Genomic DNA, 57,671 nt, shown 5'->3' with positions numbered 1-57,671 from the left:
CGGTGGCCTGGATGTCGAGGGCGGCTTTAGCATCAGGGGTGGTGGTGCCCACGCCCACCTGAGCCCGCGCTGCCACTGCCGAAATCAGCAGCAACAGGAGCAGGGTTTGGAAAAGTTGTTTCATAGCTAGAGTGAAAAGGCAGATGGCGTGGTATCAGCAAGACCTACGCCCGGTGCTCTTGTGGCAGGTTTCTGGCCGTGTTCAACAAGTCCCCATGCGCATGTCCTGCCACTAGGCAAAAGGCAGCAGGGTAGCGCCGGGCGAGACGGCAGGGGGGCGCGGACAGCTTTTGGGCCAGCAACCACTGCCAGAAGGTTGGGGCGGGGTACACCCGGGCGGCAATGAGGTGAGTGAAAAACGGTAGCCGCCTAGCGAGCCGCCTGGGCCATGGGCGCAGCCGGAGCCGGGCGCAGGGCTTGCTCCAGGGCAGCCAGGCGGGTTTCGGTGCCGGCTTGCTGACTTTGCACGGCTTGCAGCTGCCGGCGTAGCTGCTCGTTATCCTGGCGTAGCGCGTCGTTCTGCCGGGCCAGTTCCTGCACGCCCACCAGCGCCACCCCGGCCGGGTCAATGGAGCTGACACTGGTTTCGTTTACGCCCAGGTGGAAGAGGCGGTAGAAATCCTGAGCCATGGGGCCGATATGGGTTTCGCCCTCGGTGCGCTTGTACTGCCAACGCGTGATGGGCAGCTGCCGGATCAGACCCAGCAGCTGAGCCCCATCCACGGCCTGAATGTTCTCCTTCAGGTTTACGTCGGAGGCATTGGTCCAAGCGCCGCCGGTGCTGAGGTAGGCCCCATTGCCGGCCGTGGGCTGAGTACCACCGGTGCCCACCGTTAGTACCCCGGCGCCCGGCGTCTGACGACCAAAAATCCAGTATTTCACTTCATCATTACCAAACACCATAATGTTGTTGTAGGCCGATTGGGCCCCATAGCCCAGAAAGGTGCAGTTGGTAAGACCCGGCTGCCCGGCGGCCGTGCCGGCGCCGCTGCCAATGGCCGTAATGCGGCTGCCAGTAAAATTGCTGCCTCCTGAGGCGGCCCCCACAAAGGTGTTGTCGGTGCCGGTGGTAGTAGTACCTCCAGCATCGGCGCCCACGAACGTGTTGTTAACACCTCGGTTAATCTGACCGGCCTGATAGCCCAGAGCTGTGAGGCCGTTGGCGGTGTTACGCTGGCCGGCCTGGTACCCCATCAGCGTTACGTTGCTGGCGGCGGTGCTGCCGCTGCTGCCGTTGGAGTTGGAACCTGAACCGGCATCGAAGCCCACTATGGCGTTGTACTGACCGGTAGCGCCGCGGCCGGCCTGAGAACCCACGTACACGTTAGCCGTGCCGCTGGTGTTATCGAGGCCGGCGGTGCTTCCCAGAAAGGTGTTGTCGTCGGCCAGAGTGCTGTAGCCGGCGTTGTTGCCTACCATGGTATTGTCGCTGTTGGTTTGGGCGTTGCGGCCGGCGGTACTGCCTACCAGCACGTTGCGGGCCCCGGTGGTATTGTAGAGGCCGGCTCCACTGCCCAGAAAGGTATTGGCCCCACCGGTGGTGTTTTTCCAGCCGGCCTTGCTGCCCAAAAAAGCGTTGTAGCCGCCAGTAGTCGTTACGGGCCCGGCCTCGCTGCCCACAAAGGTGTTGCTGAAGGCAAAATCGAGGGCCCGGCCGGCGTGGTAGCCCAGAGCTGTATTGTCCTGGGAGTTGCCATTGGCCCCGCTGCCCAGGCCACTGCCGCTGCCCACAAAGGTGTTATGCACGCCCACTACCGTCTGCCGGCCGGCCTGATAGCCCACGTAGGTGTTGTCGGCAGCCGAGACGTTGGTCAGGCCGGCTTCGTAGCCCAAAAAAGTATTGTAGCTGCCGGTGGTGTTATCGTTGCCGCTGAAGTAGCCCATAAACACGTTACCCGCCCCGGTCGTATTATTTACACCGGCATTGGCCCCGATTATCGTCACGCCGGTCGCCGTGTTGTCGTTGCCGGCCTGGTAGCCTACCAGGGTATTGCCCGAGGCGGTAGTTACGGAGGCGCCGGCCTGCTGCCCAATCAGCACGTTTTCGTCGCCGGTGGTGAGGCTGCGGCCAGTGGCGCGGCCTACCCCTACATTGCCGCTGGCGGTGGTGGCATTCAGACCCGACTCGTAGCCAATGAGCACGTTGGAGTCGTCGGTGAGCTTGTTGCCGGCTGAGTCTCCTACTAGCACGTTGGCGTAGGCATCCACGCTGAACGACAGCGCCCCGTGCCCGATGGCCACGTTACCGTCGCCGTTCACGTTGCGGCGGCCGGCATTGGCCCCCAGGAAGATGTTGCCCCGACCGGTGGTGTTCACCATGCCGGCCCGGTAGCCCACAAACAGGTTGCGGTAGCCGGTGGTATTGGCCCGCCCCGCCCGGTAGCCGCTAAAGTGGTTTTCCTCGCCGGTGGTGTTGGCGTAGCCGGCCTGGTTTCCCTCAAAATGGTTAGCGTCGGCGGTGGTGTTGGCGTAACCGGCCAGATAGCCTGCAAAATGGTTGTTGCTGCCGGTGGTGTTGGCCTGCCCCGCGAATTTGCCTTCAAAAAAGTTTTGCTGACCGGTGGTGTTGGCAAAGCCGGCCCGCATTCCACTGATGTAGTTATTGCCGCCGGTGGTCGTATTGTACCCAGCCTGAAACCCCATAAACTGGTTGAAGTTACCCGTTGCCTTCAGACCGGCCTGGTAGCCTATCATCTGGTTGTTGAAGGCCCCGGCAGGCAGTACATTGCCCGCCTGGTAGCCCACCAGCAGGTTATTATCGGGGTAGGTTGGGTCGCCAACGGGGGCAGCTCCCAGCCACCACGCCCCATTCAGACCCAGCCGCGCCTTTTCGGTGCCCTCCGTGCGCAGCACCAGCGGCTGCCGGTCGGTGGTGCCCAGGTAATTGGTGGTGGGGTCGGTGGCGGCGTTGCCGGTGAGGCTCCAGCTCGCTCCAGTCGGGGCCGAGCCCGTATTAAGGCGCGTCCAAGTGGGCGCTGCCGCAGTGCCACTGTTATAATAAAAGCCCACCCCGCCACTGAGGCTGGCGTTGGTATTGTAAACCAGCAGGCTGGGGGCCGGGCTGGGAACCGCAACCGCATCGGAGAGGGAGGTCAGGCTTACCTGAGGAAATAACACCCCTTTGTTAGGAGAACTGATGTGCAGGGCCGCCGAGGCATCGGGCGAGGTAGTGCCCACTCCAACCTGGGCCTGGGCTGCCACACCAGCTAGTAGTAATACCAGCACCCAAACTATACGTAAGGATTGATTCATAGGTGAGGAAAGAAGAAAGGTGGATGAGGCATTTTTTAAGTCAAAAATTTTCCTGCAATAATTCAACTAATTTTCACACCGCACAATCACATAAGTATGCGAGGTGACGCAGGCTTGGGCACGGCTGCCACGTATGAGTTCAGGCGTATCTGCGGGAGCAGCCCACTTTTACCAAGGGTGCCGCCGGGCAGAGCTACCGGGGTGTACCACTCCTACCTGTACCTGGCTGACGAGTAAACTCAGGCGGCAGCGTAGTTCCGGTCGTGGCTTAGCCAGAGAAGCGCATCGGGTGCGGCATGGCGTCTGAGGGGCGGTAGTTGGCTGGCAATTGGTTCCATAGCCAAAACTGCTTACTTCGACCCAACCCTTCTTCCTATCCGGGGTGAACAACAAAAAAAATTGGTAAACGACAATTAAAGCCGTTTACCAATCGAATAGTCGGCAGCAAAAATCTTTTGCGTTGATGCTGGTGGTGCTTGCTCAAAGAGCTACCCTGTTTTATTTCTCGTAGTGTTTCGCAGAGGATTACACAGTGTTTCGTAGTGTTCTACAGACCTATTGCATACGTTCTGGCTGACATGATTACCTGGCTTCCCCCTCTCCTTTTTATTTCGCGCATCAAGCGGCGTAGGGGTCCCGTGAGGCGAACCCACCACAACGTCAGCACGCGAAATTCCTCGACTACGCCTCCGCACCCTGGCTTGATGCGCCACATGCTCGGAATGACGGTCAATCAGCCGAACCGCGCCTCACTAGGACATATTCCTCCTACACCACCACCGCAAACATGCTGCCTGCGCCGGGCACCGATTCGGCACGGAGCGTACCGCCCAGACGGCGCACGAACTCCTGGGTAAGACGCAGCCCCAGCCCGTGCGTGGTGCTGGCCGGGGTAGTTTCGGGGGCGTCGAGGAGCTGAGCAAGCTGGCTGGGGGCCAAGCCGGGGCCGGTGTCGCGGACGCGCAGGGTAACGGCCGCGCCGGGTCCGGCTTCGGCATCAAGGCGCACCTGGCCACCGGGCGGAGTGAACTTCACGGCGTTCTGGAGCAGGTTACGCAGAATCACGCGCAGGAAATTGGGGTCGGTGCGGCGGTGCAGGTCGGGCGGGCAGCTGATTTGCAGGTCGAGGCGCTTTTGCTGAGCCAGGGGCGCGTAAAGGGCGTGCAGCTCGGCCAGCAACGCGGGCAGGGCCACGTTTTCACCCACCAGGTCCAGGCGGTCGAGCTGGTTTTTCGACCACACCAGCAGCTCGTCCATAGTCGTCAGCAGGTCGCGGGAAGTTTGGCGCAGGTGCACGGCCTGGGCGTGGCGGGTTTGCTCGTCCAGCAGGTCGGGCGCGTCGAGCATGATTTCCAGCATCTGAAACAAGCTGCTCACCGGCGCCCGCAAATCGTGGCTGATGATGGAGAAGAGCTGGGCCTTGGTCTGGTTGGCGTCGGCCAGGCGGGCGTTTTGCTGGGCCAGCAGCGCGGCCGTGCGCTGCCGCTGCCGCAGCAGGTACCCAATCAGCGCCAGCAGCAGCAGTCCGCCCACGCCGGCCAGGGCCCAGTAGGTGGCCCGACGCTGGCGGGCGGCCTCGGCCGCCCGCGCCTGCGTTTCTAGTTGCAACTGCCGGATCTGGCGCTGCTTGTCCTGATTCTGGTAGCGGGCCTCCATAGCCGCCATGGCCCGCTGCCCTTCCCCAATGTGCGCCGAATCGAGCAAGGCGGCCGAGTAACTGCGCAGGCGGTAGGCCTCGGCGTAGTGGCCGGTGCCGGCTTCGGCCGCGGCCAGCAGCCGCGTAATAGCCTCGTACCGGTCTTTGTTCTGCACCTGCCGGGCCAGGTCGTACGACTGCCGCAGGTAGCGTCGGGCCAAGGCGTAGTTGCGGGCTTGCAGCTCCACGTCGCCGGCATAGAAATACACGGTAGCCCGCGTGTCGAGGTCCTCGGACCGGGCCACGGCGGCCAGCGCCTGTTGGCTGTGCTGCCGGGCCAGCGCCAGCTTGCGTTGCCGGGTCAGCACCCCGCTTAGCTCGGCGTGCACGTAGGCCGAAGCGGCGGGGTCGGCGGCCGGGCCCAGTCGGCGCAGTGCCGCCTCGTAGTGCAGCCGCGCCGAATCCAGCTGGCTGGCTTCCAGGTACGACTTACCCAGCATGGCATGCAGTTGGGGCAGGGTGGTGCGCATGGCCGGAGTTTGCTCGGCCATGCGCAGCCCTTCCAGCTTGTAGCGCACCGCCTCCCGGCTCTGGCCTTGCAGGTAAAACAGCTCCCCAATGTTGGTTAGCGCCACGCTAATGCCCACTGTGTCGTGGGTCTGGCGCTCATAGGCCAGCTGAGCGAGGCGGTAGTCGAAGGCGCGGGCGTAGTCCCCGTTATCCTGGTAATGACCGGCCAGCACGTTGTCGAGGCGGGCGCGGGCCTCGGTGCGGGGCTGGGTGCGCGGGTAGAGGGCCCGCAGCCGCTCCAGCACATTGCGCACCGAATCGGGGTGGCCCTGCAGGCCGTAGGTGAACATCAGGAAGGTGCCGGCACTGATGGCCTGGGGCAAATCCTGGGCGCGGCGGCTTACCTGCCAGCTCAGGCGCAGCAGTACGGCGGCGCTGTCGAGGCGGCTGAGGTTGTAGAGGCTGCGCCCGGCGTGGTAGGCGTGGCGGGCCAGCAGCGTGTCGTTGTGGGCGGCCCGCGCCAGGTGCCAGGCGCGGTGGTAAAGTGGCAGCGCCTGCTCATCGAACTCCCGCAAATCGGCCCGCTGCTGGGCCTGCCGGCCGATTTCCTGGGCCTGAGCTCCGAGCTGGCCGGGCTGCGCGGCGGCCGGGCCAGTAGCGGCCAGCGTCAGCAGAGCCAGGGTTTGCCGCCAGGTATTTCGCATTGCACGCATCATGCTGCCAAGGCAAAAGATAAGTAACCGCTAAACCACTCGCCGCGCCATACCCGGCAGGTCGTTGGTAAAGATGCACGGTTGCGGGCTGCCTATCAACCTGCTGGCTATATATAAATCCGCTAATTGGTGTAGGTTGCAGAATGCCCCAGCCTTCCGCCGCCAGAACGATGTAGAGACGCGACACTTCGCGTCTCGGCGCGTGCTGATGTTGTTTATTAGGTGGGGTTCCGGCCGTTCAACGAGAAGACGCGAAGTGTCGCGTCTCTACATCGTTCTGATGGTTTTACACCTTACAGCAGCGCCTCGGCCACCTGCGCCCGGTAGGTGCGGCCCACGGGCAACTCCCACCCATCTACCACCACCGAGGACCCGGCCAGCTGGCTTACTTTGGCCACGGCCACGGCATAGGTGCGGTGGATGCGCAGGAAACGAGCCGCCGGCAGCTGTTCACACAGGTCGCGCAGATTGGCCAGCGTGAGGTAGCGCCGCTGGGCCGTATGGATACGGGTGTAGTTGTCGAGGGCTTCGAGGTACACGATGTCCTGCACCAATACCCGGCTGGTGCGGTGCCCCTCCCGAATGCTGATGAACTCAGCCCCCACGTGCAGCTCGTAGAGCGCAGCCTTGTGGCGCAGCAGCTGGTGGTCGAGCAGGCGGGCGGCCACGCGAGCAAACCGCTCGTCGGTGAGGGGCTTCACAATGTAATCGAAGGCAGCGGCCTCGAAGCTCTCCACCGCAAACTCGGGGTGGGAGGTAATGAACACCGTCAGGGGCGGCTCAGGCAGTGCTTTGAAGTACTCCAGCCCGTTGGCCTGCCCGATGCCGATATCAAGCAACAGCACGTCGGGCAGCAGCTCCAGAGTTTCTTTCAGCGCCTCCAGGCTCTCAAACTGGCCCACGCAGCGCAAACCGGGATGCTGCCGCAGTGCCTTCACCACGGCCAGCCGCGGCAGCAGCTCGTCATCGACCACGGCGCAGGTGAGAGGCGCGGGCACGGCCCCCGAACCAGATAGCGAAGCAACAGGCATAGCAGCGAAGATAAACATTTGGTGAGATGGTGAAGTGGTGAGATGGTGAAGTGGTGAGATGGTGAAGTGGTGAGATGGTGAAGTAGCAAGTTTGACGTGCCGCTTGCGCCACCTGCGCGGATAGAACGTCAAACTCACCACTTCACCATCTCACCACTTCACCATTTCACCTTTTATCGGGGTATCTTTGCCGGTAGCTCGTATGGAAAATTTCGTCGTTTCGGCCCGCAAGTATCGTCCAGCCACCTTTCGTAGCGTGGTGGGGCAACAGCACGTTACCACCACCCTCCAAAATGCCATTGCCTCGCAGCATCTGGCCCAGGCGTTTCTGTTCTGCGGGCCACGGGGCGTGGGTAAAACCACCTGTGCCCGGATTCTGGCCAAAACCATCAACTGTGAGTTTGTAGAGGAACACGTGCGCAAAGGCCGTCCCGTGTCGGAGCTGCTGAAAACCCAGCCCGATTTGGTGCCCGATGCGCTGCAAAAGTCCCCCGCCCCCGATAACACGCCCTTTGAGCTGGAAGCTTGCGGGAAGTGCTCTTCCTGCCGGGCTTTCCAGGAAAATGCCTCCTTCAACGTACACGAGCTGGATGCGGCTTCTAACAACTCGGTGGAGGACATCCGCAGCCTGGTGGAGCAGGTGCGCTACGCCCCGCAGCAGGGCCGCTTCAAGGTGTACATCATCGACGAGGTGCACATGCTCTCAAATGCGGCCTTCAATGCCTTCCTCAAAACGCTGGAGGAACCGCCAAGCTACGCCATCTTTATCCTGGCTACCACCGAGCGGCACAAGATTATCCCGACCATTTTGTCGCGGTGTCAGATTTTCGACTTCAACCGCATCAAGGTGGACGATATGCGCAACCACCTGCGCTACGTGGCTACCCAGGAGCACATTCAGGCCGAAGACGATGCCCTGCACCTGCTGGCCCAGAAAGCCGACGGCGGCCTGCGCGACGCCCTGAGCATGTTCGACCAGATGGTGACCTTCTCGGGCAACCACCTGCGCTACCAGGACGTGGTGCAGAACCTGCACATTCTGGACTATGAGTACTATTTCCGGCTGATTGACGCGCTGCTAACCGAAAACCTGTCGGGCACGCTGCTGCTGCTGGATGAGGTAATGCAGCAGGGCTTCGACCTGCACAACTTCGTGGTGGGTGCCGCCGAGCACCTGCGCGGCCTGCTGGTGTGCAAAGACCCCGTGACGGTGCAGCTGCTGGAGGTATCCGACAACATCCGGAGCCGCTACGTGCAGCAGGCGCAGGCGGCTCCCCTGCCCTTTTTGCTCTCGGCCCTGAACCTGGTTAGCCTCTGCGACCGGGAGTTCAAGCAGGCCAAAAACCAGCGCCTGCACGTGGAGCTCACGCTCATGAAGCTGGCCTACCTGAACAGCGCCGTGCAATTCGCCCGCGACCTGCAGGGCGGCGTGGCCCTGCCGACTGCCAATAACGAGGCCAAAAAAAAAAGCCCTGATGTAACCGCTCCCCCCGCGCCGACAGCAGTGCTCCCGTCGGCAGGTCCGGCCGCCAATGGCCGCCTCGTAGCCGATGGCACTGCCGAAGCGCCAGCTGTGTACAGCGCCGGTCCAGCCAACGAACAACGAACAACGAACAACGAACAACTAGCCCACGCCCACGCCCCCGCCGACCCCGAGCCCATTGTGCCGGTCGACAGCGGCGTGGAGGAAATGCACGATACGCCCAGCATTGAGGACGAAGCCGCCACCGAAGTGCCGGCCACCAGCAGACTGCGCGACACGGTGCCGCACGTGGAAATCGGCAAGCCCAGCATTGCCGGCCACGAGCCGGGCCAGGTGGCCGTAACGGCCGCGCCCCTGCCCCCACCCCGCCCGGGTATATCCACCGGCAAGCCCCTGGGCCTAGGCAGCAAGCTGCCGGGCCTGGGGAGCCTTTCGGCCATGAAAGCCCAGCTGGAACAGAAAGCCGCCGCCGGTAAGGCGGCCGTGGATGCCGAGCCCAGTGGCCCCGCTACCGGGCTACCTGCCATCAATGATGACGTATTGCAGCGGGTATGGGCCGAGCTGAAGGAGGAGCGTAAAGCCATCAGCCCCAGCCAGTACAGCTTGCTCAACCGCCCTGTGCAGGCCAATGAGCAGCACGTAATTCTGCTGCGCGTAGACAACCCCGTGCAGGAAGACCAGTTCAACGAGTTGCGGGCCGAGCTGCTGGGAGAATTGCGCCGCCGCACTGGTTACCCTCGCCTGAATGTGCAGGTAGAAGTGGTGGAGCGCGTGGATACCGGCCGCAAGCTGTATACCTCCACCGACCGGATGGAGTACCTGATGGAAAAGTATCCCGTACTGGTGGAAATGAAACAGCGCCTGGGCCTGGACGTCGACTAAGACCTCTGGTTTCCCGGATTTTCCGCGCATTTCCCGGATTTTGTGGACGATTACTCGTGACACCTGCCGTATTGGGTTTTCTCCCCGGTATTCGAAAAGGCTAGTAGTTGCCGGCCCGCGGCAGAGGCTAGTGTGGGCGTGGCAGGAATGGGCTATGAAACCCGTTTACCGCACCGCTACGGCCGCTGCAACCAGGCCGGACGGCTTGCTACTCGACCACGAAATCCGGGAAATTCGTGGAAAATCAGTGGCCCTCTCATACGCATTTTTCCGCACTTCGCGGGTTGGGTGTCTTACTGGAGCTTTTTATTCCCGGGGGGGCCGCCTATCTTTGGCATCTTATCCCTTCCCGCTCTGCTTTCCGCGTTGCTCATCCCGTGAAAAAACCGCTGCTGCTTCTCATTCCGGCCCTGGCCACGCTTGGTCTTACCCAATGCCAAACCAGTAAACCGGCCACCTCGGCAACAGCTCCGGCCGCCGAAACCGCCGCCGCCCCGGCTCTGCAGCAGAAGGAATATAAGTACCAGACGGTGGAAGGCGACCCGCTCAAAGCTCGCATTTACACCCTGGATAACGGCCTGACCGTTTACCTCTCCGACTACAAGGACGCCCCCCGCATCCAGACCTATCTGGCCGTGCGGGCCGGCTCCAAAAACGACCCCAGCACCGCCACCGGCCTCGCCCACTACCTGGAGCACATGGTGTTCAAGGGCACTTCCCGGCTGGGCACCCAGAACTGGGCCGCTGAGAAAGTGGAGCTGGACAAGATTGAGGCTCTTTACGAGCAGTACCGCGCCCAGCGCAACGACCCCGCCGCCCGCAAGCGCACCTACCACCAGATCGACTCGATTTCGGGTGTGGCGGCCAAATACGCCGTGGCCAATGAGTACGACAAGGTGATGGGCGCCATCGGGGCCAAGGGCTCCAACGCCTACACCTCGGTGGAGCAGACGGTGTACCAGGAGGACATTCCGAGCAACCAGCTGGAAAAATGGGCCGCCGTGCAGGCTGAGCGCCTTGGCGAGATGGTGCCGCGCCTGTTCCACACCGAGCTGGAGGCCGTGTACGAGGAGAAAAACCGCGGCCTCGACTCCGACTTCCGCAAGGAATACGAGGCCCTGAGCGCCAGCCTCTACCAGAAGCACGAGTACGGCACCCAGACCACCATCGGGACTATCGAGCACCTGCAAAATCCGTCTATCACGGAGATTAAACGGTATTTTGAGAAGTACTACGTGCCGAATAACGTGGCCCTGTGCCTGAGCGGCGACCTGGACTACGACCAGACCATCCGGGTAATTGACCAGTACTTCGGCAAGCTGCAGCGTAAGCCCGTGCCGGCCTTCACGCCCGCCCAGGAAGCACCCATCACCGCCCCCATCGTGAAGCAGGTGTTGGGCCCCGACGCCGAAAACGTGATGCTCGGTTTCCGCCTGCCCGGCACCACTACCCGCGAGGCGCTGGTGCTGCGCATGATTGATAAAATCCTGAGCAACGGCCAGGCCGGGCTGATTGACCTCGACCTGAACCAGAAGCAGGCCGTGCTGAGCGCCGCCTCGTTCACCGACATCAACAACGACTACTCCTCGCACATTCTCTACGCCACGCCCCGCCAGGGCCAGAAGCTGGAGCAGGTGCGCGACCTGCTGCTGGCCGAGCTGAACAAGGTGAAAAAGGGAGACTTCCCGGAGTGGCTGATTCCGGCCATCATCAACAACGAGCAGCTGCAGCGCACCAAGAGCTACGAGAGCAACGAGGCCCGCGCCGGCGCGTTCGTGGCCGCCTTTGTAGCCCGCGCGGACTGGAAGGACTACCTTAAGCAAACGGACGACTTCGGCACCATCACCAAGGAGGAAGTGATGCGCGTGGCCAACCAGTACTACGGCCCCGGCTACGCCCTGGTGTACAAGCGCACCGGCCAGGACCCCAACAAGGTGAAAGTGGTAAAGCCCGCCATTACGCCCGTGCCCGTGAACCGGGAGGTAGCCTCCGACTTCTACAAGCAGGTAACGGCCAAGTCATCCCCCGCTTTGCAGCCGGTGTTCCTCGATTACAAAAAGGACATTCAGGAGACCAAGCTGGCCTCGGGCGTGCCGGTGTACTACACCCACAACGAGGAAAATAACCTCTTCAACCTGTACTACGTGCTCGACCTGGGCACGAACAACGACCCCAAGCTGGGCCTCGCCACCGATTACCTGCAGTACCTGGGCACCGGCAAGTACACCGCCGCCCAGCTCCAGCAGGAGTTCTACAAGCTGGGCTGCTCCTTCGCCGTACAAAGCGGCCAGGACCGCACCTTCGTGAGCCTCTCGGGCCTCGACAGCAACTTTGAGCCGGCCCTGCAATTGTTCGAGAGCCTGCTGGCCGCGCCTAAGCCCGACGCGGCGGCGTTGCAGAACATGGTTGCCGGCGTGCTCAAAGCCCGTCAGGATGCCAAGCTCAACAAAGGCGTGATTCTGAATCAGGCCCTGGTGAACTACGCCAAGTACGGCGCGAAAAACCCCTTCACCAGCCAGCTGAGCGAGAAAGAGCTAAAGGCCCTGAAGCCCGAGCAGCTCACCAGTCTCATCCAGAAGCTCCCGACCTACCAGCACCGTGTGCTGTATTACGGGCCGCGTAAAGTGGAGGGAATAGCCACTGCAACTGTCTCCACTAACGGTGACGAGAAAGGACGACGGGAATGGGAATCGGCTACAGGTATTGTAAATACCCTCAACCAACTGCACAAATCACCCGCTAAGCTCACCCCTACCCCAGCGGCTCAGGACTTTGCCGAGCAGCCGATGACGGACCGCAAGGTGTACTGGGTGGATTACAACATGGTGCAGGCGGAAATCCTGTTTCTGAGCAAAGGGCCAGTGTACGACAAGGGCCTGGTGCCCACCACCAGCCTCTACAACGAGTACTTCGGGGGCAGCATGGGCAGCATCGTGTTTCAGGAATTGCGCGAGTCGAAGGCCCTGGCCTACTCGGCTTCCTCGCGCTTCGCCTCGGCCGACAAGGCCGGCCGCAGCTCCTACAACCTCAGCTACATCGGCACCCAGAGCGACAAGCTGCCCGAGGCCATGGCCGGCATGAACACCCTGCTCAACGATATGCCCGCCGCCGAGGCCAACCTGCAAATCGCCAAGGACGCCATCCGCAACAGCATTGCCACGGAGCGCATTACCAAGTCGGATATCCTGTTCAGCTACGAGCGGGCCAAGCGCCTGGGCCTCGACTACGACCTGCGCCGCGACGTGTACGAGCAGACGCCCAACATGAGCTTCCAGGACCTGCTCAAGTTCCAGCAGGCCCGCGTGAAAGGCCAGCCCCAGACCATCCTGGTCATCGGCAGCAAAGACCGCCTCAATTTCAAGGAGCTGGCCAAGTACGGCCAGGTCCAGCAACTTACCCTGAAAGAGATTTTCGGGTACTGACGCCGGTAGAACGTCATTCCGAGCGGAGCCGAGGAATCTCGCGTGCTGATGTTGCCATGGTAACTCAGACGTCAGCACGCGAGATTCCTCGGCTCCGCTCGGAATGACGTTCAGACGGCCCCACTCAACTACAACCCTATAGTACCTAAGTACCTTTTCAACAATGGCAGAGAAAATCACCATCAAGAACGGCAAGCTGAATGTGCCCGATCAACCCATCATCCCGTTCATTGAAGGCGACGGTACGGGTCCGGATATTTGGGCGGCTTCCGTGCGCGTGTTCAACGCGGCAGTAGAGAAAGCCTACGGCGGCTCGCGCAAGCTGGTGTGGAAAGAAGTTCTGGCCGGTGAGAAAGCATTCAAGCAGCTCAACAACTGGCTGCCCAATGAAACCCTGGATGCCTTCCGCGACTACCTCGTGGGCATCAAAGGCCCCCTGACCACGCCCGTGGGCGGCGGTATCCGCAGCCTCAACGTGGCCCTGCGCCAGGAGCTGGATTTGTACGCCTGCGTGCGCCCCGTGCGCTGGTTCGACGGCGTGCCCTCCCCCGTAAAACAGCCCAACCTCACCGACATGGTGATCTTCCGGGAAAACACGGAGGACATTTACGCCGGTATTGAGTACATGAACGGTACGCCCCAGGCCCAGAAAATGCTGGAGTTCCTGCAGGATGAGATGGGCGTAAAGAAAATCCGCTTCCCCGAGTCGTCGTCGTTTGGCATCAAGCCGGTGTCAAAAGAGGGAACGGAGCGCCTGGTGCGCGCGGCTATTCAGTATGCCATCGACAACAAGAAACCCTCGGTGACGCTTGTGCACAAGGGCAACATCATGAAGTTCACCGAAGGCGCGTTCAAAACCTGGGGCTACGAGCTGGCCGAGAAGGAATTCGGCGACAAGGTGTACACCTGGGCCCAGTACGACAAGGTGCTGGCCAAACAGGGCCAGGAAGTGGCCGACGCCCAGCAGAAAGCAGCCCTCGACGGCGGTAAAATCCTCATCAAGGACAGCATTGCCGACGCCTTCCTGCAGCAGATCCTGCTCCGCCCCGCCGACTACTCGGTGGTAGCCACCCTGAACCTGAACGGCGACTACATCTCCGATGCGCTGGCTGCCATTGTGGGCGGTATCGGCATTGCGCCCGGGGCCAACATCAACTACGTAACCGGCCACGCCATTTTTGAGGCTACCCACGGCACTGCGCCCAAGTACGCCGGCCAGGACAAGGTGAACCCCGGCTCGGTTATCCTCTCCGGCGCCCTCATGCTGGAGCACCTGGGCTGGCAGGAAGCCGCCGACCTCATCTACAAAGGACTCGAAGCTGCCATTGCCGCCAAGCGCGTCACCTACGACTTCGAACGCCTGATGGACGGTGCCACCCTCCTGAAAACTTCCGAGTTTGGCGACGAGATTATCAACCGGATGTAGTAGCTTATTGGTTGCTTAATCCACGAAAATCCCGCGTTGGTTTTGGCTAGCGCGGGGTTTTTTATTTACTATGACGAGTATGCGTTTCTACGTTGACTCTCTTTTCTATTTGATCCTGCTACTATCAACTTCAGCATGTAGTTATGAGTCACATGCTCCTGCTGACTTCTCAATTAACCTAGATTGTGGCGATGATGAAGTGCACCTTAGTGGTACTGCTCAAACCTTTACTAGGAAAATTATTTTTGCAGGCGATACCACGGTTAATATTAGCTTCAGCCGGCCGCAGCTAGATAGTATCTATCAAGAACTGTCTGATATGAACTATAACGCACTGCCTGCAAATGTTACCGCTCTGTGCACTGAACAAGTTGTTCCCAGGGGTAGCCGAACCATACTGACGATACGTGAAAATGGGAGAACTAAGCAAATAGTATATGATGATGACTGCTACCGTTATGCCCCCGATGATATCAGAGCCAAGCGTTTACGCCACATTATAGCCGTGATTATTCATATGACAGAGAGGAATCCGGTGGTAAAGAACTTACCAGAATCAGGGTTTATAAGACTTTAAATTCATCTATCTGTCGTGCGTTATTCTACTCTAAACGCATGACAAATGGATAATGCGAAAGTTGCGCCGTCCGGTATCGTGTTGGCGGATGAGGCGCGGTTTGATGAGATACATAAACGGGTATAGAGACGCATACTTGCGTCTCGTCGTTGAACGGCCGGCAACCACCCAAAAGGGACAACGTTGCACTCGCTCGGCTATGCCGAGTGAGGACTACGCCTGAGGGGCTGCGCCCCGAATCCGCCCGCGCTAACCCGCGCAACAGATAGGCAGGCGCGCGCAGCACAGCTGCTTGGGCATAGTCGTCACTCGGCATAGCCGAGCGACTGCAAGAGTGAGTGTACGCGGCAAGACGGCCCGGTTAGTAGAAGTTATTCGTTAAGTATACTATCTTTTCGATATGTCCGAACTGCGCAAAACCTATCCGGGTGGCTTGTTTTTCCTGACCCTGACGGTTGTGGGCTGGGTGGACGTGTTCATTCGGCCGCAGTACACGCAAATCATCATCGACAGCCTGCGGTACTGCCAACTCCACAAGGGCCTGGAGCTGTACGCCTACGTGGTGATGAGCAGCCATGTGCATTTGATTGCGGCCCGCACGGAAGGCAACCTCAGTGACGTACTCCGTGACCTGAAGGCTCATACCGCCCGCCAGCTTCTCAAAGCCATTACCGAAAATGAGCACGAAAGCCGCCGTGAATGGATGATGCGGCTTTTTGCCTACTATGCCCGCCCCCAGCGCCAGAACGAGCAGTATATGTTCTGGCAAAAGACTACCTACCCCATTGCTCTCTGGACTCCAGCAGTCATCCGGCAGAAAGTAGAGTACATCCACAACAACCCGGTGGCAGCTGGCCTGGTAACCGCGCCAGAGCATTATCCACTCAGCAGCGCCTGTTACTTCAGTCCTTTACAGATGCTGCCACTGTAGCAGCCGATACTTCGAAGGCCACCGGCGCACGCAGGCCGCAGTGTCGCCGCACTCGCTCGGCTATGCCGAGTGAGGCCTACGCCTGAGGGGCTGTGCCCCGAATCTGCTCGCGCCAACCTGCGCAACAGATAAGCAGGCGCGCGCAGCACAGCTGCTTGAGCGTAGTCGTCACTCGGCATAGCCGAGCGACTGCACGTAACCTACGCCGCAAAAGCGTCAGCGGCGGGCCTACGATTTTCATGCCGTGGCGGCGGCGGAGAGAGAGGCTTGCACGGCCTCCATTTCTATGAACATACTGGCCGGCTGCATAGCCAAGAGCAGCCGGGCCAAACGCACTCCGCCGGGCCCCTGTGCAGGAGCCCGGCGGAGTGCGGAATAAATTCAGGAGCGGTTAGCTATTCGTCCGCAATGAGGTCGAATGCCAGCTTTTCGGGGGCTACGGCATTGGAGTAGGTAGTACCGCGCAACACCAGGGTATAAGCTTTGCCGGCAGCCAAGGTTACTGATTGCGTGAAGAGCGTAGTCTGCGCCCCATCGGTACGGGCGACTTGCAGAGAATACGTGCGGGCATCCACGGGCTGGTAGCCCGTTACGCCCCCCCAGGTTACCTCCGGATACAGCGGAGCCGGAGCCTGCGCCTCCCCAATACGCACCGGCGTTGATTCGGCCGCCAGGTTAATTACCCGTACCTGTGCTTTGCCGGCTACAGGAGTTGGCACAGCCGGAGCTTCCGTTACCACTTTTGCGCTTTGGGAGGTGCCAATGGTATGGGTGAACAGCGTGTAGCGCTGATTTTTAACAATAGGCAGCTTATTGAACTGCACCCAGGAGCTACCCGAAGAGGCCGGCAGCATAATCTGCGCGAACGGCTCACCGACGGTTACGGCCTGGTAGGGGCCAGCCGAGCCGGCAAGTACGGCCGGTCCAACTGCGTTACCATTGAGCTGGAGCTGAATTGCGCTGGAGGGCCCGGAACCACCAGTAGCCAGAGCCAGATTGTTGACGACCCGCACCTGACCTTGGTCGGGGGCCGCTGGGGGAGTAATGGGGGCAGGGAATTCCTGGTCTTTGGAACAGGCAGAGAGTAGGACGGCAGTGGATAATGCCAGAAGTAGATACTGCTTCATTATAAATGGAAGAAAAGGAAGGAATTGTTGAAAGCTTTGGTCCAAACACTGTGCCATTTTCGGCAAAAAAGCCATCTGACTGCTTCTAAAGGCATTACCGTTTGCTCCCGCATCAAACTCACTATTCCATGGATTCATTCGCTATACCGTTGCTTTTCCGGCGCGGAGCCTGGCGTTCTTGCCTTGCTCCTGCTTCCCAGTAACTCCTGCATGGCTGGTGGCAGTTGCGGATGTAGCACGCGCCGGGCAGGTAGCCTCCCAACCGGCCTGTTCAGCCTGGTTGCTACGCCATAGATGGTATTGATGAAGAGCGGATGAGGATGCCATAATCTTGTTCATGGCAAAGGGGAATATTTCTTTTCCAATTGCCGTTATTCGGCAATCCACAACCAAACCACTTGTACTATGCGCAAAACTCAATTTTCCGTTCTGGCTGCTGCGGCCGTTTTTGGTACTATTTCTTTAGCAAGCTGCAATAAAGAAACCGAAAGCCAGCCCAGCCAGCTGGAGCAAACCCAGGATGCCAAGGCCGAACTGGCGTATCCTAACCAGACGGGGCAGGCCAAACAGGGTGAATTCAGCGGCCAGCCCATTACCTACCAGGAAATCAACGGCGACAAGGTGTACGAGGGCGACATTCTGCTCACCACGGAGCAGGTAGCCGCCTCAGAGGGCCAGAACCGCCCCGGCAGCGCCGGCCGCACTTCGGGCCGGTGGCCCTCGGCTATTGTGTACTACACCATTGATGCGGCATTGCCCAGCCAGAACCGTGTAACCGATGCCATTGCGCATTGGCAGGCCAACTCGCCCGTCCGGTTTATTAAGCGCACCACTCAGAGCAACTATGTTACGTTCCGGGTGGGCTCGGGCTGCTCATCCAACATCGGCATGATTGGGGGCCGGCAGTACATCAACCTGGCCTCGGGCTGCACCACTGGTAACACCATTCACGAAATCGGGCACGCGCTGGGCCTTTTCCACGAGCAAACGCGCAACGACCGGGACACCTACGTGAACATCCTTACCCAGAATATTCAGGCCGGCTACGAAGGCAACTTCACCAAATACTCGGCCCAGGGCTACGGCGGCACCGATTATGGCGTGCTGGATTTCGGCTCGATTATGATGTATGGGTCGTTTTCGTTTTCCTCTAACGGCCAGCCTACCATCACCAAGAAGGATGGCTCCACCTTCAACATCCAGCGCACTGGCCTCTCTGCCGGCGACAAATCGGGCATTGACGCCATGTACTAGCCGAAGCTGAAGCTCCGGGTTTTTCATTTTGCAAAAAAGGGCGGCTTTCCGGCAGGAAGGTCGCCCTTTTTACGGGCAGGCAGCATACCTTTTCCTGCTCTCTCTTCGTTCAACGGGGCATTTGTCTGCCTGTAATGCGTAGTGAGTATATGAAGCGCCTGTTTTTATTGTGTTGTTTGCTGCTGCTGTGGGGCGGCCCGGCGCGGGCCCAGAAACCACTGCGCTACCGCCAGTGGCAGCTGGTATTCGCAGATGATTTTGATACTTACCGCTCCGTAGCCGATATGGAAGCCCGGGGGCCCTGGAAATTCACCCCGGACAACCAGCGCACCCTGGTTGGCAACCCCACCGAGGACCAGTACTATGACCAGCGCAACGTGGAGCTGCACGACGGCACCCTCCACCTCATTGCCCGCCCGTTGGCAGCGCCCCTACTCTACCCCTTTAAAACCACCGACGGGCGCGACACCACCAAGCTGCTGCACTATGAGTCGGGCTGGATAGACCTGCGGCCTGATTTCCAGACCAATGCCGCGCTGGGCGACACCAGCCGCTGGCCCGGCAACCGGGGCTTTGAGCTGGGGCTGTTTGAAATCCGGTGCAAGCTGGGCGGGGGCCTGGGAACCTGGCCGGCGTTCTGGCTCTACGCCGGCCCCACCGAGATTGACGTGTTTGAGGGCGGCGACCCGCGGGAGGCCTCCAACAACATTCACTACAGTACCAAATCGACGCCGTACCGGGCCAAAGGGTTCCGCTACACCTACCCCGGCCCCACCGACCTGACGCAGGGCTTCCACACGTTTTCGGTGGTCTGGACGAAGCAGGCCGTGACCTACTACCTGGACCGCAAGTGGCTGCGCACGGTGCCCGCGTCGGAAATTCCCACCTACCCCGCCCCGGTCGATATTATTGCCAACCAGGCCGTCAATAATTTTGCCTTGCCCGATACCTGGCCGGGCGGAGTTCCAGGCCAGCGCCGCAGCGCCTTCATTATCGACTACATCAAGGTATACAAGGCCCGGCGCTAGAGTTGGCCGGCGGCCTGCGCCTGCACTACGCGGGCCGTTACCAGCAACTGCCCCGTATGGCGGGTGGTGTGCTCGGCGGCGTGCACCAGCAGCCCCATTACGGTGCTGGGCAGCGCCTGCCGTCCCACGGGCCGGAATGCCGGCAGCTCCTGCTCGGGCGTATGCTGCAACGTGTGCAGCATGGCATCCACGGCTTCGGAAAATTGCCCCAGCAGCCCGGCTACCGTGTCGGGCGGAGTGCCACCAGTGGTTTCGGCCGCCAGAAAGGCAAACTGCGCTGCGCTTAGCGGCTCCTGGCGGGCATACGTCTGCATCCGGTCGAGCACGCCGCTGAGGTGGCGCAAATGAAAGCCGACGGAAGCCACCCCGGCTGGCCGCGCACCCAGCAACTCATCGGGGAAGTGACGCAACGCGGCGGCCAGCTCTTCGCGGGCCTGCAGCAGCGCCTGAGCCACTGGCTGCAACAGGGGCGAAATAGGCGGCAGCGGGCCGCGCAGCCATACTTCGGGTTGAGGAGAGGTAGCCATACGGCTATAACCACCGCCCCGGCTACTGAGTTACGCTGCAACCCAAAAACCCTCACGTAGGCGAAATTTGCTAGGTTTTTATAGCGTCCGGCCTATCTTTAAGCCCATGCTTCAGATTTCTCAGCGTGGGGTAGCGTTGCCGCCTTCTCCGTACCGCAAACTTACTCCCTTCGCCGAGGCAGCCCGCCAACGGGGCCTCACGGTGCATCCGCTCAATATCGGCCAGCCCGACATCGAAACACCCCCGGCCATGCTGGCGGCCGTGCAGCGGGCCAGCATACAGGTATTGGAGTATAGCCCTACGGCCGGTTACCCCAGCTACCGCCACAAGCTGGCCGAGTACTACCAGCGGCTGGGGCTACCGGTGGAGGCCGACGACATTATTGTGACTACAGGCGGCAGTGAGGCTATTTCGTTTGCGCTGCTGAGCTGCCTGAACCCCGGCGACGAGTTTATAGTGCCGGAGCCGTTTTACGGTCCGTACTCGGCATTTGCCGTGGCTACTGGCACGCACGTAGTGCCGGTTACGGCCCTTCTGGAGGACAACTTTGCCCTGCCTCCCATTGCTGAGTTCGAGCGGAAAATTACGCCCCGTACTAAGGCCATCCTCATTTGTAGCCCCAACAATCCTACCGGCTACGTGTATAGCCGCCAGGAGCTGGAGCAACTCAAGGAGCTGTGCCTGCGCCACAAGCTCTACCTGCTCTCCGATGAGGCCTACCGGGAATTTTGCTACGATACGGCATACACCAGTGCCCTGCACCTGCAAGGGGCCGACGAGCACATTGTGCTGCTCGACACCATTTCGAAGCGTTATAGCTCCTGCGGAGCCCGCATTGGAGCTATTGTCACCAAAAACCGGGCCCTGCGGGAGGTGTTTTTCAAGCTGGCTCAGCTGCGGGTGAGCCCGCCGGGCCTGGGGCAGCTGCTGGCCGAAGCCGCCGCCGACCTGCCCGAAACCTATTTTGACCATACCAAAACCGAATACCTGGCCCGGCGCGACCTGATGCTGCGCCGGCTGCGGGCCATGCCCGGCACGCGGGTACCCACGCCCAGCGGCGCCTTCTACGTCATCTGCCACCTGCCCGTCGACGATGCCGACCGGTTTGCACAGTGGCTGCTGGAGGAATTCAGCTACCACGGCCAGACACTGATGATTTCACCGGCCTCGGGCTTTTATGCCACTCCGGGCCTGGGACGGCAGCAGGTGCGCCTGGCCTACGTAGTCAACCAGGGCGTGATTAACCAGGCTATGGATTGCCTGGAGGCGGCTTTGCAGCAGTACCCGGGCCGGCAGGAATAACCACACTGGCATTCCAACCAACGGGCAGAACCCTGAGTCGATTAACTCCCCGATTTCCCCGGCTTCCGCCCGCTGCTCGGAATGGCTGCATTCCCGCAACGTTTTCCTTATCTTCTGGGCTGATTCTTGCCTAGTCTGCCTGCATGAAACGTTTGCTTCCGCTCTTGCTGCTTTGGCCCCTGCTGGGTCTCACACCTTATTCTCCCATGCCCCGGAGGCCTGCCCTCCCCGAATCGGCCCGCCACCTGACGCTACGCATTAATGGCCAAGCAGTGGCTGCCGACACCAGCAGCTCCCGGTTTTTTTTGAGTTCCGACCACGCCCTGCGCCTCAACGTGGTACGCGCCGACGACCCCGACGGCGAAGGCCTGACCATCATCATCGACCGGTTTCCCATCCAGACGGGCAGTTACACATTTCAGGAAATTCTGAGCGGCCGCAACCGAGATGCGTCGTACCGCTACGGTGCCGTGGCTGCCTACTCCAAATCCTGCGCCCAAAATACGGGCAGCGTAGTAATAACCGGTGTAAATGCCGAGCGGCACTGGCTGCGCGGCACCTACCGTTGCCAGGTATGCGAAGCCGGCCGGGGGGGCCGGCGCTTCCTGCTGGAAGGCGAGTTTCAGTATCCGGTGGAGAAGGAATAGCGAAGAACGAGACGCCCAATAAAAAACGTCCGGTCGGGTGGGGCGGGACTTTTGTGCGCTGAAAATAGCACGCAAAAGCCCCGCCCCACCCGACCAGACGTTTACCAACCTGGCCCGCTGGTTTTACAGCGTGGCTAGGTCGAGCACGAAGCGGTATTTTACATCTGACTTCAGCATCCGCTCGTAAGCTTCGTTGATATAGTCCATACGGATGATTTCTACGTCGCTCATTACGTTGTGCTCGGCGCAGAAATCCAGCATTTCCTGGGTTTCCTGGATACCCCCGATAAGCGAACCGGCAATGCGGCGGCGCTTGGCAATCAGGTTGAAGGCGTGGAGCTGAGGAGCCTCTGGTGGTACGCCCAGCAACACCATTGTACCATCCAGGCGCAGGCTGCCCACGTAGGGCGTCAGGTCCATGGGGGCCGATACTGTGTTAATAATCAGGTCGAAGTAGTTACGGACGCCTTTCATGGCTTCGGCATCTTTGGTTACCACAAACTTGTGCGCACCCAGCGCTTTGGCATCGGCTTCCTTGGAGGGAGAAGTGCTCAGCACCGTTACCTCGCACCCCATGGCGGCGGCAAATTTCACGGCCATGTGGCCCAGGCCACCCAGGCCCATTACCGCTACCCGGTCGCCGGCTTTGGCGTTCCACTGCCGCAACGGCGACCATGTGGTGATGCCGGCGCAGAGCAGGGGCGCTACGCGGGCCAGATCCAGCTTCTCGGATACGCGCAGCACGAATTTCTCGGTAACCACAATGGCGTTGGAGTAGCCTCCGTAGGTAGGCTGTCCATCCTTGTCCCGGGCATTATAGGTACCCACAAAGCCATTGTCGCAATACTGCTCCAGGCCTTCGGCGCACTCGGCGCAATGCTGGCAGGAGTCTACCATGCAGCCCACGCCGGCCAGGTCGCCGGGGGCAAAGTTTTTGACGTGGGCACCTACTTCCGTTACGCGGCCTACAATTTCGTGCCCGGGCACCATCGGAAAAATGGAGCCGCCCCATTCGTCGCGCACTTGGTGCACATCGGAGTGGCACACGCCGCAGAACAGAATTTCAATGCGTACATCATGGGGGCCTACTTCGCGCCGTTCAAAGCGGAAGGGAGTGAGGGGAGCATGCGCTGCGGCGGCAGCATAGCCTTTTGCTTCTGACATGAGAGAAAAAAATGGGTTGTGGAGCGGTTGGAACGAGGCGAAATGAACCGTAAAAACGGCCCCGGCCGCCGATTGTTTGTCCCCAAGCCCGGGAAACTTGCCGTCGGCATTGTGATGCTGCGCATTAGCGCCGTATTTTTCCCTCCTTCATCTCCCCTCTCTTTTCTGTTGCTTTATGGCGCATCCGCACTCCTCTCCTGCCCCAGCTACTGCCGGCCCTAAACGTAACTCCCTGGGTCTGCGCATCTGGCATTGGGCTAATTCCGGGCTGGTTCTGTTTCAGCTCATTACTATTCTGTTCCTGTTTGTCATCGTGAAAGTGCGGGGGCTGGCGCCCGAGTTCAGCCAGGCATTGGCCGAAAAAGGCGTAACAATGGCACCTGAGCAGCTACGCGGTCTGAGCCGCATTGTGGCGCACCATATCTGGGACTGGCACATCTGGGCGGGCATTCTGATTTCGCTTTTGCTGGCTTACCGGGTGCTGGTGAGCTTCCGGCAGCGCGGCAGCCAGCGCACGGCCGCCAAACTGGCTTACCTGAAAAGCCAGGCAGCCCAGGGCAACGCCGTTGCCCGCACCGGTGTGTGGGTACGCTATTCCTACCGGCTATTTTATGTGGTACTGGCCGTAATGGTGCTGACGGGCCTGATACTCGTGTTCGAAGACTATTTCCGGGCCATTGAACGCCTTTGCAAGGAAATCCATGAAGTGACCATGTACGCCGTTATTGCCTTCGTGGTGGCCCACATTGTGGGCGTTTTCCGGACCGAGGTAACCCATGAGCCCGGTATCGTGTCCGATATGATTCACGGCGGCGAACCAGCTGACCTCACCTGATGCACTGCCGCTCGTTGCTGCCCCAAAGGCCCCGTAGCTCCGGTTGCGGGGCCTTGGGGCATTAGCGGCTGTCCTTGAGTTGCTCCTGAGCAGCAGCCTGCGAGGATACAGCCTGTACCGGTGGGGCATCCTGGGCGGAGGGAGTTACCCAGCCTTTCCGCAGCATTTCCTCCACCTGCTGCCGCAGCCGTTTCAGGGACTGGTGCGCAAACCGCTTCTGCAGCATCCGGCCAAATAGCCGAAAGCCCAGCCAATACAAGGGGTTGCGGATGCGGCCCGTTTGCGAAAATGCGTGGATATGAAACCACACCCGCCCGGTACGGAGGTTTTTGTGGATGGAAAAATCAATCTGCCCTCGCTCAAAATGACCTTCCAGCGTGCGGTAATTGTAGCCCCATATCTGTTCCTGGCTGCCATCGGGCAGGGTGCGGGTTTCGTCGGTTACGCCTCCAATACGCACGCCAAACCAGAACGTAAACAGCAGGAACCGCCCCCGGAGTACCATCACGCGCTGATCCAATGGCTGGTCGGGCAGGAAGATACCGGTAATCAGATCGGGAGGCGGAAAGGTGTAGTTGCGCAATACCTGCTGGGCGGCGGCCCAGGCGCCTTGTGGCTCGGCTGGTCCTGGTGCCTCGGCGGGAAGCTCAATTTCGTAGTCGTCCAGGCGCCAGCCGGTGGCCGCCGTGTACTCGGCCGCTTTTTCGGGGTCGAAGTTGTAGCCGGCCGTGGCGTAGGCTTCCAGCCGGGCTTTCTGTAGCTCGTAAAGGGGCAGCTTACTCATCGTGAGTCACGACTGTTTCGCCGGCCTGCTGCCGGATGGTTTCTACCTGCACTGGCAGCAGCTGCAGGCCCCCGCTATGCTCGGCCACCCGCTGGCAAAAGGTTTCCCAAGTCTGCTGCTGTACTCGTCGGCCCATGCCCAGCGTGTCATAGGTAAAGGCCACCAGCCCGTCGCGGGAGCGGGCCCAGGAGTGTATTTCAAACCGTAGCGTGTCCGGCAGCAGCGTATGCGGGCGCAGGCTGAAGCGGATACGGCCAGCTTCCGGATGACTTTCCAGGGTAACCAGCTCAAACCCCTCGGGCATAACCTCCGCCACGCGCACCTCTCCGTTCCAGGGGCCCAGTATCTTGATGTGAAACTCGTCTCCCTCCATCAGGCAGTGGCTCTGCCCCTTGGTCTTGCTGAAATCGGCCAGGCTTTCGGGGGAGTAGTCGGGCAAGTGGCATTTGATGTGCTCCAGCAACTCGTGGGCACTCTGGCGCGGGTGCTGCACATCTACCCAGTAGCGCCGCTCAAAGAACGGCCCACTACCCGTGTGCGCGGGTTGTTCGGGCTTGGTCATACGGTATCGGCCTTGGTATGGTGTGCATAACGTAGCCGGTGGTGCGGGGTTCCACAACCTGCCCGATGCGTTGCCAGTACACCACCTTCCACCTACTCCCCCGTCCATGGCCTATTACCGCCCACCTGGCCCTGCTCCCGACCCGCTCCTGGTCCGCGACTTAACCCGCTTGCAGGATCAGCTTCGTTCCCAGGTCCGCCTCGAGCCCCTCTCCGCGGAGCCGCGCTTCATTGCGGGCTGCGACTCCTCTTTTCCAACTCCCGAAACCGTATTATCGGTGTTTGTACTACTGCGGTTTCCTACCCTGGAAGTTGTGGAGAAAGTGTACCACGTTGGGCCGGTTACGCTGCCCTATATTCCGGGGCTGTTGGCTTTCCGCGAGGCTCCTAACCTGCTGCTGGCCTACGAAAAGCTCCGGCAGAAACCTGATATCATCATGGTAGATGGTCACGGTATTGCGCACCCCAGGCGCATGGGTATTGCCGCCCACCTGGGGGTAGAGCTAAATCAGCCCACCTTTGGCGTAGCGAAGCAGCGCCTTACGGGCCACTTTGTCGAGCCAGCCCACTCCAGGGGCAGCATTGCCCCGCTCACAGGAAAGGATGGCGAGCTGTTAGGAGAAGTTATTCGGAGCAAGGACAACGTACTGCCGCTATTTGTCAGTCCTGGCCACCGCTGCGACCAGGCCACGGCCACCCGCCTCACCCTGGCCTGCCTGCGCGGCTATAAGCTCCCCGAGCCCACCCGCCTCGCCGACCATTGGGCCGCGGAATTTAAAAAAGAGCTGTAAGTCCGTCTGCGCCACTTATTGCTGCCTCTGCAGGCACTCCCGGGGCGGAAGTGCCTGCAGAGGCATTTGCTTGCCATCTGTCCCCTGTCTGTGCGTCGGCAAGCACAATTTCATACCTACCCTGTTTGTAATTTTCGTAAGGTCATGATCATCTCATAATTAAAAGCGCATTAATTCGGCTCTATAATTGACAATTTCACCGAATTTAATTGCTCAGCTTCCATTTATTGGGTTTATTAGCCCGAGAGTTCATTCATTAAACCACCTGCGTTTGCATGAAAAAAATTTTACATCTGGTGCCTTTGACAGCACTAGCCCTAAGTAGCATTAGTGCTCAGGCACAAACCCGGCCTATTTCGGGGCGAGTTACGGATAGATCTACTGGTGAAGGAATTCCGGGAGTAACTGTACTTCTGAAAGGGACATCTACTGGGGTTTCCACCAATTCGGATGGCACGTACACCCTCTCGGCACCAGCCGGGGGCGGAACGCTGGTATTCTCCTCAGTAGGCTACATCAGCATTGAGCAGAACATCGGCACTGAAAATACGCTGAATGCTGCGCTGGCTGCTGACTCCAAAGCACTGAGCGAAGTAGTAGTAGTTGGCTACGGTAGTGCCCAGAACCGTCGGGAACTGACGGGCTCTATTGCTACGGTAACGGCAGCGCAAATTGCCAACAAACCAGTTCAAAGCTTCGAGCAGGCCCTGCAGGGGCAGGCCGCTGGTGTCAATATCACCACCCCCAACGGCGTACTGAATGCCTCACCAGTAGTACGTATCCGCGGGGTAAACTCTATTACCCTCAGCTCGGCTCCCCTTTACGTAATCGACGGTATTCCGGCGTTTAGCGGGAACAGCTCGGCCGTGGGTAGTGTGCCAAACAACCCGCTCAGTAACATCAACCCTGCCGATATCGAAAGCGTTGAAGTACTGAAGGATGCCTCCGCTACGGCTATTTATGGCTCCCGGGCGGCCGGTGGTGTTATTGTAGTTACCACCAAGAAAGGGCGCCGGGGCCAGAGCAAACTGTCGCTCGACTCCTGGGTAGGCTGGAACGAACCAGTTCGTTTGTACGATGTACTGAATGCCGCCGACTACATAGCCATCAAGAACGAGGCCGTCCGGAACCTGAATGCCAACCGGGTAGCCATTGGGCAACCGGCTTCTAACATCGAAGGCTTCAAACCCACCCTGGACGGCAGTGGCAATCCAGTGGACACCCGGTGGTACGACTATATCTACCGCACCGGCTTCTCTACGTCCAACACCCTGAATTTCAGCGGCGGTACGGATAAGACAACCTACTACACCTCCGTTGGCTACACCGACCAGAAGGGTATGCTGGAGGGCAACACGTTCAAGCGTGCCTCTGCCCGTCTTAATATCGACCACAAGCTGTTCTCGCGCTTCAGCGTTGGCGCACGGGTGGGCTATACCAACTCCCGCACGGCTTCGCCAAACTCCGGCTCTGTAGGTGATGGTGCCTTCGGAACCGCTGGCCTGGGTCGTTTGCCGCTGGTGCTGCCGCCTAACGTTCCGGCCCGCAACCCTGACGGTACTTACAACATCAGCGGAGCTGGTATTGGCCCGGGGGCGAATATCAACCCCACCAACGGCCAGCCGTTGCTTCCCGGGTATTACAACCCGCTGGTTGACCTGGAGAACAACTACTTCCGTTCCGAGGGCAATGACATCCAGGGCAGTGTGTATGCTGACCTGGAGCCCCTTAAAGGGCTGCACCTGCGAACCAACTACGGTATCTACAACATTGCCTTTGAGGACCAGGCGTTTTACACGCCCATTGCCGGCGACTCGTACAACATCGGCAGCGCTTTCAACTTCTACCGCACGAATAAGCGCTGGAACTGGCAGAACACGGCGCAGTACGATGTGACGCTGGCCGAGAAGCACAACATCTCGCTGCTGGCTGGTACCGAATACCAGAGCACACGCATTGACCGGTGGGGTGCCAACCGCACCAGTGTATCCGACCCCTTCTTTACCACTTTCCAGGGAGGCTACTCGAACATCGTTAACTCTGGATCTTTCCAGGGTGAGAACTTCCTGATGTCGTACTTCGGACGGGTAAACTATAACTTCAGCCGCAAGTACCTCGTTGCCCTCAACGCCCGGCGCGACGGCTACTCGGCATGGGGTAATGAGAAATGGGGTAACTTCTACGGTGTTTCAGCTGGCTACATAGTGTCAGAGGAAGAGTTCTGGAAGAATTCCTCCCTGCTCAACACGGTTAGCCTGCTGAAATTCACTGGTAGCTACGGCGAGGTGGGTAACAACCAGGGCATTGCCGACTTTGGCACCCGTGATTTGTACAGCCCCGCGTTGTATGGTGCTAACAACACGTTCTTCTTCAGCAACGCCGGTAACGCCGCACTGAGCTGGGAAACCAGCAAGAAGACCGATGTAGGCCTCTCGTTCGGCTTGTTTGAAGACCGTGTTCAGGGCGATATTGCCTACTACCGCAACCTGGTGGATGGCTTGATCCTGAACGTACCACAGGCCCCATCCCGCGGTATTCCCGACAATGCCATTGCGGCTAACATTGGCTCCATGCGCAATACCGGTATCGAACTGAACCTGCGCACCACGGCCATTAATAAGCCCAATTTCAACTGGTCGGTAAATGCCAACCTCACCACCCTGAAAAACCGGGTGCTCAAGCTGGTTACGGCTGATCAGCGCATTGGTACGGCTACTTCAGGGCTGGAAACTGTAAACTTTACCACCGTTGGCCGCTCAGTAGGTGAAATTCTGGCTGTTCCCTCCTTGGGAGTTAACCCGGAGAATGGTCGCCGCATGATTCGTAAGGCGGATGGCACCGTAGTGCAGTACAACCACCTGGGCCAAGGCTGGACCCTGATGGATGGCGTTACTCCAACGCCGGCACCCTCGCAGCTCGCTGACGGCCAGTACTACGGCCCCACGCTGCCTACCTGGTACGGTGGTTTCGACAACACCTTCCGCTACAAGAGCTTCGACCTGGGCATATTCATCCAGTTTTCGGGCGGGAATTACATCTATAACGGTACCAAAGCCGGTCTGCATGACCAGCGCTTCTGGAATAACGAAGTAGACATTAAAGACCGGTGGACGCCTGAATCTCCGAATGCCAAGTGGCCGCGCGTTGTGTACGGCGACAACGTATCGAACGGTTCAGCCCTGGTTATGTCGTCGAACGTTGAGAAAGGTGACTTTGCTCGTTTGCGCAACGTGTCGCTGGGCTACAACTTTGCTTCTGATTTCATCAACAAGTATGGTGTAAGCAATGCCCGGTTCTATGTGCAGGTGCAGAATGCCGCGTTGCTGACCAACTACTCAGGTATCGACCCTGAAATCTCCACCAATGGCAGCAACAATACCGCCGCCGGTGTTGACCGTAACTCGGTAGGCCAGGCCCGTAGCTACACGGTTGGTCTCAACCTTGGATTTTAATTCTCTCGTTTAATGAAGACTTTCAACTACCTCCTGACGCTGGGACTTACTGTATCCTTGGGTCTGGGTACTTTCTCCTGCAGCGAAGACCGTCTCGACGTTCAGCCTAAAACCGACCTTGCCAGCGAAGTTGCATTTGATACGCCCAGCCGGGTACTCGGCCAGGTGAACAATATGTACGACTACATGAAGGCCGGGGCTTTCCTGGGGGGCCGCTACCAGGTGTACGGCGACATCCGGGCCGATGATTTTATTAACCGGACCTCCAACCTGGTTACGGGTGCCGCTGTGTGGCAGCACACGCTCACCGAGGCCTCGCAGAATGATGTCATTAACCTGTGGGGAGCTGGTTACGCCGCAATCAACCAGATCAATGTGTTTCTGGCCGGCGTAGCTGCTAACTCGTCTAAGTTCTCGGCCGCGCCCTTCCCGGCCGACTACACCACCACAGTGAATGGCTATGTGGCCGAGGGCCGGATGCTACGGGCTCTGGCGTATTACTCGCTGTTGCAGTACTATGCGCGTCCGTACACCGACGGCAATGGCTCCAAGCCCGGTCTGCCGCTGCGTTTGCAGGCAGAAACTGAGCTGGGAAACAACGACCTGGCCCGTAGCACAGTAGCTCAGGTATACGACCAGATCCTGTCGGATCTGCAGTTTGCTGAAGCTAACTTGCCCTTGTCGAACTCCGCGAGCAATGTATTCCGGGCTCACCGCAACGCGGCTATAGCCCTGCGTACCCGAGTGCTGCTGAGCATGGCCCGCTATGCCGACGTGGTAACGGAAGCCAACAAGCTGGTTCCGGCAACCGCTCCTTTCAAGGCTCCCACGGGAGTGGCTCACGAACTGAATTCTAGCTTGGCAGCGGTGTTTGCGCCTACCCCGGGCGGTACGGAAATGATTTTGGCTTTCCCCTTCACTACGCAGGATCAGCCGGGCACGCAAAACCAGCTGGCTTTCTACTACCTCCCCAACGCTCAGGGGGGTGGTCAGGAGTATAGCCTGAACCCGGCCGGTGTTATTGCCAATACCGGATTTAAAGCCACTGATGCCCGCCTGGCTACGCTGGTGACACGTGTAAGCAATGTGCCCTACCTGCGCAAGTACACCAATGGTGCTCTAGCAGCTAACCCATACACCGATGCGGCCCCGGTTATCCGGTATGCAGAAGTGCTGCTGAACCTGGCCGAGGCACTTGCCCGTACGCAGGGAGTAACCAGTACCCGGGCTCTGGAACTGCTAAATGCAGTTCGCACCCGCTCCGGCTCCGATGCTTATACGGCTGCCAGCTTCACCAGCACCTTCTCCATTATCGACGCCATTTTGCTGGAGCGCCGTCTGGAATTCCTGGGAGAAGGCCTGCGCAACAACGACCTTATGCGTCTGCAGCTGCCCATCCCGGCAAAAAGCACTGTAAGCGCCGTGCAGCCCAGTGCCACGCTGTACATCTGGCCAATTCCTAGCACCGAGTTGCAAACCAACACCCTCATTACCCGCAACTAATTTCGGTACGCTAGCCTGCTAAAAGAAAAGCCCTTCCGTAGTTTACGGAAGGGCTTTTCTTTTAGCAGGCCATTACAGGCGGTGTTACTTCTTGCCGCCGTACCAGCAGTTCCTCCTGCCGACTCTCTATTCTCTGGCTTACTTATCCGCACTTTGTACCGCCTCCTGCAGGCTCGCCAATGAGGTAGCGGCTGCAGGGCTGGCTCCCAACAGACGGGCTACTGCCTGATACACCACCTGCGGCGACGCGGCCTCGGCCATGATACCACGCTGCTGGCTGGCTTGGGTGGACTTGGACAGCTTCTCACCCTTTTCGTTCAGCACCAAGCCATGATGCAGAAACTGCCTGGCGGTGAATGACGCCTGGCCGGGCAGCAGCGGCGCCAGCCACACCTGAGCGGCCGTGCTGGGCAGCAGGTCCAGGCCGCGCACAATCAGGGTTACTCCCAGCCGCACATCATCTACTATCGAAGCCACCTGGTAGGCGGCACTGCCATTCTTCTTACGCACTACAAAATCACCCAGCTCTGCCGCTAAGTTTACCTCCGCAACTCCCTGCGCCAGGTCGTGGAAGGCAACGGTGGCAGCAGGGGGAACGTGGGCACGCCAGGCTATTTCGGGAGCATAGAAGGCCCAACCGGCCGCACGGCAGGTACCAGGGTACAGTCCACCGGGTTCAGCGGTGCGGGCCAGCTCAGTGCGGGAACAGCGGCAGGCATAGAATATGTGGGGGTGCGCAGCGTGGGCCGCCTGGAGTACCGCCTCGTACTCGGCCAACCGGTGCTGCTGGGAGAAGTTACGCTCGAAATCGTCGGGTCCCATGGGGCCGTAGTCATAGTCGAGGCCTAGCCAGTCCAGGGTGCGGAAGATGTTGTCGAGGTACACCGGCCGGAACCGGGCACGGTCCAGGTCGTCGATGCGCAGGTGCAGGATGCCCCCCGCCCGGCGCGTGAGCAGCCAGGTGAGGGTAAAGTTGACGGCATTGCCCAGGTGCAGAAAGCCACTGGGTGTAGGAGCCAGGCGGGAAACAACAGGTGCAAACGGAAGCAGCATACAGACGGGCCGAAGGTAAGCGTCAGGCTTCAACTGTCGGGCAGATAAGCTATGGTAACTACCTCTGCCGGGAGTACGGCGGGTGGAAGCAGGCAAGAGAAAACCTGGCGTTAAACCTTCGGATATACGCCAGCTCTATAGCATATTCACGATACTTTTCAACCCCTCGCATGAAACACCTTGTACGCTGGCTTTTACTCGTGTTCATTTTGCTGCCCGCCGCTACCGGTTGGGCCCAGCAGAACCCTTTGTATTTCCCGCCTACTCCGGCCTCGGCCGGCAGCTGGGCCACCACGTCGCCCCAAAGCCTGGGCTGGTGCCAGCCGCAGCTGGATTCTCTGCTGAACTTTCTGGGCCGTAAGGGCACCAAATCGTTTATCGTGCTCAAGGATGGGCGCATTGTGGTGGAGCGGTATTACGGCACGTTCACCCAGGACTCCATCTGGTATTGGGCTTCGGCGGGTAAGTCGCTCACGGCTACTCTCACCGGGCTGGCCCGGCAGGATGGCCTACTGACGCTCCAGGACAGCGTCAACCGTTTTCTGGGCCGGGGGTGGTCGGGGGCCCCGGCCAATAAGGAACGGCTTATTACGCTGCGCCACCTGCTCGCTATGACCTCCGGCCTCGACGATACCCCGCCCGCGCCCTGCGACAATGAGAGCAGCACGCCCGGCTGCCTGCTGTACCGCACCGAGGCCGGTACCCGCTGGGCCTACCACACCGGAGCCTACCGCCAGCTCCAGACCGTGCTGGCCCGGGCCAGCGGCCTTACGCTGAACCAATACACCAACCAGCGGCTGGCCTCACGCCTGGGTATACAGGGACTGTGGGTGCAGGACGTGTACTACAGTCGGGCCCGCGACATGGCCCGCTTCGGCCTGTTTGCCCTGGCCCGGGGTAGCTGGAACGGTACCGCCATCCTGACCGATACGGCTTATTTCCGGCAAATGACAACACCATCTCAGCCGTTCAACCGCAGCTACGGCTACCTGTGGTGGCTGAATGGCCAAAGCTCCTACATGCTGCCGGGGCCGCAGCAGACAGTACTACCGGGTAGCATAACACCCTCCGCTCCTGCCGATATGGTGGCGGCACTGGGCAAGAACGACCAGAAGATATATGTGGTGCCCAGCCTCCGGCTGGTGGTGGTACGCCAGGGTAATTCGGCGGGCAGCCCCCGCCTGGCGCTTTCCTCCTTCGATACGGACTTGTGGCGCTACCTGATGGCGGCCGTGCAGTGCCGGCCGCTGGCAGCAGCTACAGCCGCTGCGCCCACTGCCTTCCAGGTATTTCCGAACCCGGCAAGCGGCACTGTAACCGTGCAACTACCAACGGCTCAGGGCACGCTGCGCCTGTTTAATGCCCAGGGCCAGCTGGTGCGGCAGCTAAGCGCCGCGCCGGTGGCTTTATTATCGGTGGCAGGCCTGCCGGGCGGGTACTATCGGCTGCAGTGGGTTGGTCCCGAGGGCCGAAACCAGGGCAGCCGGCCGCTGCTGGTCCAGTAGGGCGCCGGTTTCATGTGTTCAGCAGGCAGGCAACTCTCCGGAGTGGCCTGCCTGGGCAGGTAGAAACGCACGCGGGAAAAGGAAGCAGAAAATATAGCGCACCGGGAATTTTTATTGCTCAATTCATGTATGTACATATATTTGCATCCATACTCTTCATTTTTCCTCGATTTTATGCAGACTTTGCTTCATACGGCCGCTTCCCGGGGCCATGCCAACCACGGCTGGCTCAACTCCTACCACACTTTTAGCTTCGCCGGCTACCAGAATCCGGAGCGGGTGCATTTTGGAGTGCTGCGCGTGCTCAACGACGATACCGTGGCGGGCGGCATGGGCTTCGGCACCCATCCTCACGACAACATGGAGATTATCAGCATTCCGCTTAGCGGCACGCTGGAGCATAAGGACAGTGCCGGCAACCATGGCATTATCCGGAGTGGCGATGTGCAGGTGATGAGTGCCGGCACGGGCATTGCGCACAGCGAAAAAAACCATAGTGCTACCGAGCCGGTGAAGTTCCTGCAGATCTGGGTGTTTCCGAACAAGCGCAACGTAACGCCCCGCTACGACCAGCAAACGTTCCGGGCCGAAGACCGCCATAATCAGTTCCAGCAGATTTTGTCGCCTAACCCCGACGACGCGGGCGTTTGGATTCATCAGGATGCCTGGTTTCATCTGGCTGATTTTGACGCCGGTTTTTCTGCCGAATACCAAGTAAAAAAGCCTGGCAACGGCGTATATGTGTTCGTGCTGGATGGGCAGGCGCTGGTGGCAGGGCAGCCAGTGGGCCCGCGCGACGGGCTGGGCGTGTGGGATACGGCCGGCTTCCGGGTAGAAGCTACGGCCGCTACCCGCCTGCTGCTGCTGGAAGTGCCAATGAGCCTCTAAATGACAGATGGTGCAGATGAAGAGGATTTCACGGGTTTTATCAGCCGTAATTCCACGAAATTCTATCAATTCGTACCATTCCCGGTTTAGATTCTGCTCGACCTGGAAAGACCGATAGGCCTCCGGAATCTGCAAACTATTTCAATCTGCAACCTCTCTGATGTAATGAAACACGCCACCACCACCTTCCCGGTTCTGGAAACTATTCGTAAGCGCTGGAGCCCCCGGGCATTTGCCAGCTACCCCGTGGCGCCCGATACGCTACAGCAGGTATTTGAAGCTGCCTCCTGGGCGGCCAGCGCTATGAACGAGCAACCCTGGCGCTACATTTATGCGCACCATGCCGATAAGGAGGCCTTTGCCAAGATGGTAGACTGCCTGCTGCCTGGCAACCAGCCCTGGGCTCAGCACGCCCCCGTCCTGATTCTGGCCCTGGCCAAAACCCAGTACGACAACGGCTCACCCAACGGCGCCGCCCTCCACGACCTGGGGCTGGCTAATGGCAACCTGATTCTGGAAGCTACGGCCCTGGGGCTGCACGGTCATTTTATGGGTGGTTTCGACCGGGCCAAAGCGCAGGCAACGTTTCAGTTGCCCGACAGCCTGCAGCCCGCCGTGATGATTGCCCTGGGTTACCTCGGCGACGCCGAGCAGTTGGAGGAACCGTTCCTGAGCCGGGAGAAAACCCCGCGCCAGCGCAAATCAGTAGCCGAAATAGCCTTCCATCAACACTTGCCAGCTTAGCCATGCCCACGCGCCACACCACCGCCTCCGACCGGGGACTTAAGGATATTGGCTGGCTGCAAAGCCATTTGTCGCTCAGCTTCGGGCCTTACGCTAACCCTGAACGGGCGGGCTTCGGGCTGCTGCGCGTGTTCAACGACGACGTTGTGCAGCCGGGCGGAGGCTTCGGCCTGCACGCCCACGCCAATATGGAAATCATATCGGTGATGCTGGCCGGACGTATGAACCACAAAGACTCGCTGGGTTATGCGGAAGAAGTAACCCAGGATTGGGTGCAGATTATGAGTGCCGGCAGCGGCTTGCGCCACGAGGAGCACAACGTGGGCGAGGAGGCCGTCAACTTTCTGCAGATCTGGATTGAGCCCAAGCTCCAGAACGTGACGCCCCGCTACCAGCGCCGACACTTTCCCCGCGCCCAGCGCCGTAACCAGCTTACCACCATTGTCAGCAACGAAGAAGGCACCGCCCACTGCTGGATTAACCAGAATGCCCGCCTCAGCCTGGGATACTTTGATGCAGGCCAAACAGTGCATTATGCCTTAAATCGTACCAACAAGTGCGTATTTCTGTTTGTGCTTGAGGGGCAGCTAACGGCTAATGGGGCAGCCGTAGATACGCGGGAGAGCCTGGGTCTTTGGGAAACCGACACAGTAACCATCACCTGCACTGCCGAATGCCAGTTTATTTTAGTGGAAGTACCCATTAACCACTGAACCTGGCTACTGAAATTGAATTTTTCGCATACTCTATTGAGCACCCCACTTGCACAGTGGGGTGTTTTTTTTGCAGGAAACTAGGTAAATCCATGTACTACTTCCCACATTCTGAACATGTTGCCTCTGTCAGTAGCGAATTTGCCAGATTGTGCCGTCCTTTGTAAGTACTAGTCTGTTGCTTACCGTTTTTCTATGAAAATATTTCGACTCACGCTGGCTTTGTGCGCAGGTGTCATTCGTCTGACCTCGGCCCAGGACCTGCCGTACCAGACACCTCCGCGTGCCATTGCCACCCTGGTTGATGCTCCTGCCACACCGCGCGTCAGCTTCTCCTCCAACGGCCAGTGGATGCTCCTGATGGATGTGCGCGACATGCCCACCATTGCCGAACTAAGCCAGCCAGAAGTACGGCTGGCCGGAGTACGCATAAATCCTCGTACCAACGGAGCCAGCCGGGTCAGCTACGCCTCCTCGCTGCGGCTGCGCCGCCTGCCCGAGGGCAAAGAGCTGCTGGTGCAGGGGTTACCGGCTAATGCCCGCATCAGTGACGTGCAATGGTCGCCGGATAACACCAAAATTGCCTTTACGCATACCACCGCAAACCACGTTGAGTTGTGGCTGGTGGATGTGGCGTCGGCTACGGCCAAGCTGGTGCCTAATCTGTTTTTGAATGGCATCTTCGGCTCGCCCTACGAGTGGGTTTCCGATGGAAAAACCATTATTGCCCGCGCCATTGTAGGCGGCCGCGGCGAGGCTCCCAACCCAACGGCTGCGCCCACCGGCCCGGCTATTCAGCAGAACGTGGGCCGCACCGCCGCCGCCCGCACCTACCAGGACCTGCTAAAAAGCCCCGTTGATGAGCGCCTGTTCGATTACTATGCCCTTTCGCAAGTAGTGAAAGTAGGCATGGATGGGCGCATGGCTCCTTTGGGTCAACCGGGCGTTATTCAGGAGGCTGCACCCTCGCCCAGCGGAAAGTATGTGCTGGTGAGCACCCGTCACCGGCCGTATTCCTACACGCTGCCGGTGAGCAGCTTCCCGGTTCGGGTAGATGTACTGAACATGGAGGGCTTGGTGGTAAAAGAAATAGCCAACCTGCCCCTGGCCGACAACGTGCCCACCAGCTTCGACGCCGTGCCCGTGGGTCCGCGCGAAATCAGCTGGCGCGAAGATGCTCCCAATACTCTGTTCTGGGTAGAGGCTCAGGACGGCGGTGACCCCAAAACGGCAGCCCCCGTGCGCGACAAGCTCTTTGCCTTAGGTGCTCCCTTCGACGGGCAGCCCCAGGAGCTGGCGTCGCTGCCGCTGCGCTTTGGCCGCATCTTCTGGAGCGGCTCCGATAAGCTGGCCCTCGTGGAAGGGTACCGTTGGGCCGACCGCAAAGGGGCGCTCTGGACGCTGGACCTGGCTACCAAAACCTCGCTTACCCCCCTGTTCGAGCGTTCTTCCCAGGATACCTATACCGACCCCGGCACCCCCTTCCTGCGCCGCAATGAACTAGGCCGCCGCGTGCTGGCTACCGATGCTAACGCTGATATGGTATACTTTATCGGCGCGGGGGCCTCGCCGGAAGGCGACCGGCCGTTTGTGGATGAAATGAATGTGCGCACGAAGAAGACGGCCCGGTGGTGGCGCTCCGAGGCGCCCTACTACGAAATGCCCGTTACCATTCTGGATGCCAGTAAGCATGTATTCGTAACGCGGCGGGAGTCGCAGCAGGAAGCGCCCAACTATTTCCTGCGCGACGCGCCTAACCCCAAGCCGGTGCAGCTTACCAAGTTCCCAAACCCCTACGCTACGCTTGGCAACCTCCAGAAGCAGGTGCTGAAGTACAAGCGCGCCGATGGGGTGGAGCTAACGGCCAACCTGTACCTGCCGCCGACTTACAAGAAAGAGGATGGTCCTTTGCCTACGCTGATGGAAGCTTACCCGGTGGAGTTCAAGGATAAGAAGGATGCCGGCCAGGTAAAAGGCTCACCTTACACCTTCACGCGCTTCAACTGGGGCTCTCCGGTGTTCTGGGTAACGCAGGGCTATGCCGTGCTGCAGGGTGCCAGCATTCCGATTGTGGGGGAAGGCACCAAGCAACCCAACGATACCTACGTGGAGCAACTGACTTCCTCGGCCAAGGCGGCTATTGAGGAAGGCAAGCGCCTGGGCGTGGTCGATGCTAACCGCGTGGCCGTAATGGGCCACAGCTACGGCGCCTTCATGACGGCCAACCTACTGGCGCACAGCAACCTGTTTAAGGCGGGCATTGCCCGTAGCGGAGCCTACAACCGTACCCTCACCCCGTTTGGCTTCCAAGGGGAGGAGCGCACCTACTGGGAAGCGCCGGAAGTGTACAACGCCATGTCGCCGTTCAATTTCGCCGACAAAATTAAGACGCCCCTGCTGCTGATCCACGGTGAGGCCGATAACAACTCGGGTACCTTCCCTATTCAGAGTGAGCGTTTCTACAACGCCCTCAAGGGCAACGGGGCTACGGTGCGCTACGTGGTGCTGCCCGCCGAGGCGCATGGCTACGCCGCCCGCGAATCCATCATGCACATGCTTTGGGAAATGAATACCTGGTTGGATACCTACGTGAAAAAAGCCGCTACTACCCCGGACGGTGGTACCAAAGCCGACGCCCGGTAACAATTGACAGCGTAGTCGCCGACAAAAAGGCCCTGGTATCCTACTACGGATATCAGGGCCTTTTTCTTATTCTATTTTTTTGTGATTAACAAGCAGAACACGTACAAAATTTTAGTCTTTCCCTAACCTCAACAACTGGGCTGCGTTAAAACCGACATACACTTTCACACGTGTTATTAACTCCTGACTCATGAAAACGATCAAACTATATGCGGCCATGCTTGCGGCCCTCTTTGTAGTAGAAAGCACCGTAGTAGCCGCCAACGCTTCGGCACAGACGGTTAAGAAAGGCTGGAGCAAAAAAGGTAAGGGTGCCGCCATTGGGGCTGGTACCGGAGCCGTAGCCGGAGCCGTAATTGCGGGTAAAGGCGACCGGGCTACAGGTGCCCTGGTAGGTGCCGGTGCCGGTGCTGTGGGCGGTGCGCTCATTGGGCGTAAAAAGGATAAAAAGAAAGACCCCGTGCGCTACCAGCAATATTCACGCAAAGACTAACTCCTTGTGGTAACCCACCCGGCAAAAAGCCCCGAGCCAGTTGGCTCGGGGCTTTCTGTTTAGCAGGGAGCTACAACCCTGGTCCGGTTAGTGGCGTCTGTGTTTGCGAGGTTTCAGCCGGCTTGTTGAAGCAACCCATATACCCGCGGGGGCGGGACGATACGCATGCAACTTTTTGTTTATACTAACTTATCGGGTCCGGCGCGGGCGCACCTGCAGCAGCACCTGCCACCCGGCATTCAGCCGGTTTTCCGCGTCGATGTGCTGGAAGGCGCACAGAAAGCAGCGTTGGCCGAAGCAGATTTCCTGCTGGGCAACCCACCGCTGGAGTGGCTGCACCCCCATTTGCCGCCTCAACTGCGCTTCTGGCAAATTGACTCGGCCGGCATCGACCGGTATCAGGCGCTGCACCCTGCCTTCCCGGTAGCCAACATGGGTGATTTTTTTGCCTGGCCCTGCGCCGAAACAATGGTGGCGGGCTTACTGGGCCTGCTGCGCTACATTCCGGAGTTGGCGGTGTGGCAAACGCAGCAGCATTGGGAGGGAGCAGCCCTGCGGCCCCGGTTGGGCCTGCTGCGGCAGCAGCGGATAATCATTCTGGGTAGCGGAGCCATTGGGCAAGCCGTGGCGCAGCAGCTGCGGGGGTTTGAGTGTTCCATTCGGTTTCTGGCCCGCACCGACCCGGCGGCCCACCTGCACACCCGCGAAGAACTGCTGGCGGCCCTACCTACCACGGATATTGTGGTAAACTGCCTGCCGGGTAGCGCCAACGGTTTTTTCTCGCAGGAAATGATTGCCGCCCTGCCTTCCCACGCCTTATATGCCAGCGTGGGCCGGGGTAATACCACCGATGAGCCGGCCTTGGTAGCAGCCCTGCAAGCCGGGCAGATTGGCGGGGCCGTGCTGGACGTAACAGCCCGGGAGCCCCTGCCCTCCGACAGCCCCCTCTGGCACCTGCCCCGGGTGCTGCTCACCCAACACAGTGGGGGCGGCCGCCCCGGCGAGGATGAAGGCAAGGTAGAGCTGTTTCTGCGCAACCTGCAGCATGTGCTACGCGCAGAGCCGGTGGAAAACCCGGTACAGCTGCAGCGGGGGTACTAGGCTGATATGCACTGGTGGCGCGCTGGTATACTTTCGACCAGAACACAAGTTCCTTGATACCCACTGCCGGGTGAAACCTTAAGACAGTTCAGAAAGTGCGCTAGGGCGTATGGACAGTTAACACAATGCATCACCGAAGAATGTCCTTCCGCGCGAAGCCGAGGAAGGACATTCTTTTTAGGTGACTGTTCACTCAGCCCCAGCACACTTCCCAAACAGATTCCTGATCAGTCAGCAGCCAGCGCGCACCGGGCTGGCTGCTATTTTATTTACTACAGGAGTCAACTTGTTAGTGGCTAGATGCAACTATTCAATTGGTTACCGGCTCTTCCTGGGTGTCATCTTATCCATTTTTGCTATGCGTAAACTCTACCCCTTCCTGGTAAGCAGCGGGCTGCTGCTGAGCTTAAGCTCCTGCTGGCGCTTAGTGGACCCCATTGCCCCAGTGGCTCTGCCCGAATACAAGCCCCTGCTCATGGCCCGCACCCAGCTGGAGCAAGCCGTAGCCGTGCTACCGCCCCGGGACATGCACAACACCGGCAAAATTTACCTGCGCGACCCGTACATTTTCATCAACGAGCAGTACGAGGGCATCCATATCATTAACAACCAGGACCCCGAGCACCCGCAACCGGTAGCCTTCCTGCGAATTCCGGGCAACGTGGATGTGGCCATGAAGGGCACTCTGCTCTACGCCGACAGTGGTTCCGACCTGCTGACGTTTGACATGAGCAATGCGCAGGCCGCCCGGCTGCTGAACCGGGTGCGGGAAGCCGTGCCGGAGCTGCCCATGCCCGAGTCCGGCATCGTCCCAACCGAATATCAACCCCAAAACCGCCCGGCCGATGCCGTGGTAATTGGCTGGCAGAAACTATAACTACCCCTATCATGCTACACCGATATTCGATTCTGCTGGCCCTGGCCGGCCTTGGCCTTGCCGCCCTCAGCTCCTGCAGTACCAGCAGCGACGCCAGCCCTGCCAGCGCCGACAACGGCAAAGGCGGTTCCCTGGCCCGCTTTACCGTGCTGAACAACACACTCTACGTGGTGGACAACCAGAACCTGCGCACCTTCAGCCTGGCCGATCCAACGGCTCCGGTTAAGGGTACCGTGGTAGCGCTGGGCTTTGGCGTTGAAACCATTTACCCGCGCGCGCCCTACCTGTTTCTGGGTACGCAGCGGGGTATGTTCATTTTCGATGCTTCTACCCCCAACCAGCCCCAGCAGCTGGCCTACTTCCAGCACGTGATGAGTTGCGACCCGGTGGTGGTAGATGAACGGTACGCCTACGTAACTCTGCGGGACGGCCGCACCTGCGGGGGCGGCCCCAATCAGCTGCAGGTGGTGGATCTGACCAACCTGCGCAGCCCGCGTCTGGCGCAAACCTACCCCATGCAGCACCCGCTGGGCTTGGGGGTGGACAGTACCCTGCTGTTTGTGTGCGACAAAGACCAGCTTAAGGTGTTTGACACCCGGCAGAGCCCGGTGTTGCCCGCGCCACAGGTGTTTCCCCTCACCGTATCGGATGTGATTCCGCACCGGGGCCTGCTGCTGGCTATTGGGCCGGGCGGGTTGTATCAGTACCGTTACCGCAACGGCAAGCTCAGCCCCCTAAGTACGCTGCGCATCAGCCCTACCCGCTAATGCGTAGGCTGTTCCTGCTTGCGCCGGGGCTGCTTCTATCGGGGTGGGTAGGGGCCCAAACACCTGCCACTTCTGCGCCCAGGCCGTGGCGTTGGGGTGTAGCCGGGAACCTGCTGCCACTGGTGGCAAGTGGCTACCACGTTAGTATAGAGAAACCCTGGGGGGCCGGCTCCCGCCACAGCTTTCTACTAACGCCGCAGGGGTACCGCGGACCAGTAAACGACCTAACCTCCGACCTGCACGAGGCCGGTACCGACCGGGTGCGGGGCTATGGCCTGGAAGTGCAGCACCGCATCTACCTCGGGCCCAACCCACACCCGGCAGATGGTTACTATGTAGCCTACGGAGCTTCCTTTCAGCATTTTCGGATGCAGTTTCAGGCCAAAAGCTGGCAACCGGAGGCGGGGCCCGATAACCTGTACTACTACGAGTACCGCCTCCGCGCCCAGACGGAAACCATTGACCGGTACGGGGCCTCCCTGGTGCTGGGCCGGCAGCTGGCCTTCCCCAATACCCCGTTTTATCTGGATGCCTACCTGGGGCTGGGGCTGCGCGAAACCGGCTCCCGCACCACGATGCCGCAGAAGCAGTACGTCTCTTCTATAAGTGACTATGGCTCTGCCGGCCTTTACATGCCTGTCGGGTTGCGGGTGGGCGTGGCGTGGTAGCGAAAAATACATTCTGCCGCAGCCTCGCCAACCGTGTACCGGCCGTTGCCGCAATGGTTCAGCGCCGCTATATCATGCAGCACGGGCTGCAACCCGCAGCTGCGTGTGCCGGATTACTCAAACCAACTCAATTGCATTTCTTCGTAGCAACTCACGCTCAATATCCGTAGCAGGAATAACAGCCTACTTCTTTCTACCTATGGATACTACACGAACGTTTCATGCCGATTCTGAATCGGAGCTGTGGCAGCAGGTGGCGGCCGACATAGCCCGGCAGCCCGATATGTACGATTACAGCGCCGACCTGCACCAGCAGGATTTTCGGGTGCGGCTGGAGCTGGATATTGACTTGGGGGGCGGTTTTGAGGGCGGATATGAACTCACGACGCTTACGGCATCTGTGCCGGCCCATATGGCCTTTCATTTTGCGCTGCACGAGCAGGACTGGGTGCACGAGGTGGGTAAGCTCCTGGGCCTGCAGGACGTGGAAGTAGGCGACCCGGCCCTGGATGCGGCGTTCATCATTACTACCAACCAGCCCGACACCCTGCGCCAGCTGCTGGCTGATCCGGAGGTGCGGGCCACTCTACTGCGCTACCCCGATGCCCGCCTCGCGCTGGCTCCCGCTTCACACGCTCCTGACGCCCCAGTCCAGCTGACTTTTACCGCAGAGCGGGCTATTACGGAGCCGGCCCAGCTGCAGGAAATCTATCATATGCTGCTCGTCTTGCAACAGCAACTGGTTGCTACTCCTGGCTCAATGTAGCCTCGGCAACCTGGCTGGGCCCGGCAAAGGACACGTGTGCTTTGCCGGGCCCAGCCAGGTTGCGGAGAAATGAAAAACCTGAAGAATTAGCCCGGAATGACGCCCAGCAGGTGTAGCAGCCAGCCAAACAGGTATACAACCGGAATGAATAAGGCGTAAGCCCACCACGGCAGCCGGTTGAGATGAAGCCCGCGCTGAACGGGCCAGTTGTTCCGTACTTCCATAACCAGGTTGGATTTAGTGAGACATGAGGATACAGGAATATAGCAAATTTTTCCACAAATCCCACTCACTATCAAGCCACTAGCTGCTCGTACAACCTATCCAGCATGGCGGCGGCATCCTTGCACAGGCCCGGGTGCACGGGCGAGGTTTGCACCATGGTGCTGCGCGTGGCCGTCAGCCACCGAAACCGGGAGGCTACCGGCAGCTGCCCAATGGGTCCGCCCCGCTGGCGGCCCTGGCAAATCCGCTCAAACGCCTGCAGGCGGGCCCGCAGATCATCGAAGTCCAGGCCGGGGCCGGCCAGGGCTTGCAGGCGGGCTTCGGGCAGATGGCAGCGGGTTTGCAGAAAGCCCTGGGCCGCGCAGTACAGAATCACGCCCACATTCAAAAACTCTTCGCGCTCCACGCGGGGCACCACCCGCAGCACGGCATACTCAAACAAGTGCATTGCGGGCAGTTAAAGCTTCCTGAACAAAAGTAGAAGAGGCCGCCAGCCGGGCCGTGAGGAACTCCACATACTGGGCGCGCTGCTCGGCGGGGCTAAGGTCGGGCTCCTGCAGCCACTCATCGGGTACCAGGGCCACAATGGCCATCAGCACCTCGGGCGTGAGGCGGGCATGGGCCTCGGCGTTGGCGGCTTCCAGCTCGGTAGCCCGGGGCAGCAGTACATGGTCTTTGAGCTGGGGAAACGGGCGGGTGGCCTTACCGGCCCAGCCCGCGCCGCTGTGGTGCACGTACAGGGCTGCGCCGTGGTCAATCAGCCACAGCTCCCGGTGCCACATCAGCAGGTTGGTGTTGCGGGCGGTGCGGTCTACGTTCAGGGTCAGGCAGTCCAGCCACACCACCAACGAAGCCAGGCGGGGCTCCACCTCGTTGATGAGGGGGTCGAAGGTAACGGCTCCGGCCAGGAAGTGCAGGGCCAGGTTCAGGCCGGTGCTGAAGCGCAGCAGGTCCTGAATTTCCTCGTCGGGCTCGGTGCGGCCGAAGGCTTCGCTCAGGTTGATGAACACCAGCTCCGGCATACGCAGGCCCAATTGGCGGGCAATTTCGCCCACTACCAGCTCGGCAACCAGTGCCTTCAGGCCCTGCCCTGCCCCCCGGAATTTTACCACGTACATAAATCCGTCGTCGGCTTCTACCAGAGCGGGCAGGGAGCCCCCTTCGCGCAGCGGAATTACGTAGCGCGTTACGTCAACGGTTCGGAGGGCAAGTTCAGGAACGGGCATGGGCCGCAGCAGTTGGGATAAGAACAGCAAAGCAACGGATAAATCGGGCGGTTGTTGACAGCACCCAGCCCAGGCACCCAACTTTTCGGGCGGGCCGCAGTACAGTAGGCTACTTTTGTTCTCCGCTCAGCCTGTTTGCTATGCCGCGCATCCTCACGCTTACCCTGAACCCCACCGTGGATAAAAGCACCACGGCCGACCACATCGTACCCGACCAAAAGCTGCGGTGCGCCGCGCCCAAGTTTGAGCCGGGCGGGGGCGGCATCAACGTGAGCCGGGCGCTGCGGCGGCTGGGTTCCGATTCGGTGGCGGTGTTTCCGGCCGGCGGCCCCAGCGGCACCATGCTGCAGCAACTGCTGGCGCAGGAGCAGCTGCAGTACCGCGCCGTGGAAACCCAGGGCAACACCCGGGAGAATTTCATTGTGGTGGATAGCACCACTAGCCAGCAATACCGCTTCGGTATGCCGGGCACTGAGCTGCGGCCCGAGGAGCAGCAGCGGGTGCTGGAGGAACTGCGGGAGCTGGCTCCCGGCACCGAGTTTCTGGTTATTAGTGGCAGTCTGCCGCCCGGGGTGGAGCCGGAGCTGCTGGTGCGCGTGGTGCGGGCAGCCAACAGTATGGGCGTAAAAGTAATAGCCGACACCTCGGGTCCGGCTTTGCAGGCTGTGTTGCAGGAAGGCGTGTACCTGGCCAAACCCAACGTGGGCGAATTGAGCCGGCTAACCGGCACGAATGAGCTGGACAACGAAGCCGCTGCCCAAGCGGCCCAGCAGCTGGTGCGCAGTGGTCAGGCCGATATTCTGGTAGTATCCCTCGGCCCCCAGGGTGCTTGCCTGGTTACCCAGGATTCCATTGACCATGTGCCCGCCCCCGCCGTGAAGAAGCGCAGCACCGTGGGTGCCGGCGACAGTATGGTGGCCGGCCTGGTACACGCTCTGAGTACCGGCCTGAGCCTGCCCGAAGCGGCTCGCCTGGGCGTGGCCTGTGGCTCGGCGGCCACCATGAACCCCGGCACCGAGCTGTTTCGCAAGGCCGATGTGGACCGGTTGTACCAATGGCTGCTGCAGACCATGCCCGCCAAGGCAGTATAGCTCCCGCTCATCTAGGGTACCACGGAGGCCGTCAGCCGCGTATCGGCCCACTGCCACGCCTCATCCAGCTCCTGCCGGGTTTCGGTGGTTTTAGCCGTATTGCCGGTAGCGGCGTAGGCCTGGTACAAGCCGGACAGGGCCCACCCGTTATGCGGGAGCCGGGCCAGATCATCTTCGTACACCGCAATGGCTTCAGGGTACTGCCGGGCCGCCAGCAGCACGGCCCCCAACTGATGCCGCACCGAGAAAAACCAATCGGGCGGCTCGTTGTAGCGGAGCTGATCTTCCAGGCGCACGGCCTCGCGCAATACGGCAATACTTTGGGGTAATTTGCCCTCCTGCTGCAGAATAGCACCTTCCAGTTCCCGCCAGGCTATTTCGGTAACAGCACGCATAGAGTTGATACCGAACAGGATTCCGTGCAGTGCGGCCGTATCCTGGCACAGTACGCGCATACGGGCCAGCTCCCGGCGGGCAGCGGGCAGGTTGCGCCGGGCAGCCCAGGCACGGCCCCGGGCGTAGTGCCGGATAATTTCTGGGTATACCAGCGTAGTGTCGAAGTTGGTCATGCTCAGGACCTGGTTCCACTGCCCAAACTTTACGGCCACGTTGTACGGAATGGTATAGATGTGCTGGGTGGACGGACCCAGCAGCGGGTGGCGCATAAGCTGCCGATTGGCACTGGCCGCCAGCTTGCGCGCAGCGTGCAGGGCCAGCCGCTGGTTGCCCTCCAACGTAGCCGTAGCCGTCAGGAAATGATAGTTATGCGGATGGTACGCCAACGGATATGCCCCCTGCGCGTGGCAGGCTTCGATGTACGAACTATCAGTCTGCAGGGCGCGCAGGTTGGCCAGCGTGCCCAGGTGGTACTCGCCCGTTCGGATGTAGGTATGGGAGGGCATGTGCAGCAGATGGCCCGCGCCCGGCACCAGCGTGGTAAGGATCCGGGCGCTGCCAGCAGCTTTTTCCGGATGGCGCGAGCCCTCCGTGGCATGAATGTAGAAATGATTGGCCCCCGCGTGCCGGGGGCTGTGCCCCAGCACCTGCTCCAGCGTATTCATGATATCCGCCGTCCAGGGCTGGGGCTGGCCGTTTTTCTGCCAGATATCCCATGGATGCAGATTCATAAGCGCTTCTGCGTACAGCGCCCCCACATCGGGGTCGGTGGGATATTGCTGGAAAACCGTCTTCAGCGCCTCGGCATAGGCTTCATCATAGGCAGTGCGGTCTTGCACGGGCCGCGGCGGGTACCGTTTGACCAGCGCCGCAATCAAAGCCTGCTCTTTCGGTGATGCTTGTCCTGCCAGCCGCTGCGCCTGCCGCACGGCCCGGTAGGCCCGGCTGAAATTATCGGGTTCCATGCCGGCATTGTAGTTTGGGCCCAGCACATAGCTGTAACCCCAATACCCCATGGCGCAGCTAGTATCCTGGCGGGTGGCTTCGAAAAAGGACCGGGCTGCCTCAGCATGATTGAAACCATAGGCCAGCATCATGCCCTGCGCAAAATACACCTGGGCGGCGGCGCTGCTGGTCGTAATTTTCAGCGTGTTTCCCTCCAGGCCCGGCAACAAGGGGGCTTTCTGACCAGCTTTATACCAGGCTGTATCGGCCAGAATGGGCACCGCGCACATGGTTACAGAGGTAGGTGACCTCAGTGCCGCAACCTGCGTTACGGGTTCCTGCCGCACCGAGCACCCGCTCAGTATAGTGGCTAACACAAGACGCCCTGCGTACTTCATGGCTACCCCGAATACAGCCCGTTATTACCCCGGTATCAACATTTGGGGTGGCCCTGCTGCCGGTATGCATCCCGTGAGGCCTACAGCGCAACGCCACACCGAAGCCGCAACCAGCGCGGCTGCTCATGTATAGTTACGAAAAATATTCGATTTATACTATATTCAACAGACTAAAGTCGCGCTCTACCTCAAACGAATGGTGAGGGGTGGCGCGTTACTATCTTTTCAGGCCCAGCCGCTCCACAGTTTCGCCTTCAAAGTCAAACTCTATCAGGATGGCCGGTTCCTCCCCTATCACCCAGCCGTCGTGACCGGGGGCGATGGCTACCACCTGCGGAGCTACATATTCTTCCCGCGTACCATCGGCGTACTCAATGCCCAATCGGCCGGCGGCCAGAAACCCCACATGGGCGTGCTGGCATAGCTCTGTACCGATTACCGGTTTCATATTCCTCGACCACTGAAAGCCCGCCGGATACACCACCCGCTTTACGCGGGAGTTGCCGGTGCGCACTACATCTACTTGTACGCCGCCTACTTCGCGGCGGGTGGCATCCTTCAAAGGGCCTAAAAGTGTGGCGGTATCCATAATGTGTGGGAGAAAAGGGCGTGAAGGGTCCTGCTGGCATGCCCTTACTCAAGGTACTGAATAGCTACGAAATCCGCTAGTCCTGCCCAAGGGCCAGGGCCGGCCGGGCACCCAGCAACTCCTGCAGCTGCCGGGCATTCAGTACCCCGGTCCCACCGATACCGTTGTTGAAGTACAGGTATGCCTCCGCCAGATGGGGTTCTGCCTGCATTTGCCGAGTTATTTTCACTAGAAAATCACCACTATACGCGGAAGTGTACAGCACCGGTACCCCGTGAAAACGGTAGTAGGCTTTTTCGGTGTTGGCCACTACATCGTCGGGCAGGGTGGCGGGGTAGCTTTGGCCGCAGAAGCTGATGCCGTGCCGGGCCAGGGTCCGGAATATCTCCCCGTTCCACCAGCTGGGATGCCGGAACTCCAGCACGTTATGAAACCCAGGGTCCAGCTGCTCCAGAATGCAACCCAGCAGCTCCTCCGTATAGGCGGCCTTGGGCGGCAGCTGAAACAGCACCGGTCCTAGCTTCTCGCGCAGGCCTTCCTGCACCGTGGCATAAAAATCGGCCAAAACTGGCGCTGCTTCGGCGTTAAACTTCTTGTAATGGGTTACCTGCCGGGGCGCTTTCACGGCAAACCGGAAACCGGGCGGGCTCTGGTCGTACCAGCTTTCGAACACCTTCAGGGCCGGCATACGGTAGAAGGTCACGTTTATTTCCAGGGTGTTGAACTGGGTGCAATAGTAGGCAAACCACTTGCGCGGCGGCAGCCCGTTCGGGTATAGCACGCCTTTCCAGTCGCGGTAGGAGAAGCCGGAGCAGCCGATATAATACGAGGGCATAAATGGGACTAAACGAGGTGGGCACTACGAAGCTGCGCACGAAACAAGCTCAACTATACTCTTGCTACACAGCAGCTTACTACAGATGAGCCGCCAAATTGTGCACATGCTTTCTCCGGTTTATAACCGTACGTTAGCTTGACGTCAGCCCCCGGGCATACGAATATTCTGCGGTTTCAGACGGGGTTTTGGCCTCGGCTGCCGGCTGTTCTGTTTTCACCATTCACCTCTGTGAGCTATGATTCTGCGCCTTGACGAACTGGCAATCGACCTGCCTAAACCCAAACATCCCTCGGCCAACGATGCCGCGGCCATTCAGGAGCTACTCGGTGGCAAATTCGGCGAAATGAGCACGCTGATGAACTACACGTTCCAGTCGTTCAACTTTCGGGGGCGCGACCGGCTCCGGCCGTTCTACGCGCTTACATCCGCCATTGCCGCCGAGGAGTATTCGCACATTGAGGCCGTGAGCTATGCCATCAACCTGCTGCTAACCGGCGTAACCGAGCGGGGCCACGACCCCAAGCCTGGCCCCTTGTCCGACGCCGTCGATGCCCGTAACTCCTACCACTTCCTGGCCAGCGGGCAGGCCGCCCTGCCCTTCGACTCGATGGGTAACCCCTGGACCGGGCAGTACGTGAACAGCTCCGGCAACCTGCGTCTCGATTTGCTGCACAATTTCTTTCTGGAGTGCGGAGCCCGGGCCAACAAAATCAGGGCCTATGAAATGGTAACCGACCCCTGCGCCCGCACCATGATAGGCTACCTGCTGGTGCGCGGAGGCCTGCACGTATATGCCTACGCTAAGGCACTGGAGGTGATTACGGGGGTTGACGTGAAGAAGCTTATGCCCGTTCCGCCCCTCTCCAACGCTAAGTTTCCGGAAGCCGTTAAGTTTATGGAGCATGGCCTGCACCGGCAGCTGTACACCTTCTCGCCTAATGCCTACGCCGAGGCCGGCATCATCTGGAACGGCACGCACCCCGAAGACGGCTCCAAGCTGGAAGTGGTGCAGGGCGCTATTCAGGGTGTGCCCTATCCCGTGCTCGAAGAAGAACCCCAGCTCAACTCCCCCGGCGAGGACGACTTCGACCCCGAAATGTTCAAGGATATTGCCAAGAAGCTGGGCCTGTCTGACGAGTGGAAACAGCGCCACGGCTAACCGCAGCCGTCTTTCTGCTACCAGCACCGAAACGGGTCTGCTCCATGGGGCAGGCCCGTTTCGACTTTTCTGCCAGGCATTAGTAGGCTGTTCCAATACAGCAGTATACCTCACGTAGTACCTCATGGATGCTAGAGCACGGAACTGGGCAGCCAAAATGCCTAACGCCGACTAAACTTAGGTCAACGTCATGTGCATCGTTTGTGCTGTTTTACTTTGAACTAGCTGAATAGCTTGATAAAGGCCTTTTTATAACGCGGGAATACACTATCAAACAAAATATTTTAACATGCTTTGAAATACAAAGTTCTTTATCATCCTTTGTATCGTTGCTGCTGTCTATTAGGCTGGCTTCGGCTGGGCTCAGCCAACATACTCCTCTACTTCAACCTCAATTTTCTACTTCCATGACACTCCCCAAAAGCCTTCTGCTCGTTGCGCTGGTTGCCGGACTACTGCTATTGATTCCGCTGGTAGCTATGCAGTACACCACCGAAGTAAACTGGACTTTCTCCGACTTTGTATTTGCGGCTGTCGTGCTGTTTGGAGCGGGCTCTACGTTCGTGCTCATTGCCCGCATGGGCAACAATGGCACTTACCGGCTGGCAGCCGGTGTAGGCGTGGTGGCCGGGCTGCTGCTGGTATGGGCCAACGCGGCCGTAGGCCTGGTTGGTAGCGAAGATCATCCGGCCAACTTACTCTATGGGGCAGTACTGCTGGTAGCCCTCGGTGGTGCCATTGCGGCCCGTTTCCGGCCTCTGGGCACTTCCAATGCCATGTTTGCCGCCGCTCTTACCTATGTGGCGGTTACCATTATTGCCCTGTTTGTGTGGAAGCCGACGGGCGCAGCTGCTGAACCCTCAGCACACTTGCTGAACGTGGTAGTATTCAATGCCGTTTTTGCTGGGCTGTGGGCCGTATCAGGCTGGTTATTCCGGCGGGCCAATGGTTCTGTACTGGGTCGGCAATTGGCCTAATATAAAGCCTTTACTTCCTACTTAAATGAACGTTGCACCCTTTATTGTTGCCGGCCTATTGTTGTTAGGTGCGGGGCTGCTGTTTCTGCTGGTAGCCAGCCGGAGGCGTAGTAGCACATATAAACTAGCCGCTGGCGTAGCAGTGGCGGCCTCCCTCTTGCTGGTATGGGGCAACCTGGCCGTGGGCTTTATCGGCAGTGAGGATAACCCCGTGAATTTGCTTTACGGTTTGGTGCTGGCTGTAGGCTTTATCGGAGCCGCGCTGGCCCGGCTGCAACCCCAAGGTATGGCTCGCGCCATGTTTGCGGCGGCGCTAACCCAGTTTGCCGTGCCCTTCGTGGCGCTGCTTATCAAGCGGCCCGAGCTTACAATGGGCGTGCTCTGGGTGATTGTGCTGAACACCCTCTTCGCCGGGCTGTGGGTGCTGGCGGGGTGGCTGTTTCGGCGGGCGGAAGCTATGCACGCGCGTTCATAAACCGCCAAAAAGTCATTTAATTTATGTATAAATTACAAAATCAAGTCATAACGTCAGCAAAATTCCTCTCGCACCCTGTTTGCTAGCCTCCTCGTAGAATCTTCCTGTTCGAAGTTCTCACCTACGACGAAAGCAACCCATGAACTTTAATAACTATACCATCAAGGCACAGGAGGCCGTGCAGAAGGCCACTGAAATTGCCGGGAGCAACCAGCAGCAGGCCATCGAAACCGGCCACTTGCTGAAGGGCCTCTTCCAGAGCGACGAGAATGTGCTGTCGTTTCTGGCCAAAAAGCTGGGCGTGAACCTGAACATCCTCACGCCCCGCCTCGATGCCATTGTAACCGCTTACCCCAAAGTAAGCGGGGGCTCGCCCTACCTCTCTAATGAGGCCGCCGCCGCTCTGCAACGCGCTACCGGTTTCCTGAAGGAGTTCGACGACGAATACGTGTCGGTGGAGCACCTGTTGCTGGGGCTGCTGGGCGGCAAGGACGCCGTGGCTACCCTGATGAAGGACGCCGGCTTCAACGAAAAGGACCTCAAAGCGGCCATCAAGGAGCTGCGCGGGGGCCGCAAGGTCACCAGCCAGAGCGCCGAGGACCAGTACCAGAGCCTGAACCGCTACGCCATCAACCTCAATGAGCGGGTGCGCTCGGGCAAGATGGACCCGGTTATCGGCCGCGACGAGGAAATTCGGCGTGTACTGCAGATTCTGTCGCGCCGTACCAAGAACAACCCGGTACTGCTGGGCGAGCCGGGCGTGGGTAAAACTGCCATTGCCGAGGGCCTGGCCCAGCGCATTGTGGCCGGCGACGTACCCGAAAACCTCAAGGACAAAACCCTGATGAGCCTGGACCTGGGCCTGCTGGTGGCCGGGGCCAAGTATAAGGGCGAGTTTGAGGAGCGCCTCAAGGCCGTTATCAAGGAAGTAACCGACTCGGATGGGCAGATTGTGCTGTTCATCGATGAGATACACACCCTGATAGGGGCCGGCGGTGGCGGCGAAGGGGCCATGGACGCGGCCAACCTGCTCAAGCCCGCGCTGGCGCGGGGCGAGCTGCACGCTATTGGTGCCACCACGCTTAAGGAGTACCAGAAATACATTGAGAAGGACAAGGCCCTGGAGCGCCGTTTCCAGGCCGTGGTGGTGGACGAGCCTACCGTGCCCGACGCCATCAGCATCCTGCGCGGCATCAAGGAAAAGTACGAGCTGCACCACGGCGTGCGCATCACCGACGACGCCGTAATTGCTGCCGTGGAGCTGAGCAGCCGCTACATCACCGACCGGTTTCTGCCCGACAAGGCCATTGACCTGATGGACGAGGCGGCCGCCAAGCTGCGCATCGAGCTGAACTCCATGCCCGTGGAGCTGGACGAGGTGCAGCGCCGCATTATGCAGTTGGAAATTGAGCGCGAGGCCATCCGGCGCGAGGAAAACCACGACCGGGAGAACGTGCTCAACAAGGAAATTGCCGACCTCTCGGCCCAGCGCGACACGCTGAAAGCGCAGTGGGAAAACGAGAAATCGGCCCTGACCAGTGTGCAGACCGAGAAGGAAAACATTGAGCGCTACAAGCTGGAAGCCGAGCAGGCCGAACGCCAGGGCGACTATGGCCGCGTGGCCGAGTTGCGCTACGGCAAAATTCAGGAAGCCGAAAACCGCCTGAAAGAGCTGCAAGCCCAGGCCGAAGCCCAGAAGGATGGTGGCTCGATGCTGCAGGAAGTGGTAACCTCCGAGGACATTGCCGAAGTGGTAGCAAAGTGGACCGGCATTCCGGTGAGCAAGATGCTGCAGTCGGACCGGGATAAGCTGCTGAACCTGGAGAACGAGCTGGGCAAGCGCGTGGCGGGCCAATCGGAGGCCATTGCGGCTATTTCGGATGCGGTGCGCCGTTCCCGGGCCGGTTTGCAGGACCCCAAGCGGCCTATTGGCTCCTTCATCTTCCTGGGTACTACCGGCGTGGGGAAAACCGAGCTGGCTAAGGCCCTGGCCGAGTACCTGTTCAACGATGAAAACGCCATGGTGCGCATCGATATGAGCGAGTACCAGGAGCGCCACGCCGTGTCGCGCCTGATTGGGGCACCTCCCGGCTACGTGGGCTACGACGAAGGCGGGCAGCTGACTGAGGCCGTGCGCCGCAAGCCCTACTCGGTAATTCTGCTTGATGAAATCGAGAAGGCCCACCCCGATGTGTTCAACATTCTGCTGCAGGTGCTGGATGATGGCCGCCTCACCGACAACAAAGGCCGGGTGGCAAACTTCAAGAACACCATCATCATCATGACCTCCAACACCGGGGCCGACATCATTCAGCGGAATTTCAAGGAGCTGAATGAGTACAACCACGACGAGGTGGTGGACCGCACCCGCGAGGAAGTGGTGGACCGCCTGAAGCAGCACATGCGCCCCGAGTTCCTGAACCGGATTGACGAGATTGTGATGTTCCAGCCCCTCAAGCGCAAGGAAATCCGCAAAATCGTGGACATCCAGTTCCGGCAGATTCAGCAGCGGCTGGAGGAAGCCGGCATCCGCCTGGAAGCCACCGACGAGGTGCTCGACTACCTGGGCGAGCAGGGCTTCGACCCCACCTTCGGGGCCCGGCCGCTCAAGCGCGTGCTGCAGCGCCTGGTGCTCAACGAGCTGTCGAAGGACATTCTTTCGGGCCGCGTGAGCAAGGACGCGGTGGTGGAAGCCGTGCTGGAAGACGGGCACATCCGCTTCAACAACGTGGAAATTCCGGCGGTTGGATAAGTAGATTTGATTAAATGGGAAAGCCCCGCTGGCGTTGTGCCGGCGGGGCTTTTTGCTGGGAAGTACATGCTACTTATCTATCCGTTATCCGCGGGGTACTACCCTTTCTGCCGGATGAGCGTATGGACGAGTACATTCTACCACTGCCTTTCACCGAACTACTATGAACAACCCGCTGTCTATGCCCCACATCCGCCGAATTACCGTTGCAGGGCTGAGCCGAACCTTATTGCTGGCGCTCAGCATGTTGACGTTACTGCCCGCCTGCTCCGACGACGAGGACAACACCGTGGCCACACCGGCCAGTCCTGATAAAATTACGGTACCCCAGGCGGCCCTTTCGCCGGAAGGCATTCAGTACGACGAAGCCAACCGCCGTTTTTTTGTTAGCTCCCGCACCCAGGGGCGCATTGGCACGGTAAAGGATGACAGCACCTACACCCAGTTTGCCGATGATGCCCGGCTGGTTTCTACGATTGGCTTGAACCTGGATGCCAACCGTCAGCGCCTGCTGGTGGCCGTTTCCGATAATGGCGCCAACACCAGCCGCTCCAGTGCCGCTACCCGGCAGAAGTTGGCGGCCCTGGCCATCTATAACACCAACAATGGCACCCTCAGCAATTTTGTCGACCTGGGTGGCCTACGCCCCACGCAAAATCACTTCGCCAACGATATAGCCGTCGACAGCCAGGGCAATGCCTACATTACCGACAGCCTGTCACCAATTATTTACAAGGTTGATACCCAAGGCAATGCCTCGGTATTCCTGGAGAATGCGCAGCTAGCTGCCAGCAGCGGCTTTGGGCTCAACGGCATTGTGTTTCACCCCGACGGCTACCTCCTGGTGGCCAGATCCAACGACGGTACCTTGTTTAAGGTGCCGCTCAGTACCCCCGCTAACTTCTCGCGCGTGACAACTACCCAGAGTCTGGTTGGTGCCGATGGGCTGTTACTGGTGGACAATCAGACCCTGCTGCTTGTAGCTGGCAGCCAGAGCACCGTATTCCGGCTGGCCAGCACCGATGCCTGGGTTACGGCCAACCGTACGGGTAGCTTTGCAACCGGGGCCGTAAGCCCTACCACCATTACCCGACGCACCATGGATGCTTACGTGCTGTATCCTTACCAGGCCACGTCGCCACGTTTCGCCATTACGAAGGTGAAGTTCTAGACTTGCCCTCTGGCCGGCAAAATGCCCCAGACAGCAAAAGCCCGCTGGCAGTGTGCCAGCGGGCTTTTGCTGTCTGGGGCTAACCCTGATTTTCTTACAGGTAGCCCCCGCTTACCAGGTACTCAACTACCTGCTGCCGGGCGGCCTCTGGACCGCCAACGGCCGAGTTGTTGTGGTATTTATTATCCTTTTTCACGTGCAGCTTGTACGAAGTGCCCTGCACGCCACCGCTATACTCGCTGTTGCTGCTGGGATATACAGTGAGTTCGGCCACCTCGAAGCCATCGGGCAGTGCGAAGGTGTAGAGCGTCTGAATGCTGCTGGTAGACTCTTTGGGCCGCATTACCCCAATTAGTACGTCGCCCTGCATAATGCGCCAGGTGGTTTCGGAGCGGCGGGGTGGGGCTACCAGCCGGGGCTTGGGAGCGTTGAAGCGGTTGCGCTCTACTATTTTGTAGTCCAGCGGCTTTGCATTGGCCTGCGCCTCTTTTTCGGCGGCATATTTGGCCGAAAGCTTCTCGCCAAAGGCCTCCGTAAAACGCTTGATGCCTTCGGGGTTAGGCTGACCGTCGCGCATTACCTCATTTTTCACCAAGGCCTCGGCCAGCTGCTGCTGAAAGTTGAGGCCGGTTTTGCTCATTTCGGCCGTTTCACCGCCGGGCTGAAACGTCATCATGTAGTAAATGAAGGATTCGTTGCTGGGCAGGGCCACAATGTTGCCTTTGGCCTTCATCACCTCTTTGTCGTCGAGCGTGAGCAGGGTAAAGTCGCGCATCATCATCGTTCCGCCTTTCAGAAGCTTGGCGTAGGGTTTTTTATCCACAGTGATGACGTCGCCTTTCATCGAAACGTTTTGCGCCTGAGCGGTTAGAGCCAGCGCGGCGGATAAGGTAAGGGTGCTGCCCAGACGGACAGCGTAACGGGTAAAGGAAATGGCCATTGAAAGAAATGAAATGAACAGTGAAGAGACAAAACGACGCGAAAGAATGCCCCCAACGGGCCACAAACCGGCGCTGCCAGCCTGAGAAATCAACGAGAAGCAGCGGTAGTAATTACCAGACCATTTGCGCACATATACCGGTGTATACAGAGCCGGCCTGCATTGGCAGTATAACTGATGCTGATAGTGGAGCTAGCCGGGAAAAAGAGAATATACTTCCACTTGGATAAAAACGAGAGAACTGGACGTAAACAACGTGTCCAATATACCGCATAATCTGGTGTGGAGCAAAAGTTTACTGCTCCCCCCGATAGTGGCAGCCAATTACTTGCCGGAGGCTTTTGCGCTCGGTTCAGCCGGCATTACGGCCCCAGGCCGGGCGAACAGTTTACAGCAGGCAGGCATGGTGAATAATCTGCATTTTGCCTGCCTGCCGATAAAGCACACCGGCACAAGCCATCTGGTTAGGGCCAGAATTACCCTCCGTATTCACTACCAGAACGTTGCCTTGCAGACTGGGACCAGCTACGGACAGCAGTCCAGATAAATCATGGCCAGAAAACTGCGGATTTTTCGATTCAAACTGCTATTTACTCCCAAATAAAGATCATATTTACTTTATCTTATTTAATAGTATTTCAGCAGCATTCCGTGTGTGCTTATCCGTTTGCCAGCCTTTGGCGTAGTAGGCTCATTGTAGCCTTCCTTCCCTCTTTTTTTTCTTCTTCAACACACTTACCAAGGTTCCGTTAGCACCCTGCTGACCGGGCGGAGGCAAGCCATTTTCCCACCCTTTACCATTTTTGTATGATTCCAACAGTACAGGATTCAGCAGCGGGCATTCGGCCCGGTGCCCGGAGCCGGAGCTGGTTACCGCTAGTGGTAGCTGCCTGCGGCGTGTTTATCAGCCCTTGGGCGCAGGCACAGCAGCGCCTGGGCATGGAGGCAGCGCGCGTAACACCGGCTTCGGCACCTGCGCTGGCCACGCTGCCGGGCTCCGCAACCCGCACGGCCACGCCGGTACCGGTGCGCCATGCTGCGCGCGGCATTCAGGCCAGCATAAGCTCCACCGCCACCGGCGGTAACTGGAGCGACCCTGCCACCTGGGTAGGTGGCGTGGTGCCCACCGGAGCAGATGAGGTAACTATTGCAAGTGGCGCCACCGTAACGCTGGACGTGGCAGCCAGCTGCGCCTCGCTTACGGTAGCCAGCACAGGCTCCCTGCTCACTTCCGCCACCACTGCCTATCAGCTGCAGGTGGCTGGCAGCGTAACCAACAACGGTACGCTGGACCTGAGTGCCAGCACAACGGTTGGCTCCGACCTGCGCTTTACCGGCGCTGGCAATGCTACCTTCGGCGGTAGCGGCACCACCGACCTGCAAACGGTTACCATCACTAAATCTACGCAGGCCGATGTAGTGGAAATGACAC

General features: G+C 59.5%; 48 protein-coding genes (2 of these 48 running past the window's edge). 31 read left to right on the top strand and 17 right to left on the bottom strand.

The window, feature by feature from the left end; all coding sequences use genetic code 11:
• The 4 genes from EI290_RS12150 to EI290_RS12135 all read right to left on the bottom strand — a co-directional run.
• Positions 1–124 carry the start of a beta strand repeat-containing protein gene (locus EI290_RS12150; protein WP_125430463.1) on the bottom strand. It extends 1,877 nt beyond the left edge of the window, so the window shows 124 of its 2,001 coding nt (coding positions 1–124); the start codon lies at positions 122–124; its stop codon lies beyond the left edge, outside the window.
• 245 nt (positions 125–369) lie between these two features.
• The gene (locus EI290_RS12145) at positions 370–3,252 is read right to left on the bottom strand and encodes a tail fiber domain-containing protein (protein WP_125430460.1); all 2,883 of its coding nucleotides are present in this window, start codon (positions 3,250–3,252) and stop codon (positions 370–372) included.
• Positions 3,253–4,020: 768 nt separating this feature from the next.
• Positions 4,021–6,114 (bottom strand): ATP-binding protein, encoded by a 2,094-nt coding sequence (locus tag EI290_RS12140; protein ID WP_125430457.1) that lies wholly within the window; start codon positions 6,112–6,114, stop codon positions 4,021–4,023.
• Between the two features lie 290 nt (positions 6,115–6,404).
• Entirely contained in the window at positions 6,405–7,142 is a 738-nt protein-coding gene (locus EI290_RS12135) for a LytR/AlgR family response regulator transcription factor (RefSeq protein ID WP_185816972.1), read from the bottom strand.
• 202 nt (positions 7,143–7,344) lie between these two features.
• Here EI290_RS12135 and dnaX point away from each other — a divergent pair, with 202 nt between their 5' ends.
• The 5 genes from dnaX to EI290_RS12110 all read left to right on the top strand — a co-directional run bounded on the left by dnaX (position 7,345) and on the right by EI290_RS12110 (position 15,863).
• The gene (gene dnaX, locus EI290_RS12130) at positions 7,345–9,507 is read left to right on the top strand and encodes a DNA polymerase III subunit gamma/tau (protein ID WP_125430451.1); all 2,163 of its coding nucleotides are present in this window, start codon (positions 7,345–7,347) and stop codon (positions 9,505–9,507) included.
• 377 nt (positions 9,508–9,884) lie between these two features.
• Entirely contained in the window at positions 9,885–12,929 is a 3,045-nt protein-coding gene (locus tag EI290_RS12125) for a M16 family metallopeptidase (RefSeq protein WP_246008936.1), read from the top strand.
• 163 nt (positions 12,930–13,092) lie between these two features.
• Positions 13,093–14,355 (top strand): NADP-dependent isocitrate dehydrogenase, encoded by a 1,263-nt coding sequence (gene icd, locus EI290_RS12120; protein WP_125430448.1) that lies wholly within the window; start codon positions 13,093–13,095, stop codon positions 14,353–14,355.
• Between the two features lie 79 nt (positions 14,356–14,434).
• Complete coding sequence (locus EI290_RS12115; protein WP_125430445.1) at positions 14,435–14,932, top strand: hypothetical protein; 498 nt, start codon at positions 14,435–14,437, stop codon at positions 14,930–14,932.
• Positions 14,933–15,332: 400 nt separating this feature from the next.
• Positions 15,333–15,863 (top strand): REP-associated tyrosine transposase, encoded by a 531-nt coding sequence (locus EI290_RS12110; protein ID WP_125430442.1) that lies wholly within the window; start codon positions 15,333–15,335, stop codon positions 15,861–15,863.
• A 395-nt stretch (positions 15,864–16,258) separates the two neighbouring features.
• Here the strand turns inward: EI290_RS12110 and EI290_RS12105 are convergent, their stop codons facing one another.
• The gene (locus EI290_RS12105) at positions 16,259–16,990 is read right to left on the bottom strand and encodes a DUF4397 domain-containing protein (RefSeq protein ID WP_125430439.1); all 732 of its coding nucleotides are present in this window, start codon (positions 16,988–16,990) and stop codon (positions 16,259–16,261) included.
• 405 nt (positions 16,991–17,395) lie between these two features.
• Between EI290_RS12105 and EI290_RS12100 the strand changes: the two genes are divergently transcribed.
• On the top strand, positions 17,396–18,244 hold the full coding sequence (locus EI290_RS12100; RefSeq protein ID WP_125430436.1) for a M12 family metallopeptidase: 849 nt from the start codon (positions 17,396–17,398) through the stop codon (positions 18,242–18,244).
• 134 nt (positions 18,245–18,378) lie between these two features.
• Entirely contained in the window at positions 18,379–19,272 is an 894-nt protein-coding gene (locus tag EI290_RS12095) for a glycoside hydrolase family 16 protein (protein ID WP_125430433.1), read from the top strand.
• On the opposite strand, the gene EI290_RS12090 is transcribed toward EI290_RS12095, so the two are convergent.
• Positions 19,269–19,799, bottom strand: coding sequence for a DinB family protein (locus tag EI290_RS12090; RefSeq protein WP_125430430.1), 531 nt, complete (start codon positions 19,797–19,799; stop codon positions 19,269–19,271). The two genes, EI290_RS12095 and EI290_RS12090, sit on opposite strands and share 4 nt — an antisense overlap.
• Before the next feature lie 106 nt (positions 19,800–19,905).
• Between EI290_RS12090 and EI290_RS12085 the strand changes: the two genes are divergently transcribed.
• Both EI290_RS12085 and EI290_RS12080 read left to right on the top strand, forming a co-directional pair.
• Complete coding sequence (locus tag EI290_RS12085; RefSeq protein WP_125430427.1) at positions 19,906–21,102, top strand: pyridoxal phosphate-dependent aminotransferase; 1,197 nt, start codon at positions 19,906–19,908, stop codon at positions 21,100–21,102.
• A 206-nt stretch (positions 21,103–21,308) separates the two neighbouring features.
• Positions 21,309–21,749 carry a hypothetical protein gene (locus tag EI290_RS12080; protein ID WP_125430425.1) on the top strand — a complete coding sequence of 147 codons (441 nt, stop codon included), beginning with the start codon at positions 21,309–21,311 and terminating at the stop codon, positions 21,747–21,749.
• Positions 21,750–21,872: 123 nt separating this feature from the next.
• Here EI290_RS12080 and EI290_RS12075 read toward each other — a convergent pair whose 3' ends face one another.
• Positions 21,873–22,913, bottom strand: coding sequence for an NAD(P)-dependent alcohol dehydrogenase (locus EI290_RS12075; protein ID WP_125430423.1), 1,041 nt, complete (start codon positions 22,911–22,913; stop codon positions 21,873–21,875).
• Positions 22,914–23,088: 175 nt separating this feature from the next.
• Here EI290_RS12075 and EI290_RS12070 point away from each other — a divergent pair, with 175 nt between their 5' ends.
• Positions 23,089–23,748: a cytochrome b/b6 domain-containing protein gene (locus tag EI290_RS12070; RefSeq protein ID WP_125430420.1), complete on the top strand. Its 660-nt coding sequence runs from the start codon at positions 23,089–23,091 to the stop codon at positions 23,746–23,748.
• Positions 23,749–23,809: 61 nt separating this feature from the next.
• Here the strand turns inward: EI290_RS12070 and EI290_RS12065 are convergent, their stop codons facing one another.
• Positions 23,810–24,532, bottom strand: a complete 723-nt coding sequence (locus EI290_RS12065; protein WP_125430417.1) for a DUF1990 domain-containing protein — start codon at positions 24,530–24,532, stop codon at positions 23,810–23,812.
• The gene (locus EI290_RS12060) at positions 24,525–25,094 is read right to left on the bottom strand and encodes a DUF1990 family protein (RefSeq protein WP_125430414.1); all 570 of its coding nucleotides are present in this window, start codon (positions 25,092–25,094) and stop codon (positions 24,525–24,527) included. Before EI290_RS12060 ends, EI290_RS12065 begins: the two co-directional genes overlap by 8 nt.
• Before the next feature lie 106 nt (positions 25,095–25,200).
• On the opposite strand from EI290_RS12060, the gene nfi reads away from it, so the two are divergent.
• The 3 genes from nfi (at position 25,201) to EI290_RS12045 (ending at position 30,839) form a co-directional block, all read left to right on the top strand.
• Positions 25,201–25,884: a deoxyribonuclease V gene (gene nfi / locus EI290_RS12055; RefSeq protein WP_125430411.1), complete on the top strand. Its 684-nt coding sequence runs from the start codon at positions 25,201–25,203 to the stop codon at positions 25,882–25,884.
• Positions 25,885–26,159: 275 nt separating this feature from the next.
• Positions 26,160–29,336, top strand: coding sequence for a SusC/RagA family TonB-linked outer membrane protein (locus EI290_RS12050; protein WP_125430408.1), 3,177 nt, complete (start codon positions 26,160–26,162; stop codon positions 29,334–29,336).
• 12 nt (positions 29,337–29,348) lie between these two features.
• Complete coding sequence (locus EI290_RS12045; RefSeq protein WP_125430405.1) at positions 29,349–30,839, top strand: RagB/SusD family nutrient uptake outer membrane protein; 1,491 nt, start codon at positions 29,349–29,351, stop codon at positions 30,837–30,839.
• A gap of 138 nt (positions 30,840–30,977) precedes the next feature.
• Here the strand turns inward: EI290_RS12045 and EI290_RS12040 are convergent, their stop codons facing one another.
• Complete coding sequence (locus EI290_RS12040) at positions 30,978–31,892, bottom strand: glutamate--tRNA ligase family protein (protein ID WP_125430402.1); 915 nt, start codon at positions 31,890–31,892, stop codon at positions 30,978–30,980.
• Positions 31,893–32,062: 170 nt separating this feature from the next.
• Here EI290_RS12040 and EI290_RS12035 point away from each other — a divergent pair, with 170 nt between their 5' ends.
• From EI290_RS12035 to EI290_RS11985, 11 genes are all read left to right on the top strand, one after another.
• Positions 32,063–33,397, top strand: a complete 1,335-nt coding sequence (locus tag EI290_RS12035; RefSeq protein WP_125430399.1) for a serine hydrolase — start codon at positions 32,063–32,065, stop codon at positions 33,395–33,397.
• A gap of 174 nt (positions 33,398–33,571) precedes the next feature.
• Complete coding sequence (locus tag EI290_RS12030; RefSeq protein ID WP_125430396.1) at positions 33,572–34,285, top strand: pirin family protein; 714 nt, start codon at positions 33,572–33,574, stop codon at positions 34,283–34,285.
• A 165-nt stretch (positions 34,286–34,450) separates the two neighbouring features.
• Positions 34,451–35,029, top strand: a complete 579-nt coding sequence (locus EI290_RS12025) for a nitroreductase family protein (RefSeq protein ID WP_125430393.1) — start codon at positions 34,451–34,453, stop codon at positions 35,027–35,029.
• A 2-nt stretch (positions 35,030–35,031) separates the two neighbouring features.
• Positions 35,032–35,742 (top strand): pirin family protein, encoded by a 711-nt coding sequence (locus tag EI290_RS12020; RefSeq protein WP_125430390.1) that lies wholly within the window; start codon positions 35,032–35,034, stop codon positions 35,740–35,742.
• Between the two features lie 195 nt (positions 35,743–35,937).
• Positions 35,938–38,385: a S9 family peptidase gene (locus EI290_RS12015; RefSeq protein WP_125430387.1), complete on the top strand. Its 2,448-nt coding sequence runs from the start codon at positions 35,938–35,940 to the stop codon at positions 38,383–38,385.
• 190 nt (positions 38,386–38,575) lie between these two features.
• A complete protein-coding gene (locus tag EI290_RS12010) occupies positions 38,576–38,878 on the top strand; it encodes a glycine zipper domain-containing protein (RefSeq protein ID WP_221766257.1) in 303 nt (100 codons plus the stop codon).
• A gap of 165 nt (positions 38,879–39,043) precedes the next feature.
• Positions 39,044–39,979, top strand: a complete 936-nt coding sequence (locus EI290_RS12005; protein WP_125430384.1) for a D-2-hydroxyacid dehydrogenase — start codon at positions 39,044–39,046, stop codon at positions 39,977–39,979.
• Between the two features lie 358 nt (positions 39,980–40,337).
• Positions 40,338–40,856, top strand: a complete 519-nt coding sequence (locus EI290_RS12000; RefSeq protein ID WP_125430381.1) for an LVIVD repeat-containing protein — start codon at positions 40,338–40,340, stop codon at positions 40,854–40,856.
• An 11-nt stretch (positions 40,857–40,867) separates the two neighbouring features.
• On the top strand, positions 40,868–41,623 hold the full coding sequence (locus EI290_RS11995; protein ID WP_125430378.1) for an LVIVD repeat-containing protein: 756 nt from the start codon (positions 40,868–40,870) through the stop codon (positions 41,621–41,623).
• A complete protein-coding gene (locus EI290_RS11990) occupies positions 41,623–42,291 on the top strand; it encodes a hypothetical protein (RefSeq protein WP_125430375.1) in 669 nt (222 codons plus the stop codon). The genes EI290_RS11995 and EI290_RS11990 overlap by 1 nt, the downstream gene beginning before the upstream one ends.
• 199 nt (positions 42,292–42,490) lie before the next feature.
• Complete coding sequence (locus EI290_RS11985) at positions 42,491–43,057, top strand: hypothetical protein (RefSeq protein WP_125430372.1); 567 nt, start codon at positions 42,491–42,493, stop codon at positions 43,055–43,057.
• A gap of 86 nt (positions 43,058–43,143) precedes the next feature.
• On the opposite strand, the gene EI290_RS22455 is transcribed toward EI290_RS11985, so the two are convergent.
• The 3 genes from EI290_RS22455 to EI290_RS11975 all read right to left on the bottom strand — a co-directional run bounded on the left by EI290_RS22455 (position 43,144) and on the right by EI290_RS11975 (position 44,508).
• Positions 43,144–43,281, bottom strand: a complete 138-nt coding sequence (locus EI290_RS22455) for a hypothetical protein (RefSeq protein ID WP_185816970.1) — start codon at positions 43,279–43,281, stop codon at positions 43,144–43,146.
• 71 nt (positions 43,282–43,352) lie between these two features.
• Positions 43,353–43,730 carry a DUF3037 domain-containing protein gene (locus EI290_RS11980; protein WP_125430369.1) on the bottom strand — a complete coding sequence of 126 codons (378 nt, stop codon included), beginning with the start codon at positions 43,728–43,730 and terminating at the stop codon, positions 43,353–43,355.
• On the bottom strand, positions 43,717–44,508 hold the full coding sequence (locus EI290_RS11975) for a HipA family kinase (RefSeq protein WP_125430366.1): 792 nt from the start codon (positions 44,506–44,508) through the stop codon (positions 43,717–43,719). Before EI290_RS11975 ends, EI290_RS11980 begins: the two co-directional genes overlap by 14 nt.
• 140 nt (positions 44,509–44,648) lie before the next feature.
• Between EI290_RS11975 and EI290_RS11970 the strand changes: the two genes are divergently transcribed.
• The gene (locus EI290_RS11970) at positions 44,649–45,599 is read left to right on the top strand and encodes a 1-phosphofructokinase family hexose kinase (RefSeq protein ID WP_125430363.1); all 951 of its coding nucleotides are present in this window, start codon (positions 44,649–44,651) and stop codon (positions 45,597–45,599) included.
• Positions 45,600–45,610: 11 nt separating this feature from the next.
• Here EI290_RS11970 and EI290_RS11965 read toward each other — a convergent pair whose 3' ends face one another.
• The 3 genes from EI290_RS11965 to EI290_RS11955 all read right to left on the bottom strand — a co-directional run bounded on the left by EI290_RS11965 (position 45,611) and on the right by EI290_RS11955 (position 48,762).
• Complete coding sequence (locus tag EI290_RS11965; RefSeq protein WP_246008935.1) at positions 45,611–47,230, bottom strand: tetratricopeptide repeat protein; 1,620 nt, start codon at positions 47,228–47,230, stop codon at positions 45,611–45,613.
• Positions 47,231–47,555: 325 nt separating this feature from the next.
• Positions 47,556–47,927: a cupin domain-containing protein gene (locus tag EI290_RS11960; RefSeq protein WP_125430357.1), complete on the bottom strand. Its 372-nt coding sequence runs from the start codon at positions 47,925–47,927 to the stop codon at positions 47,556–47,558.
• Positions 47,928–48,003: 76 nt separating this feature from the next.
• Positions 48,004–48,762, bottom strand: a complete 759-nt coding sequence (locus EI290_RS11955) for a DUF72 domain-containing protein (RefSeq protein ID WP_125430355.1) — start codon at positions 48,760–48,762, stop codon at positions 48,004–48,006.
• Between the two features lie 238 nt (positions 48,763–49,000).
• Here EI290_RS11955 and EI290_RS11950 point away from each other — a divergent pair, with 238 nt between their 5' ends.
• The 5 genes from EI290_RS11950 to EI290_RS11930 all read left to right on the top strand — a co-directional run bounded on the left by EI290_RS11950 (position 49,001) and on the right by EI290_RS11930 (position 55,299).
• A complete protein-coding gene (locus tag EI290_RS11950; protein ID WP_125430353.1) occupies positions 49,001–49,924 on the top strand; it encodes a manganese catalase family protein in 924 nt (307 codons plus the stop codon).
• A 407-nt stretch (positions 49,925–50,331) separates the two neighbouring features.
• Positions 50,332–50,901 carry a hypothetical protein gene (locus tag EI290_RS11945; protein ID WP_125430350.1) on the top strand — a complete coding sequence of 190 codons (570 nt, stop codon included), beginning with the start codon at positions 50,332–50,334 and terminating at the stop codon, positions 50,899–50,901.
• A 25-nt stretch (positions 50,902–50,926) separates the two neighbouring features.
• Complete coding sequence (locus tag EI290_RS11940; protein WP_125430347.1) at positions 50,927–51,376, top strand: hypothetical protein; 450 nt, start codon at positions 50,927–50,929, stop codon at positions 51,374–51,376.
• Positions 51,377–51,515: 139 nt separating this feature from the next.
• Positions 51,516–54,128, top strand: coding sequence for an ATP-dependent chaperone ClpB (gene clpB / locus EI290_RS11935; protein WP_125430345.1), 2,613 nt, complete (start codon positions 51,516–51,518; stop codon positions 54,126–54,128).
• A 244-nt stretch (positions 54,129–54,372) separates the two neighbouring features.
• Positions 54,373–55,299, top strand: a complete 927-nt coding sequence (locus EI290_RS11930) for an SMP-30/gluconolactonase/LRE family protein (protein WP_185816969.1) — start codon at positions 54,373–54,375, stop codon at positions 55,297–55,299.
• 94 nt (positions 55,300–55,393) lie between these two features.
• Here EI290_RS11930 and EI290_RS11925 read toward each other — a convergent pair whose 3' ends face one another.
• A complete protein-coding gene (locus EI290_RS11925) occupies positions 55,394–56,239 on the bottom strand; it encodes a hypothetical protein (RefSeq protein WP_125430339.1) in 846 nt (281 codons plus the stop codon).
• An 807-nt stretch (positions 56,240–57,046) separates the two neighbouring features.
• On the opposite strand from EI290_RS11925, the gene EI290_RS11920 reads away from it, so the two are divergent.
• Positions 57,047–57,671, top strand: the start of a protein-coding gene (locus tag EI290_RS11920) for a T9SS type A sorting domain-containing protein (protein ID WP_125430336.1). The gene runs 4,064 nt beyond the window's last position; 625 of the gene's 4,689 nt are visible here — the first part of the coding sequence; its start codon is at positions 57,047–57,049; its stop codon lies beyond the right edge, outside the window.

The sequence above is a fragment of the Hymenobacter metallilatus genome (assembly GCF_003944705.1).
Lineage (GTDB): Bacteria > Bacteroidota > Bacteroidia > Cytophagales > Hymenobacteraceae > Hymenobacter > Hymenobacter metallilatus.
This window is presented reverse-complemented; position numbering and strand designations above follow the sequence as displayed.

Excerpts from the sequence above, each read along its gene's own strand:
- EI290_RS11950 (WP_125430353.1), top strand. The coding sequence starts at position 49,001 with ATGATTCTGCGCCTTGACGAACTGGCAATCGACCTGCCTAAACCCAAA.
- EI290_RS12115 (WP_125430445.1), top strand. The coding sequence starts at position 14,435 with ATGCGTTTCTACGTTGACTCTCTTTTCTATTTGATCCTGCTACTATCA.
- EI290_RS11945 (WP_125430350.1), top strand. The coding sequence starts at position 50,332 with ATGACACTCCCCAAAAGCCTTCTGCTCGTTGCGCTGGTTGCCGGACTA.
- EI290_RS12030 (WP_125430396.1), top strand. The coding sequence starts at position 33,572 with ATGCAGACTTTGCTTCATACGGCCGCTTCCCGGGGCCATGCCAACCAC.
- dnaX (WP_125430451.1), top strand. The coding sequence starts at position 7,345 with ATGGAAAATTTCGTCGTTTCGGCCCGCAAGTATCGTCCAGCCACCTTT.
- EI290_RS12010 (WP_221766257.1), top strand. The coding sequence starts at position 38,576 with ATGAAAACGATCAAACTATATGCGGCCATGCTTGCGGCCCTCTTTGTA.
- EI290_RS11940 (WP_125430347.1), top strand. The coding sequence starts at position 50,927 with ATGAACGTTGCACCCTTTATTGTTGCCGGCCTATTGTTGTTAGGTGCG.
- EI290_RS12005 (WP_125430384.1), top strand. The coding sequence starts at position 39,044 with ATGCAACTTTTTGTTTATACTAACTTATCGGGTCCGGCGCGGGCGCAC.
- clpB (WP_125430345.1), top strand. The coding sequence starts at position 51,516 with ATGAACTTTAATAACTATACCATCAAGGCACAGGAGGCCGTGCAGAAG.
- EI290_RS12070 (WP_125430420.1), top strand. The coding sequence starts at position 23,089 with ATGGCGCATCCGCACTCCTCTCCTGCCCCAGCTACTGCCGGCCCTAAA.
- EI290_RS11955 (WP_125430355.1), bottom strand. The coding sequence starts at position 48,762 with ATGCCCTCGTATTATATCGGCTGCTCCGGCTTCTCCTACCGCGACTGG.
- EI290_RS12085 (WP_125430427.1), top strand. The coding sequence starts at position 19,906 with ATGCTTCAGATTTCTCAGCGTGGGGTAGCGTTGCCGCCTTCTCCGTAC.
- EI290_RS12145 (WP_125430460.1), bottom strand. The coding sequence starts at position 3,252 with ATGAATCAATCCTTACGTATAGTTTGGGTGCTGGTATTACTACTAGCT.
- EI290_RS12000 (WP_125430381.1), top strand. The coding sequence starts at position 40,338 with ATGCGTAAACTCTACCCCTTCCTGGTAAGCAGCGGGCTGCTGCTGAGC.
- EI290_RS11960 (WP_125430357.1), bottom strand. The coding sequence starts at position 47,927 with ATGGATACCGCCACACTTTTAGGCCCTTTGAAGGATGCCACCCGCCGC.
- EI290_RS11985 (WP_125430372.1), top strand. The coding sequence starts at position 42,491 with ATGGATACTACACGAACGTTTCATGCCGATTCTGAATCGGAGCTGTGG.
- EI290_RS12140 (WP_125430457.1), bottom strand. The coding sequence starts at position 6,114 with ATGATGCGTGCAATGCGAAATACCTGGCGGCAAACCCTGGCTCTGCTG.
- EI290_RS12095 (WP_125430433.1), top strand. The coding sequence starts at position 18,379 with ATGCGTAGTGAGTATATGAAGCGCCTGTTTTTATTGTGTTGTTTGCTG.
- EI290_RS11980 (WP_125430369.1), bottom strand. The coding sequence starts at position 43,730 with ATGCACTTGTTTGAGTATGCCGTGCTGCGGGTGGTGCCCCGCGTGGAG.
- EI290_RS22455 (WP_185816970.1), bottom strand. The coding sequence starts at position 43,281 with ATGGAAGTACGGAACAACTGGCCCGTTCAGCGCGGGCTTCATCTCAAC.
- EI290_RS11925 (WP_125430339.1), bottom strand. The coding sequence starts at position 56,239 with ATGGCCATTTCCTTTACCCGTTACGCTGTCCGTCTGGGCAGCACCCTT.
- EI290_RS12035 (WP_125430399.1), top strand. The coding sequence starts at position 32,063 with ATGAAACACCTTGTACGCTGGCTTTTACTCGTGTTCATTTTGCTGCCC.
- EI290_RS12015 (WP_125430387.1), top strand. The coding sequence starts at position 35,938 with ATGAAAATATTTCGACTCACGCTGGCTTTGTGCGCAGGTGTCATTCGT.
- EI290_RS11995 (WP_125430378.1), top strand. The coding sequence starts at position 40,868 with ATGCTACACCGATATTCGATTCTGCTGGCCCTGGCCGGCCTTGGCCTT.
- EI290_RS12100 (WP_125430436.1), top strand. The coding sequence starts at position 17,396 with ATGCGCAAAACTCAATTTTCCGTTCTGGCTGCTGCGGCCGTTTTTGGT.
- EI290_RS11970 (WP_125430363.1), top strand. The coding sequence starts at position 44,649 with ATGCCGCGCATCCTCACGCTTACCCTGAACCCCACCGTGGATAAAAGC.
- EI290_RS11975 (WP_125430366.1), bottom strand. The coding sequence starts at position 44,508 with ATGCCCGTTCCTGAACTTGCCCTCCGAACCGTTGACGTAACGCGCTAC.
- EI290_RS12135 (WP_185816972.1), bottom strand. The coding sequence starts at position 7,142 with ATGCCTGTTGCTTCGCTATCTGGTTCGGGGGCCGTGCCCGCGCCTCTC.
- EI290_RS12080 (WP_125430425.1), top strand. The coding sequence starts at position 21,309 with ATGCCCCGGAGGCCTGCCCTCCCCGAATCGGCCCGCCACCTGACGCTA.
- EI290_RS12040 (WP_125430402.1), bottom strand. The coding sequence starts at position 31,892 with ATGCTGCTTCCGTTTGCACCTGTTGTTTCCCGCCTGGCTCCTACACCC.
- EI290_RS12025 (WP_125430393.1), top strand. The coding sequence starts at position 34,451 with ATGAAACACGCCACCACCACCTTCCCGGTTCTGGAAACTATTCGTAAG.
- EI290_RS12060 (WP_125430414.1), bottom strand. The coding sequence starts at position 25,094 with ATGACCAAGCCCGAACAACCCGCGCACACGGGTAGTGGGCCGTTCTTT.
- nfi (WP_125430411.1), top strand. The coding sequence starts at position 25,201 with ATGGCCTATTACCGCCCACCTGGCCCTGCTCCCGACCCGCTCCTGGTC.
- EI290_RS12110 (WP_125430442.1), top strand. The coding sequence starts at position 15,333 with ATGTCCGAACTGCGCAAAACCTATCCGGGTGGCTTGTTTTTCCTGACC.
- EI290_RS12075 (WP_125430423.1), bottom strand. The coding sequence starts at position 22,913 with ATGTCAGAAGCAAAAGGCTATGCTGCCGCCGCAGCGCATGCTCCCCTC.
- EI290_RS12050 (WP_125430408.1), top strand. The coding sequence starts at position 26,160 with ATGAAAAAAATTTTACATCTGGTGCCTTTGACAGCACTAGCCCTAAGT.
- EI290_RS12090 (WP_125430430.1), bottom strand. The coding sequence starts at position 19,799 with ATGGCTACCTCTCCTCAACCCGAAGTATGGCTGCGCGGCCCGCTGCCG.
- icd (WP_125430448.1), top strand. The coding sequence starts at position 13,093 with ATGGCAGAGAAAATCACCATCAAGAACGGCAAGCTGAATGTGCCCGAT.
- EI290_RS11965 (WP_246008935.1), bottom strand. The coding sequence starts at position 47,230 with ATGTGCGCGGTGCCCATTCTGGCCGATACAGCCTGGTATAAAGCTGGT.
- EI290_RS12105 (WP_125430439.1), bottom strand. The coding sequence starts at position 16,990 with ATGAAGCAGTATCTACTTCTGGCATTATCCACTGCCGTCCTACTCTCT.
- EI290_RS12065 (WP_125430417.1), bottom strand. The coding sequence starts at position 24,532 with ATGAGTAAGCTGCCCCTTTACGAGCTACAGAAAGCCCGGCTGGAAGCC.
- EI290_RS12020 (WP_125430390.1), top strand. The coding sequence starts at position 35,032 with ATGCCCACGCGCCACACCACCGCCTCCGACCGGGGACTTAAGGATATT.
- EI290_RS11930 (WP_185816969.1), top strand. The coding sequence starts at position 54,373 with ATGTTGACGTTACTGCCCGCCTGCTCCGACGACGAGGACAACACCGTG.
- EI290_RS11990 (WP_125430375.1), top strand. The coding sequence starts at position 41,623 with ATGCGTAGGCTGTTCCTGCTTGCGCCGGGGCTGCTTCTATCGGGGTGG.
- EI290_RS12045 (WP_125430405.1), top strand. The coding sequence starts at position 29,349 with ATGAAGACTTTCAACTACCTCCTGACGCTGGGACTTACTGTATCCTTG.